The sequence below is a fragment of the uncultured Alistipes sp. genome (assembly GCF_949296715.1).
In the GTDB taxonomy this organism is placed as follows: domain Bacteria; phylum Bacteroidota; class Bacteroidia; order Bacteroidales; family Rikenellaceae; genus Alistipes.
In genome coordinates, this window is record NZ_CASFQD010000056.1 from 1 (window position 1) to 42,992 (window position 42,992).

A 42,992-nucleotide genomic window follows, 5' to 3' on the forward strand; every position below is an offset into this window, starting at 1 on the left:
ACAACATTTTAAGGACTTCGTAAAGTGGTATCTTTTTCTGAATAGCAATGATGGAATTATTATGAAAAACAAATGACCAGAATCATACGATTCTGGTCATTTGTTCTAATATAATACCAACCAATTTTGGCATCATTACCGTAAATGGGATGAACGGCTGCCAGAGGGCGGTCGGCGGAGATGACCGGATGGAGGGCGCATGCGCCCGCGGCAGGAAGCCCGGACCGCGACCGGACGCAACAGAGCGAACGGGGCACAACAGGGCCAACAGAACAGGACACAGTAGAACGCGACGGGACGCAACCGGACATAACGGCACCGGACATGCTGAAAATGCCAAAAAACGCGGCGACGAGGCGGAGGCATTCCGCCGGCGGCATCCTGTCACGGCGGCGGCCTGTCGCGCCGCCGCGCTGCCGGGCACAAAAAAGGCAGGAACCCTTGTGGGTTCCTGCCTTTATTCCGTACCGTTGCACCTACCTCCCGGCGATGCGGCAGTATTTGTCGTAACGGCCGATCACATCCTTCACGTAAGCCAGCGTCTGCTGGCTGCCGGTGAAGCGGCCGCACTTGACGACTTCGTTCTGATAGTACTCGGGCTCCGCCTTCAGCTGAAGGTAACGGGCCACCACCTCCCAGGAGTTCGGGTTCTCGCCATGTAGGCGGGCCAGACGCCGGGCATCGCTCACATGGCCGATGCCGCTGTTGTAGGAGGCAAGGATGATGCTCATCCGATCCGTCTCGGGAGTGCTCTCCGGGAGGCGGAGAATCGACTGAATCTCCGACATCAGCTTGTTCGCAAGCCAGACGTTGGTCTCGGGATCGGCGATCGACTCCATCGGGACGTCGAACTGGCGCGCCACCGAAGGCATGATCTGCATCAGGCCGCGGGCGCCGCTGCGCGAGGTGATGTCGGGCGTGAAGCGCGATTCATGGTAGGCAATGGCGCTCATCAGACGCCAGTCGTGCCCTTCGCGCTCGCTGACGCGGCGAATCAGGTCGTCATAGGCCGAAATGACAGGTGCCTTTGTCGTCTCCGCAGGCACTGCGGCTGTCAGGATTCCGGCGGTCGTGTCCAGCGGCATGTCTTCCGTCTCGGGTGCGCTGAACTTGGCATTGAAGCCGTAAAAAGTGGTTAGTGTTGTTAAGAACGCAAACGTCAATACCGTTTTCTTCAACATAAATGATTGCTTTGCGGGCAGCTTACACCGCGCAGAACAATACGCTAATCATAGAATCCCCATGAGATGCCGAGTTTGAACATGCCCGGATTGAGCGGGTAACCCGCCGCCGAAAAATAGGCTCCGTTGCCGAACAAACCCTTGTTCAGGTGCTGATATTTCACGAATATCCGCATTCTCTTCCACTTTCCCATCACGTAGGCATCGACGTAGGGATAGTTCCCCACTTCGAACTCACGCTGGTTGTAGAACACCGACAGTGCCGGATTGTAACCGGGCGCATAATACATCGTATTGTAACGTCCGTCCAGTCCGATCTGCAGGCGCAGTACGTCGCGCACGACCCAGAACTCGTAATAATACGAAAGGAAGGCGCTCAAAAGCGGAACGGGTACAACTTCCTGATCCGTACTCCACTGCAACAATACCCTGTTGTCCAAATGAAATCCGCCGAAGCGGAAATCCTTGCGGGCATACACACCCGTGAGGCTTACGCTGCCGCTCTTCTGGGCCACGTTGCTGTCCGACGCATAGTAGATCTTGTCGGTCGCGACGCTTTGCCAGGCCCCTGCCTCGAAGGCATAGTCGGGGACGGAAAACTTCACCTCGAAACGGGTTTCAGTCTCCTTGTTCAAAGGAGTGGACCACACATAGTGGTTCGAAAAAAGATTCTCCTGCCAGTAGTTCGGCGAGCGGCGGTCCATCGAGAACCGCCCTTCGAGAATCAGGGGATGTCCGCGGAGAAAGCCCGTCAGCGCCAGGTGGGCGCCGAGCGAGAGGTCTCCGCCTCTGTACCCCGACGGGTAGAACTTCATGTTCGCGTCCCAGTCGACGTACTTCTTTATCTTGCCGTCGACCGATCCGTAGAAGAAGTAACTGGTCTTCCTGACCTTCGTATACTTCCCGGAGAGGAAATCGTCGGGCTTGAACTGCGAGTAGGTATGCAGATCGACGCCGATGCCGCCGTCGATCGTGCCGACCACGCCGTTGCGGTCCCACGGCTGTGCCTGCACGAAGAGCCGGTTCGAGATGCGCCGCTCGTAGATCGAGTCGCGCGTCTGCTCGGGGTTGATGAACCAGTTGGCGTAGTACTCATAGGTCGCCGGCACGAAATTGCCCTCTTCGTCGCGGTGGTCGCGCTCGTCGGTGTACGACGCCCGGATGTCGGAATAGACCTTGCTCCAGGAGCTGTATTCGAACGAGTGACCGATGTAGATTGCCGGAAGGCCCGCCATCGAGAAATCGTAGTCCGTCAGCCGTGCCAGCGGGATGCCGTAGGACTGCGTGATGAAGAAGGCGTTGTTGCGGTAGGTGTTCTGCGCCTGGGCGTCGGCCAGCTTCATCGGCACACCCGACGGCAGGTCGTAGACCGTGTCGGCGATGGCCCATTCGCCCACGACGCCGCCGTTCTCCTGCTGCTCGATGTGGTTGTTGTAGAACCCCGCATGCACCGAATAGCGCTTGCCCGTGTGGCTCACGGCCAGCGAAAGGTTGTGGTTCTTGGTCCGCGACCAGATGTACTGGCCCTTCGTGCCGCGCGACTTGTAGTCGACGTTGAAGCCCGTCGTCGGGGAGACGTTCTGCGCCACCATGATGCCGAAGTTCTCCTCGCGGTAGCGCTTCTGGCCCGACTCGGCGTAGTTCATGCGGATGAGCGGCCGCTTGGTGTTGTAGAACGGCACGTTCTCCATGTCGTAGGTATACGCGTAGTAGGGACTCGCAAACATGAAATCAAAGAACTGCGGCCTCCGAAAGTAGTTCAGCGGCATGGAAGCCTGTCCGAGCGCGCCCTGGGCGATGTCGCCCACATCCTCGCGGTAGAACGGATAGTCGATCCGGTAGTCGGTCAGCATCGTGTCGAGCGTTCCGATCTCCACGCGGTTGTAGTCGCGCCGCACGTGCCACATGAAGTTGTCGAGCGCACGGATCGAATCGCTGAAAAAGTACGATTCGAGCGGCTTGCGGATCTTCCGCTCCTTCTTGGTCGTATCCTGCGGCGTCTGTCCCTCGGCATTCTCCTCTCCGGTCTGCTCGTAGGGGTTGCCGCCGTAAAGGCTCGTCGACTCGCCGCGCTGCTGTGCGCGCATCAGGTCGCTGGCATCGAAGTGCTGCGCACGCAGCGCAGCGGGCAGCGCCAGACAGCACCCGACGAAGAGCGTCAGCAGTATGCGTTTCGACAATCGCGACATGTCAATGGGCGGAAAACCGCGGCAAAGGTAATTAAAATTTTTTAATTATGCAAGTCACCCTTTCCCACAACCCGTTGCGCGGCACATCATGCCCCAGCGGATGGCCGAGATGAGGATGTAGGCGAGGATGATCGCCGGCACGGCGTAGAGGCGCAGGATGGCGATCAGCGCGACGGCCAGCAGCAGGAAGAGGTAGCGCACCTGGTTTCCGCGCCAGCCGAAGCCGCGGAACTTGAGGGCGAACATCCGAACGGGCGACACGAGCAGCCAGGCCATGAGCGGCATGATGCAGATGAGCACGGGACCGCCGAAATCGAATCCCGTGCGGGCGCTGATGAGGCCCAGCGAGGTGAAGAAGAGGGCGTTGGCCGGGGTGGGCAGGCCGCAGAACTCCTCGTGCTGCGTCTCGTCGATGTTGAACTTCGCCAGGCGCAGGGCCGAGAAGGCGGCCAGCAGGAAGCTCGCAAAGGCGTAGACGTACAGCAGCAGGGTCTGCTCTTCGGTGAACGAGCGCGTGGTCATCACGTAGAGCACGGCGGCGGGCACGGCGCCGAACGAGACGACGTCGGCCAGCGAGTCGAGCTGCAGTCCGATCGGGGAGCTCTGCCCGAGCAGGCGCGCGACGAAGCCGTCGAAGAAGTCGAACACGGCAGCCAGCACCACGAACCAGAAGCTCCATTCGAGGTTGCCGTACTTGAGTGCCGAGACCAGAGCGAACGTGCCGCAGAGCAGGTTCGAGAGGGTCAGCATGTTGGGGATGGTGAACAGTCTGATCTTCATCGTCGCGCAAATTTAATTCCGCATCAGGGGGCAAAGTTACTAAAATATTTTTATCTTTGTAGAACGTAACGCTATATTCTAACTCATGGACAGCAACAAATATTGTGTCATCATGGCGGGCGGCATCGGCACGCGCTTCTGGCCCAAGAGCCGGCAGTCGATGCCCAAACAGTTCCTCGACATCCTGGGTACGGGAAAGTCCTTCATCCGCCAGGCCTACGAACGTTTCGCAAGAATCGTCCCGCCGGAGAACTTCCTGGTGGTGACCAACGACCGATACAAGTCGCTCGTGCTGGAGCACATCCCCGAGATCGAGGCGTCGCAGGTGCTCTGCGAGCCCGTGGGGCGCAACACGGCCCCCTGCATCGCCTATGCGGCCTACACGCTCATGAAGCGCGACCCCGAGGCGCAGATGATCGTGACGCCGTCGGACCACCTGATCCTCAACGAGGAGGATTTCCTCGCCATCATCGGCGAGTGCCTCGACTTCGCCGAGCGGCACGACGCCCTGATGACCGTGGGCATCAAGCCCACACGTCCGGAGACGGGATACGGCTACATCCAGGTTTCGGACTCGCAGCCCATCAGCAAGGTCAAGTGCTTCACCGAGAAGCCCGACCTCGAGCTGGCGCAGACCTTCATCCAGTGCGGCGAGTTCTTCTGGAACTCGGGCATCTTCATCTGGAAGGTCCGCAACATCATCGAGGCCTTCGAGAAGTACCTGCCCGAACACCACCAGCTCTTCAGCGGCGTGATGCACGCCGCGGGCACCGACGCCGAGCGCAACATCATCGAGATCGCCTTCTCGGAGTGCCGCGCCATCTCGATCGACTACGGCATCATGGAGAAGGCCGACAACGTCTACGTGCGCTGCGGCGAGTTCGGCTGGAGCGACGTCGGCACGTGGGGCTCGGTCTACCAGCACTCGCGCAAGGACCGCTACGCCAACGCCATTCCCCCGGAGGGGTGCTACCTCTACGATACGCGCTCGTCGATCGTCTCGCTCCCGAAGGGGAAGATCGCCGTCATCAGCGGTCTGAAGGAGTACATCGTCGTCGACACGGACGACGTGCTGCTGATCTGCCCGCGCGCCGAGGAGCAGAACATCAAGAAATTCATCGACGAGGTGAAGTTCCACAACGGAGACAAACACATCTGACATGTCCGATACGCCGAAGGGCCCCGTGGCCTTCCGATACAACGCCGCCGCCTACGACAGCGGCATCATCCGCCGCGAAGAGGGGGTCTGCGACGTCTGCGGCCGGCCGCGCGAATGGTTCTACACGGGAGCGGTCTACTGCGCGGGCCCGGCGCCGCACGTCTGCGCCGAGTGCCTTCACAGCGGCGAGGCGGCCCGCAAGTTCGACGCCACGTTCGTGACGCGCGGGAGCCGGCTGGTCACCGACCCCGCAAAGGCCGACGAACTCTACCACCGCACGCCGGGCTACCCGAGCTGGCAGGGGGACTTCTTCCCCTACTGCTGCGACGACTACTGCACCTTCCTCGGGGACGTGGGCACCGAGGAGCTCGAAGCGATGGGCATCGCCGACACCGTCTTCGCCGACTACGAGGAGCGGGGCGGCAATCCGCACGTGCGGGAGGTGCTCCAGGCCGTGGGCGAAACGGCCGGCTACCTCTTCCGCTGCCTCCACTGCGGGGCCTACCACCTCTACGTCGACCGGGAATAACCACACACCATACCGGGACGCTTCCGACCGCAAAAAGGGAGCGTCCCTTTTTCAACAAGAGGGAGCATCCCTTTTTCAATTTTTGCTGTCATGTCACCACTCTACGAACTGTTCCGGACCTGCGCGTGCGTCTCAACCGACACGCGGCGCATCGTGCCCGGCTCGATCTTCTTCGCGCTGCACGGCGCGACCTTCGACGGCAACCGCTTCGCCGCCGAGGCGCTCGACAAGGGGGCGGCATACGCCGTCGTGGACGACCCCGCGGCCGCCACGGACCCGCGCATGCGCCTCGTGCCCGACACGCTGCGCGCCCTGCAGGAGCTGGCGCGCGAACACCGCCGCGCGCTGGGCATCCCGATCCTCGCCATCACGGGCAGCAACGGCAAGACGACGACCAAGGAGCTCGTGAGCCGCGTGCTGGCCGAACGCTTCACGGTCCACGCCACGCAGGGCAACCTGAACAACCACATCGGCGTGCCGCTGACGCTGCTGGCAATGGATGCCCACACGCAGTTCGGCGTCGTGGAGATGGGGGCGAGCGCCTGCGGCGAGATTGCCCTGCTGGCCTCGATCGCCGAGCCCGACTACGGGCTGCTGACCAACGTCGGGCGCGCCCACCTCGAGGGCTTCGGCGGCCCGGAGGGGGTGCGGCGCGGCAAGGGCGAGCTCTACGACCGGCTCGCCGCAACGGGCGGCTGTGCCTTCGTGCGCAGCGACGACGCCGTGCTGGCGTCGATGGCCGACGAGCGGCCGACACTCCGCACGGTGCGCTACACGGCCGCGCTGGCCGACGGCTACGAACACCACCTTGAGGGTGAGTACAACCGCTTCAACGTCGCCGCGGCCATCGCCGTGGGACGCCACTTCGACATCCCCGACGAGCGCATCCGCCGCGCCATCGCCGGATATGTCCCCGACAACAACCGCTCGCAGCGCATGCAGACCGGCCGCAACACGCTCATCGTCGACTGCTACAACGCCAATCCGTCGAGCATGCACGCCTCGGTGGGCAACTTCCTCGCCGAGCCGCTCCGCGGCCGCCCGCACCGTGTGCTGATTCTGGGCGACATGCTCGAGCTGGGCGTCTGGTCCGGGGAGGAGCACCGGCAGGTCATCCTCCAGGCGGCACAGGACGCCTCGGCAGAGCTGCTGCTCGTGGGCGGCGAGTTCGCCCGCGCCTACGCCTCGCTGCCCGAACCGCGACCGGCCGCACGCCTCTACCCCTCGTGTGCGGAGCTCGCCGAAGCGCTCACCGCCGCACCGCTGCACGACGCGCTGATTCTCGTCAAGGCCTCGCGCGGCATCGGGCTGGAACGTATCGTCGACAAACTCTGAAAAACAACGCATTATGAAACGACTGCTTTACGGACTCTGCACCCTGCTGACGGTGGCGACGATCCTTCGCACCGCCGCACAACCCGCCGAAACACCCCCGACACCCGCACCCGGAAGCGCTGCGGCTGCCGCAACGACCTCGACCACCCCGACTTCTGCCTTCGAGAAGCGTCCCGTCGCACTCGAACGCGACTTCGGCCGTCTCTACGGCACGCTGACGGTGCCCGCCCGCGGGGCGGAGACCGCCGTGCTGCTGATTGCCGGGTCGGGCCCGACGGACCGCGACGGCAACAACCGGCTGGGCATCCGCAGCGACTGCTACCGCCTGCTGGCCGAGGAGCTGACCGCGGCGGGCTACGCCGTGCTGCGCTACGACAAGCGGGCCATCGGCACGAGCGTGCTCGACGACCCGACCCAGCTTCCGGAGCTGACCTTCGACCAATACATCGACGACGCCGCGGCGCTGGCCGACTACCTCGCCGGCGAGGGCTTCCGCCGCGTGGTGCTCGCGGGCCACAGCGAGGGGGCGCTCATCGCGTCGGTCGCCGCACAGCGCTCGCCTGCCGTCGCAGGCATCATCTCGCTCTGCGGCGCCGGCTACCCGATCGACGAGGTGCTCCGCCTGCAGCTGGCCGGGCAGCTCGTTCCGGCGCACATGGAACTCTTCGTCGAGGTTGAGCAGATCATCGCCTCTCTCAAGCGGGGCGAACGGGTCGACATGACCTACCACACGCAGGGACTGCAGGCGCTCTTCAGCCCCGGTGTGCAGCCCTTCATCATCTCGCAGATGCGCTACGACCCGCGGCAGGAGCTGCGCAAGGCGCAGGTTCCGGTGCTGATCGTCGGCGGCGGCAACGACCTGCAGGTTCCTGCGGACAATGCCGAAACGCTCGCCGCGGCACGCCGCGACGCCCGGAAGTGCATCATCCCCGGCATGGCGCACACGCTCAAGGCGTGCGCCGAGACGACCCTCGAAGGGCAGCTCCGCACGGCCTACGGCGACCCGACGCTGCCCCTCGCCCCGGAACTCGTGCCTGCCCTCACGGAATTTCTCGGCGGGCTGTGACAAATCACGGCCCACAGCCACCCGGGCAGCCGCAAATCCCGACGGCCGTGTCCGAGACGCCCGCCGCGCCTCATTCAGAAACACGCTCCGCGCAACAGAAAAGCCCCGTTTTCTCAACCGAAACGGGGCTTTTGCGACGGTTTTACCAAATATTTTGCTATTTTTGCACAAACTATAAAAAATCCTATCCGATCATGACACTCAACGAATACCAGCAGCACGCCCTCGAGACGGCCATCTATCCCGACGACCGCCGCATCATCTACCCCACGCTCGGACTCACGGGCGAAGCGGGCGAAGTGGCCGACAAGGTCAAAAAGGTGATCCGCGACGCCCACGAGGAGTTCACGCCCGAGCGGCGGCTGGAGATCGTCAAGGAGATCGGCGACGTGCTGTGGTACTGCGCCACGCTCTCGCGCGACCTGGGCTACGAACTCGAAGAGGTAGCGCAGATGAACGTCGACAAGCTTCGCTCGCGCATGCAGCGCCACCTGATCTCGGGCGACGGCGACAACCGCTGACGCCGCCGGAAGAGAGAGGGGGGGGGCATTGACCCGCCGCCGGACCGCCGCCCGGCACCGGACGTTTCCCGTGAAAAGGAGAGCCGCCGAAGCCCGAAGACCCGGAGCCGGATGCCGTCCGCGGCCGGAGCCGGAACAGCAAGACCCGGGGCCGGAACAGCAAGGCCCGGGGCCGGAACAGCGGAAAGGCCGGGACCGGGAAACCGGGAATCGGACAGGTCCGGAACTCCGGAACACCCGATCCGCGGAGCGCCCGGAACTTCCGAGCCCCCGGAAATCCGGAAAACACGGAGTTCCGCCCCGATCCGGGCAATGCGCCCCGACAAAAAGAACCACCAGAATCAGAAAAAAACCTGAAAATCCAGACAACAGACATGGAACCCGAAAAAATCCAGACATCGCTGCCCGAAAACGCCTACCGCGAGCTCAAGCCGGGCGAAACCTACACCCCGCTGATGCCCGCCTCGGCGACGCCCCGCGAGGTAACGCCCTACTCGGTCACGATGGGCGTCGTGATGGCCATCATCTTCTCGGCCGCGGCCGCCTTCCTCGGCCTGAAGGTCGGACAGGTCTTCGAGGCCGCCATTCCCATTGCCATCATCGCCGTAGGCATGGGCAACGTCCTGGGCAAGAAGAACATGCTCGGACAGAACGTCATCATCCAGTCGATCGGCGCCTCGTCGGGCGTAATCGTCGCAGGTGCGATCTTCACCCTCCCGGCACTCTACATCCTGGGGCTCGACGCCGCCTTCTGGCAGGTCTTCCTCTCGTCGCTCTTCGGCGGCCTGCTGGGCATCGTCCTGCTCATCCCCTTCCGCAAGTACTTCGTCAAGGAGATGCACGGCAAGTACCCCTTCCCCGAGGCCACCGCGACGACCGAAGTGCTCGTCTCCGGCGAGAAGGGCGGCAACCAGGCCAAGCTGCTCGCCGTGGCGGGTCTCGTGGGCGGTCTCTACGACTTCGTGGTCGGCACGTTCGGCCTCTGGACCGAGGGCATCTCAACGCGCATCTGCGCCTGGGGACAGGTGGCGGCCGACAAGTTCAAGGTGGTCTTCGGGCTCAACACCTCGGCCGCCGTGCTCGGCCTGGGATACATCATCGGACTCAAGTACGCCATGATTATCACCGCAGGCTCGTGCCTCGTGTGGTTCGTCATCGTGCCGGTGGTCGGCTCGCTGGCCCAGGCGCTCGACCCCGCGGCGCTGGCTTCGCTGCTGGGCGTCACCAACAAGGAGCTGCTGGCCGACCCCTCGGCGCTGCTCACGGCCGAGAACCTCTACGCCTTCATCGGCAAGCCGATCGGCATCGGCGGCATCGCCATGGCCGGCATCATCGGCATCGTCCGCCAGTCGAAGATCATCCGCCAGGCCGTCGGGCTCGCCGTCTCGGAGTTCGGCAGCGGCAAGGGCGCCGCAGCCGCCACGGAGCGCACGCAGCGCGACCTGACGATGAAGCGCATCCTGACGATTCTCATCTCGACGCTCGTCTGCGTCTTCGTCTTCTTCCACTTCGGGCTGCTCGACGGCTGGGTACAGTCCGTCACGGCGCTGCTCATCGTCTTCGTCATCGCCTTCCTCTTCACGACGGTGGCCGCCAACGCCATCGCCATCGTCGGCACGAACCCCGTTTCGGGTATGACGCTCATGACGCTCATCCTCTCGTCGCTCGTGCTCGTCTCGGTAGGGTTGAGCGGCACGACGGGCATGACCGCCGCACTCATCATCGGCGGCGTGGTCTGCACGGCCCTCTCGATGGCCGGCGGCTTCATCACCGACCTGAAGATCGGCTACTGGCTCGGCACGACGCCCCGCAAGCAGGAGATATGGAAGTTCCTCGGCACGTTCGTCTCCGCGGCCACGGTTGCCGGCGTGATGATCATCCTCAACAAGACCTTCGGATTCACCGGCGAAGGGGCGCTCGTGGCCCCGCAGGCCAATGCCATGGCGGCCGTCATCCAGCCGCTGATGACCGGAGGCCAGACCCCGTGGATGCTCTACTTCTGCGGCGCGGCCCTCGCGCTGGTGCTCACGGCCATCGGTGTCCCGGCCCTCGCCTTCGCGCTGGGCATGTTCATCCCCATGGAGCTCAACGCCCCGCTGGTCGTCGGCGGTCTGGTCGCCTGGTTCGTCTCGAACCGCTCGAAGGATGCCGCCCTGAACAAGGCCCGCTTCGACCGCGGCACGCTCATCGCCTCGGGCTTCATCGCCGGCGGTGCGCTGATGGGCGTGGTAAGTGCCCTGCTGAAGTTCGCCGAGGTAGACTGGTACCTCTCCGACTGGGCTGCATCGAACGCCGCCGAGTGGGTGGGTCTTGCAATGTACGTGGCGATCATCTGCTACTTCACCTGGCACACGCTGCGCGCGAAAAAGGAGGAGTAACGATACCCGCAGACGAAAATATGCGCTGAAAATGCGTTAACGGCACACAGGATTTGTCAAGAACACCGTTTCTGTCGTAGACGCGCATCGAAACAGACAATACGGAACCGGCCCGCCGCACGGCAGGCCCTCCCCTCGGGAGGGGTTTGGGGCGGGGGTCGGATTTGCGGAGACGCGGCACGCCGTGAAAACGGCGGCCGGACATGTACAGACAATGAAAATTCAATAAAACAACAAGGATATGGACCTGAAAGAGAGATTTCTGAAATACGTCTCCTACGACACGCAGTCGTCGGAGGAGAGCATGACCTTCCCCTCGACCGAGAAGCAGAAGGTGCTGCTCGAGGCCCTGCGCGACGAAATGCAGACGCTGGGCATGACCGAGGTGACGATGGACCGCTACGGCTACGTCATGGGCACGGTGCCCGCCTCGAAGGGGTATGAGAACGCCCCGGTCATCGGCTTCATCGCCCACGTCGACACGTCGCCCGACATGAGCGGCAAGGATGTCAAGCCCCGCATCGTCGACGAATACGACGGCGGCGACCTGGTGCTCAACGGCCACCTGACGATGCGCGTCGAGGAGTTCCCCGAGCTGGCCTTCTTCAAGGGCCACACGCTCATCCACACCGACGGCACGACGCTGCTCGGCGCCGACGACAAGGCCGGCGTGGCCGAGATCATGACCGCCGCGGAGTACCTGATGGCCCATCCCGAGGTCAAGCACGGCAAGATACGCATCGGCTTCACGCCCGACGAGGAGGTGGGGCGCGGCGTGGACTTCTTCGACGTCAAGGCCTTCGGCGCCGACTTCGCCTACACGGTGGACGGCGGCATGGAGGGAGAGCTCGAATACGAGAACTTCAACGCCGCAAGCGCCAAGATCGAGATTCAGGGCCGCAACGTCCACCCGGGCTATGCCAAGAACAAGATGATCAACGCGCTGGACGTGGCGTGCGAGCTGCAGTCGCTGCTGCCCGCGGCCGAGCGTCCGCAGTACACCGAGGGCTACGAGGGCTTCTACCACTGCGTCGGGCTGAACGGCACGGTCGAGAAGGCCTCGATAAGCTACATCATCCGCGACCACGACAGCGACCGCTTCGAGCAGCGCAAGGTCTTCATGTGGGCCGTCGTCGACCTGCTCAAGAAGAAGTACGGCGACAGCGTGCTGACGCTCACGCTCAAGGACCAGTACTTCAACATGCGCAAGATGGTCGAGCCGCACCCGCAGGTGATCGACAAGGCCCTCCGGGCGATGGAGCAGGCCGGCGTGAAGCCCCTCGTAAGGCCGATCCGCGGCGGTACGGACGGCGCGCGCCTCTCGTTCATGGGGCTGCCCTGCCCGAACCTCTTTACCGGCGGCATGAACTTCCACGGCAAGTTCGAGTACTGCTCGCTCACGACCATGCGCAAGGCCCAGCAGGTGATCCTGAACCTCGCGCAGCTCTGGGCCGAGTAGACCGGACACAACCCATGCGGCGGACGGCGGCGCACAGCCTCCGCCGCCGCTTCCACAAGCAACATACGACATGGACAACTACGGATTTCTGAAAGTGGCGGCCGCGGTGCCGCGCGTGAAGGTCGGCGATTGCACCTGGAACGCCTCGCGCCTGGCGGCGCTGGCTGACGAGGCGGCGCAACGCGGCGTGGAGATCGTCGTCTTCCCCGAACTCGCCCTGACGGGCTACACGTGCGGCGATCTGCTGCAGCACGGCTCGCTGCTCGACGCCGCGGACGAAGCCTTCAAGGAGCTGGTACGCACGACACGCAAACTGCCCCTGACGCTCATCGCCGGCATCCCCCTGCGCCACGGCTCGACGCTCTACAACTGTGCCGCGGTCTTCACGCAGGGCCGCGTGCTGGGCGTCGTACCCAAGAGCTACATCCCCGACTACTCGGAGTTCTACGAGAACCGCTGGTTCGCCTCGGGCGCCGGCATCTCCGGCGAGCAGATCGCCGTGGCCGGGCAGCAGGCCGACTTCGGCGCCGACCTCACGTTCGAGGTCAACGGCACGGAGTTCGGCGTGGAGCTCTGCGAGGACCTCTGGACGGCCATACCGCCCTCGTCGCAGCTGGCGCTCAACGGCGCGAAGGTGATCTTCAACCTCTCGGCCTCGCCCGAGGCCGTGGGCAAGCACGCCTACCTGCGGCAGCTCGTGGCCCAGCAGTCGGCCCGCACCATCGCGGGCTACGTCTACTGCTCGGCGGGCTTCGGCGAATCCTCGACCGACCTGGTCTTCGCCGGAAACGGCCTCATCGCCGAGAACGGCCGCATCCTGCGCGAGATGCCGCGCTTCCAGCTCGACGAGCAGCTGCTCGTCGCCGACCTCGACATCGAACGCCTCGACCACGAACGCCGCCGCAACACCTCGTTCCGCATGAACGCCGGGGCGACGGAGAACACGGTCATCGAGATGGAGATACCCGAAGGGCTGCGGGCCGCGGCGCTCGACCGCGACATCGACCCCATGCCGTTTGTCCCGCAGGACGAGCAGCACCGCAGCGAACGGTGCGAGGAGATCTTCCAGATTCAGTCGCACGGCCTCGCGCGGCGGCTCGAACACACGGGGTGCAAATGCGCCGTCGTGGGCATCTCGGGCGGGCTGGACTCGACGCTGGCGCTGCTCGTGACGGCCCGCACGTTCGACAAGCTGGGGCTCGACCGCGCGGGGATTCTCGGCATCACGATGCCGGGCTTCGGCACGACGGACCGCACCTACCGCAATGCGCTGGAGCTGATGCGCGGGCTGGGCGTCACGGTGCGCGAGATACCGATCCGCGACGCCTGCATGCAGCACTTCCGCGACATCGGGCTCGACCCCGAGGACCGCTCGGCAGCCTACGAGAACAGCCAGGCGCGCGAGCGCACGCAGATACTCATGGACGTGGCCAACATGGAGGGCGGGCTGGTCATCGGCACGGGCGACCTCTCGGAGCTGGCGCTGGGATGGGCGACCTACAACGGCGACCAGATGTCGATGTACGGCGTCAACGCCTCGATTCCCAAGACGCTGGTGCGCCACCTCGTCCGGTGGGCCGCCGACACCGAGCGCGACGCCTCGACGCGCGCCACGCTGCTCGACATCATCGACACGCCGGTGAGCCCCGAGCTGCTGCCCGCCGACCCGCAGGGGCACATCGCACAGAAGACCGAGGACCTGGTCGGGCCCTACGAGCTGCACGACTTCTTCCTCTACAACCTCGTCCGCGCGGGATACGGGCCCGCCAAGACGCTCTTCCTGGCCGAGCAGGCCTTCCGCGGCAGCTACGACCGGGCGACGATCCTCAAATGGTTACGCACCTTCGTGCGCCGCTTCTTCACCCAGCAGTTCAAGCGTTCGGCCATGCCCGACGGCCCGAAGGTCGGTACGCTGACCCTCTCGCCGCGCGGCGACTGGCGCATGCCTTCGGATGCCTCGGCCGCGGCGTGGATGCGCGAAATAGAAACACTTTGACAGCCTTGAACATGAAACGGATTCTCATACTTGTCGCCCTGCTCGCGCTCGCCATTCCGGGCGCGCAGGCGCAGAACTGGCTCGACGCCCTGAAAAAGAGCGCCACGACGGCCGCCGACAAGGCCACGGGCGGCAAACTGACCGAAATGGCCCTCTACGGCACGTGGACCTATGCCCGGCCGAGCGTGAAGTTCGAGGGCGAGGGGCTCTCGGCCAACTTCAGCGGTTCGATTGTCGAGACGCTGATCGTCGACCAGCTGGCGAAAATCTACGCCAAGGGCGGTCTGGAGGCGGGCAAGGGGACGCTCACCTTCACCAAAAAGGACAACGCGGTCACCGCCGCGTTCGGTACCCACAAGATCGAGGGCAGCTATGTGTTTGACGCCGAGAGCCACGACATCACCTTCAGCCTGGCGGACGGCAAAATATCGTTGAGCGCGGTCCCGAGCCGCGCCTACCTGAACGGCAGCGAGCTGACGATCGTCTTCCCCGTCAAACGGCTTATGGAGATCATCCAGCAGCTGGGCGACAAGATCGAAAGCAGCAACCTCGAAACCCTGTCGGCCGCCGCCTCGCTCCTGTCGCAGTACGACAACGCCTACGTCGGCTTCGCCTTCTCGAAATAGCACGGCGGCAAAGCCCCCGGCACGAAATTTTTTTCGACTTTTTTTCAATGACGGATTCCACGCGGATCCGTCATTTTTCGTTACGAACTGGCAACCCGCCGTCCGGCAGGCCGTCCGAATCGTAAGCAAAGGCGGCGGAATCGGATAATAAGATATTTTACGAAATTATTAAAGGATTTGCAAAACAGCGGAACATGTCTTAAATTTGGATTCGCAAGCCTAACAATCCCTAAAAAATACGCGTTATGAACGAACAGGCCCGTCAGTATGTCGAAGAGTTCATGAGCCGGCTCATCGCCCGCAATCCGGGTGAACCGGAGTTCCACCAGGCCGTCCGCGAGGTGGCCGAATCGCTGGCCCCGCACATCGTCGCCAGTCCCGTCCTGCTGAAGATGAAGATTCTGGAGCGCATCGCCGAACCCGAGCGCATCGTCATCTTCCGTGTGCCGTGGCTCAACGACAGGGGCGAAATCGAAATCAACCGCGGCTACCGCGTCCAGATGAACAGCGCCATCGGCCCCTACAAGGGCGGCATCCGCTTCCACCCCTCGGTGAACCTCTCGATCCTGAAGTTCCTCGCCTTCGAGCAGACCTTCAAGAACAGCCTCACGACCCTGCCCATGGGCGGTGCGAAGGGCGGCTCGGACTTCGACCCCAAGGGCAAGTCGGACAACGAGGTGATGAAGTTCTGCCAGTCGTTCATGACCGAGCTCCAGCGCCACATCGGGCAGGACACGGACGTCCCGGCCGGCGACATCGGCGTCGGCGGACGCGAAATCGGCTTCCTCTTCGGGCAGTACAAGCGGCTACGCGACGAATTCTCCGGCACGCTCACCGGCAAGGGCCGCGACTGGGGCGGCAGCCCGCTGCGCCCCGAAGCCACGGGATACGGCACCTGCTACTTCGCCGAGGAGATGCTCGCAACGCGCGGCGAGAGCCTGCGCGGCAAGAGGGTCTGCATCTCCGGCTCGGGCAACGTCGCCCAGTATGCCTGCCAGAAGGCCTCGCAGCTCGGAGCCCGCGTGGTGACGCTCTCCGACTCGTCGGGCTTCATCCACGACCCCGAGGGGATCGACGCCGCGAAACTCGACTACGTCATGGAGCTCAAGAACATCTACCGCGGCCGCATCCGCGAATATGCCGACCGCTACCCGTCGGCGACCTACCACCCCGGGCAGCGCCCGTGGGGCATCGCATGCGACGTCGCCATGCCGTGCGCCACGCAGAACGAGCTGAACGGCGACGAGGCGCAGACGCTCGTCGACAACGGCTGCCGCTGCGTGGTCGAGGGGGCCAACATGCCCTCTACGCCCGAGGCGATCCGCATCTTCCAGCAGCACCGCCTGCTCTACGCCCCGGGCAAGGCGGCCAACGCCGGCGGCGTGGCCACCTCGGGGCTCGAAATGACCCAAAACTCCATGCGCCTGACGTGGACGCCCGAGGAGGTCGACGAACGCCTGCACGCCATCATGCGCAACATCCACGAGGTGTGCGTGCGCTACGGCACACAGGAGGACGGCTACGTCAACTACGTCGCGGGGGCCAACATCGGCGGCTTCATGAAGGTGGCCAACGCCATGCTGGCACAGGGCTGCGTATAGCCGCCCGCCCGACGGACACCGGCTTCCGCCGAAACGGACAAAGGCCTCCGCCGCAGCGGAGGCCTTTGCCATAATAATACGGAGAGGAGCTCTCCGCGCGGAGGCCCGGGATCAGAGGAACAGCACCGCCAGCACGGTGACGACGAAGCCGCCGCAGAAGCCCGCAAGGACCTGCGCGGCGTTGTGGCAGCCGAGGTAGAGGCGCGCCGAAGCCAGGGCGCCCGCAAGCAGGATCGCCACCATGAGCGGGATCATCATGTTGCCCACGCCCAGGATGTTCATCACCACGAGCAGCGCCACGACGGCCCCCATGCCCGTCAGGTGGAGGCTGATCTTCCAGTAGCCCGACACGACGAGGCACATCACCTCGCAGCAGGCCGCCGCGAGCATGAACTTGCGCAGGAAGGCGGCCGAGGGGATCCGGGCGATCGTGATGGCGCAGAGCACATAGCAGATCGCCCCGATGAGCAGCGGCAGCAGCCGCTCGCGCCGTTCGTCGACCCGGTAGCTCGAGATGCGGCCCAGCGAGCGCAGCACGCCGAGCGACAGCGCCGGGATGACGATCGCATAGAGGACGACCACCCAGAGCAGATAGCACTTCACCCCGGTCGAATAGTGTGCGAAGACGGTCAGCGTCAGCAGCACGACGATCATGTAGAGCGGCAGGACGAAGGGGTGCAGCACCCACGAGAGTCCGTGGGCCAGTTTCTTCTTGTAGTTGTTCATCGTCAGATTTGCTTGCGCAGGCGCGCCACGGGGATGCCGAGCATCTCGCGGTACTTGGCCACCGTGCGCCGCGCGATGCGGTATCCCTTGGCATTGAGGATGTCCATGAGCGTCTCGTCGGTCAGCGGATGGCGCTTGTCCTCCTCGTCGATGCACTCCTGCAGAATGTGCTTGATCTCATAGCTCGACACCTCTTCGCCCGACTCGGTCTGCATGGCCTCCGAGAAGAGCGACTTGAGCAGGATGATGCCGAACTGCGTCTGCACGTACTTGCTGTTCACGACGCGCGAGATGGTCGAGACGTCGAGCCCCGTGCGGTCGGCGATGTCCTTGAGGATCATTGGGCGCAGCTTCGAGCGGTCGCCGTCCTTGAAATACTCCTGCTGGTAGTCGAGAATCGTCTGCATCGTGCGCATGAGCGTGTCGTGGCGCTGCTTGATGGCCGAGATGAACCACTTGGCCGAGTCGATCTTGCTCTTGACGAACTGCACGGCGTCGCGGTCCTTCTCGCGCACCTTGCCGTCGGGGCCGACCATGTCGCGGATCATCTCCACGTAGCGGCGGTTGATCCGCACCTCGGGGACGTTGTAGGAGTTGAGCGAGAGCTGGAAATGGCCGTCCTGGTAGTCGAGGATGAAGTCCGGGATGATGTAGGGCGTCGTATCGGTGCCCCCCTCGGCATAGAGGTTCCCGGGCTTGGGCGACAGGTGCCTAATCTCGGCGATCGCCTCGCGGAACTCCTCCTCGGAGACCTGCAGCCGCGCGATGAGCTTCTCGTAGTGTTTCTTGACGAACTCGTCGAAATAGGAGGTCAGAATCCGGCGGGCCAGGCGCCGTGCCGGCGTGTCGGACGGCAGCTGATCCATCTGCAGGAGCAGGCACTCCTGCAGGTTGCGCGCCCCGACGCCCGCGGGCTCCAGCTCGTGGATCACGCCCAGCACCCGTTCGAGCTCCGCGGCCGTGGTTTCGATGCCGACCGTAAAGGCGATGTCGTCGGCCACCGACTCCAGGTCGCGCCGCAGGTAGCCGTCCTCGTCGAGGCTGCCGACCAGGTAGACGGCCAGCCGCTGCTCGCGCTCGGGAAGGTTGCGGTAGCCCAGCTGCTCGATGAGGTACTCCTGCAGCGAGCGTCCCTCGGTGAGGTAGACCGGGCGCTGCTTGTCGTCCTTCGAGTAGTTGTTGATCCGGCTCTTGTACGAGGGGGTCTCATCCTCGCGCAGGTACTCGTCGACGGAGATCTCCTGGGGCTGCTGCTCCTCGTCCTCCGTCCTGCGCTCCTCCTCTTCCAGCACGATGTTGTTCTCGATCTCCTGTTTGATGCGCTGTTCGAGCTGCACGGTGGGCAGCTCGAGCAGCTTGATCATCTGAATCTGCTGCGGAGAGAGCTTCTGTTGCAGCGAAAGTACCTGTTTCTGATTGATTGCCATAAAGCGGGGTCCAAATTAAGAATTGCAGCATTCCAATTTGGTCTCTTCATCGATTCGGGTTCGGGGGGGGGTACACGGCTAAAAATCGGCGTGCAGGGGCGTGCGCGGGAAGGGCTGCACGTCGCGGATGTTCATCAGTCCGGTCACGAACATCAGCAGGCGGTCGAAGCCCAGGCCGAAGCCCGAGTGGGGAGCCGATCCCCAGCGGCGCGTGTCGAGGTACCACCAGATATCCTTCTCGTTCATGCCCAGCTCCTTGACGCGGGCCGAGAGCTTGCCGTAGTCGGCCTCGCGCTCCGAGCCGCCGATGATCTCGCCGATCTTCGGGAAGAGGACATCCATCGCGCGCACGGTCTTGCCGTCGTCGTTCTGCTTCATGTAGAAGGCCTTGATCTGCTTGGGGTAGTTGATCAGGATCACCGGACGCTTGAAGTGCTCCTCGACCAGGTAGCGCTCGTGCTCCGACTGCAGGTCGCAGCCCCAGTCGCACGGGAACTCGAACTTGCGGCCCGAAGCCTTCAGAATCTCGATGCCCTCGGTGTATTCCAGCCGCTTGAAGTCGTGATCCACGACAAAGCGCAGGCGGTCGAGCAGCTCCTTGTCCCACATCTTGTTCAGGAACTCGAGGTCCTCCATGCAGTTGTCCAGCGCATACTGGATCAGGTACTTGAGGAACGCCTCGGCCAGCTCCATGTTGTCCTCCAGGTCGTAGAAGGCGGCCTCGGGCTCGATCATCCAGAACTCCGAGGCGTGGCGCGGCGTATTGGAGTTCTCGGCGCGGAACGTGGGGCCGAACGTGTAGATGCGGCCCAGCGACAGGGCGCCCAGCTCGCCTTCGAGCTGGCCCGAGACGGTCAGGTTGCACGACTTGCCGAAGAAGTCCTGCGTGTAGTCGACCCGGCCATCCTCCGTGCGGGGCAGGTTGTTCAGATCGAGCGTCGTCACCTGGAACATGGCGCCGGCACCCTCGCAGTCCGACGCGGTGATGATCGGCGTATGGAAGTAGTAGAAGCCATTCTTGTGGAAGAACTCGTGGATGGCCCACGCCATGGCGTGGCGGATGCGGTAGACCGCGCCGAACGTATTGGTGCGGGGACGCAGGTAGGCGATCTCACGCAGGAACTCGAGCGAATGGCCCTTCTTCTGCAGGGGGTAGGTATCGGGATCGGCCGTGCCGTAGATCTCGATGCGCTCGGCCTGCACCTCGACGCCCTGCCCCGCCCCGGGCGAAGCCACGAGCCGTCCGTCGACACGGATGCAGGCGCCCGTCGTAACGGGCTTGAGCTGCTCCTCGGCGATCTTCGACAGGTCCACGACCACCTGGATGTTGCCCACGCACGACCCGTCGTTCAGGGCGATGAAGGCCACGTTCTTGTTGCCGCGCTTCGTGCGCACCCAACCTTTGACGACAATGTCGGTGTCGACGGCACCCGACTTCAGAATCTCAGCAATTCTCGGCGTTTTCATGTATGATCGATTTTGTATTTGTTGCACATGCAAGGTTTTCCGAATTGACAAAGTTAGCTATTATTTGCGATTTGGCAAAAAAAAAGTACCTTTGTCCGATCCCAAACGAATGCACGCAATGAAACGAACGATATTGCTCCTTGCGGCACTCCTTGCGGCGGCGGGCGCCGCAGCCCAGGAGGCCGGCCGCATCTTCCGCACCGAGGCCGTACCCTACGACCTGCGCCGGGACGCCGAGCGGGGCGACCGCGCGAAATCGGGCCACACGATCGACTTCCGCCCCGGGATGGTCTCCGCCTCGGACCGCTCGTTCGTCGTCGGGCAGCGCGTTGACATCCCCTATGTCTGGACCGACGGGGTCGTCGGCCTGCACCTCGAGAATGTCCGCTCGGCCTACACGCTGCGGGTCAACGACTGCGAGGTGGCGCGCGTCGAGGACCCCTCGACCCCGGCGGAGTTCGACCTCACGGAGAGCATCCGGCAGGGGACGAACGACATCCGGCTGGAGCTGCGCGACAGCGGCGCCGAACGCATCAACACCGCGCCGACGACGCGCGAGGCCTTCTCCGGGAGCTACCTCTATTACCAGAACAAACGCTCGATCCGCGACTTCGAGATCGCGCTGGTCGCCGACACGGCCGGGCGCCGCTTCGGCATGCTCGACCTGAAGATCATCGCCCGAAACGCGTTCAACTACGACGAGAGCGTGACGGTCGGGTTCGACATCTACTCGCCGCAGGGCAAGCTGCTCGAATTCAACATGAAGGAGGTGACGATCCCGGGCCGCTCGACCGACACGGTACGTTTCAGCCCCTACATCTACGGCACCTACGACAACGTCTGGTCGGCCGACCGCCGCAACCCGCCCCTCTACCGCGTGATGCTCTTCACGCGGCGTGACGGCGCCTACAAGGAGTACATGCCCCTGCGCATCGGCTTCGGCCGCGCCGAGCTCGTCGACGGCCGCCTCATGCGGCTGGGCCGCGAGCTGCAACTCTCAACGGCCCCGTGCAACGCCGCGGCCGATCGCGCGACGACGCGCCGCGAGCTGCTGGCGCTCAAGGTGGCCGGGAAAAACACCGTCTGCCCCGACTGTCCGCAGCCGGCCTGGTTCTACGAGCTCTGCGACGAGGTGGGGCTCTACGTCATCGACCGGGCCAACATCAACGCCCCGGACGGGCGCACGAACCGCGCCGTGGGCGGCACCCCCTCGAACGACCCGGCGCTGGCCGACGAGTACCTCGAGCGCGTCAAGGCGATGTACTACCGCTCGCGCAACTTCACCTGCGTCGTTGCCTATGCCCTGGGCGGCCCCTCGGGCAACGGCTACAACATGTACAAGGCCTACGAGTGGCTGAAATCCGTCGAACACGACCGGCCGGTGATCTACGAGGATGCCGACGGCGAGTGGAACTCGGACCTTTGACGAAGGTGAAAGGTGAAAAGTAAAAAGTAAAAGAAGTAACAAGCGGGAGGCCGCGGGGCGGCAAAAGAGCGCAACCGACATGACCATCGAACTGATCCTCATCGGCAAGACCGACTCGAAGGAGATCGCGTCGCTCATGGAGCTCTACGTGCGGCGGGTGAACCACTACTGCCGCTTCGCCGTCACGACGCTGCCCGACGTGCGCAACACGCGCAGTCTGACCGAGCGGCAGCAGCGCACGGCCGAGGGCGAGGCGATCCTGCGCCAGCTGCGCGACGGCGATTACGTCGTGCTGCTCGACGAGCGGGGCGAGGAGATGCGCTCCGTGGAGTTCGCGGCATGGCTCCAGAAACGCCTCAACAGCGGGCTCCGGCGCCTCGTGCTCATCATCGGCGGCCCCTACGGCTTCTCGGAGGAGGTCTACGGCAGGGCCGACGGCCGGCTGTCGCTCTCGCGCATGACCTTCTCGCACCAGATCATCCGGGCGATCTTCGCCGAGCAGATCTACCGCGCCTTCACCATCCTCCACAACGAACCCTACCACCACGAATGACCATGCCGCAGCGTCCCGCCATTGCCGTCCTCACGCCCAACATCCTGACGGGTCTCGGGTTGAAGGCCATTCTGGAGAAGGTCATCCCGATGGCCGACGTCGAGCTCTACGCCGACTTCGACTCCTTCGCCGAGGCCGGGCCGGAGCGCTTCTACCACTACTTCGTCGCCGCGGAGCTCTGCCCGGCGCATGCGGCGTTTTTCCGTGCGCAGCGCCACAAGGCCATCCTGCTGACCAACGGCGAACCCGGCCCCGCGCTGGAGGGGATGCACGCTATCGACGTCCGCACGAGCGAGGAGCGCCTCGTGCACGACCTGCTGCGCATGCACCACGGCGCCCATCCGCACGACCACGGTCCCCTGCCCGAGGCACCCGCCGCTCCGGCCCGGACGGCTGCCGCGCCCCTGACCGACCGCGAGACGGAGGTGCTCACGCTGCTGGCCCGCGGTCTGATCAACAAGCAGATCGCCGAGGAGCTCCACATCGGCCTCACGACGGTCATCACACACCGCCGCAACATCATGGAGAAACTCCGCGTGCGCTCGCTCGCCGAGCTGATCCTCCGCGCCGTGGCCGCCGGATACGTCGACGCCGGACGCCTCTGACCCCGCCGCTCGCCCCGCCGCTCTCCTCATAAATAAGGATTGCACGATCCGAAATAAATCCGTTACTTTGCACCCGGAACCAACGTCCCGATCCGTGTCGTACAAACTGCTGCTCATACCGCTCCTGCTGCTGCCCCTCACGCTCCCTGCGGCGCCCGGGTCACGCGGTGCGGCACATACGGGCGACGCCGGCCGCACGGAGACGGCAGCCGCCGCCACGACCTCGGGCATCGACGCCGCGGAGGCGGCCGACACGGTGATCGTGGTCGACAACGTGCAGGTGACGGCCATCAAGCAGGGGCTCGTGCTGCGTTCCGAACCCGTCGCGGCAACCATCGTCGGGAGCCGCGCCATCGAGCGGCAGCACGTCGACGCCCTGAAGAATCTCTCGCAATACGTCCCGAACTTCCACGCCCCGGACTACGGGTCACGCATGACCTCCTCGATCTACGTGCGCGGACTGGGCGCCCGCATCGACCAGCCCGTCGTGGGGCTCAACATCGACAACGTCCCGGTCCTGAACAAAAACAACTTCGACACGGAGATCGCCGACGCCGAGCGCATCGAGGTGCTGCGGGGCCCGCAGTCGACACTCTACGGCCGCAACACGATGGGCGGCGTGGTGAACATCTACACTCGCTCGCCGCTCACCTACGAGGGGGTGCGGCTGCTGACCGAATACGGCAGCGGCGGGACGTGGCGCCTGCGCGCCTCCTCCTACTGCCGGCTGACACCCGACCTGGGGATGTCCGTGACGGGCTACTACACCCGCACGGGCGGCTTCTTCGAGAACCTCGCGACGGGCGAGCCGTGCGACTGGGAGCGCATGGGCGGCGGCCGCTGGAAGGTGCAGTGGCGTAACGGCCGCGGCCTGCGCATCGACAACACGCTCTCCTTCTCGGTGCTCGAGCAGGGGGGATACCCCTATGCCTATGCGGGTGAGGAGCTTGTCGACGACGCCGGGCAGACGATCATCCGCCCGGGCGAAATCCGCTACAACGACCCCTCGGCCTACCGCCGCACGAGCCTCAGCAACGGACTCACCGTGCGTTACGACGCCGCACGTTACAGCGTCGCGTCGATCACCAGCTACCAGTACTCCGACGACTGCATGGACCTCGACCAGGACTTCCTGCCCCTGTCGTACTTCACGCTGCAGCAGGCGCTGCGCGAACACAGCGTGACCGAGGACCTGGTCTTCCGCTCGCGCGACGGCGGACGCTACGGCTGGCTCGCCGGGCTCTTCGCCTTCTACCGCCACGGCCACATGGAGGCTCCGGTGCACTTCAAGCGCACGGGCATCGAGCGGCTCATCCTCGACAACGCCAACGAGCATCTCGGCCCGATCTGGAACGAGCACTACGACAGCGACATGCAGGAGCTGCCGCTGCTCTCCGACTTCCGCAATCCGGTCGTGGGCGGAGCGCTCTACCACGAATCGACGCTCCGGCTGGGGCGCTGGCGCCTGGCTGCCGGCGTGCGTGTCGACGTCGAACACACGGCGCTGCGCTACCGCTCGCAGGCCGAGATGGACTACACGATCTACCGCGAGGGGGCCGAGCCGCAGCCGGCCACCGTCTCGATCGACGAGCGCAACCGCATCGCGCACACCTATTGGGAGGTGCTGCCGAAGCTCTCGGCGACCTACGCCTTCGACGAGGTGCGCAACCTCTACCTCTCGGTGGCCAAGGGCTACAAGGCCGGCGGCTTCAACACGCAGATCTTCTCCGACATCCTGAGCGAGAAGCTCAAGTGGCAGATGGCCGGCTCGCGCTACGACGAGCCCGACCTGATGTCCTACCGCCCCGAGCAGAGCTGGAACCTCGAGCTGGGCGGCCACTTCTCCTGCCTGGAGGGGGTCGTGCGGGGCGACTTCGCGCTCTTCTGCATCTTCGTGCGCAACCAGCAGCTCACGGTCTTCCCCGAGGGGCAGTCCACGGGGCGCATGATGACCAACGCCGGGCGCACGCGCTCGCTGGGCGGCGAGCTGTCGTTGCAGCTCTCGCCGTGGCGCACGCTCGATCTCAACCTCGCCTGCGGCTACACCGACGCCAGCTTCGTGCGCTACGACGACGGACAGCAGGACTATGCCGGGCGGCGCACCCCCTACGCCCCGCAGCACACCTTCGCGGCGCAGGCCGCCTGGACCATCCCGACGGGCGTGGCGTGGCTGGGCGACGTGGTCCTGCAGGGCGGCGTCAACGGCACGGGGCGCATCTACTGGAACGAGGAGAACAGCCGCACGGAGGCCCCCTACGCGCTGCTCGAAGCCTCCGTGCGCCTCGAACACCGCCGCTGGGCGCTCGACCTCTGGGGCCGCAACCTCGCCGACACGCGCTACGACCTCTTCTACTTCAAGTCCATGGGCAACGAGTTCGTGCAACGGGGACGTCCCCGCACCTTCGGAATAACCTTATCCATTCATATCGACTGACATGCTGAAAAAACTCTTTCTCTTCGCACTGGCGGCCTGCACCCTTGCGGCCTGCAACAAGGACGAGGGCACGGGCCTGCCCTACGACTACGTCTACCTCAAGGAGAACACAAACATCAGCGAGGGCCATCTTCAGGGCCGCAACATGCACTTCTACGGCACCTCGACGGTAACCGACGCCGCAGGCGGGGTCTTCACCTACCGCAAGGCGCACTTCGAGCTGGCGGGGCTCGACGACTTCCATCTCTACATGCACAAGACGCGCTTCGCCGCGGATATGCCGGGCGTCGAGATGCGCATTCCCGACGTACCGTACACACCGACCGGCGACAAGTCGCTGACGTTCAGCCTCGATGAGGTCATCCCCGAGGCCGAGCGGCCCAATGCCGTGGGCGGCGGTGCCACCTACGTGCCCGTCGAGCAGTACGTCATCACGCAGCTCGCAGGGTCGATCGACAACACCCTCTGCCGCGTGGAATTTACCTGCGCCGGGGTCTATCATGTCGTTTTCGAGGGCAATCTGATCGGAGAAAAGTAAATTTTTTCCTACCTTTACACGGTCGAAAAAAACGTTCATGACCATGAAACCCGAATACAAACCCTTTGTCGATGACCTGATCGAACTCTGCATCAGGGAGGACATCGGCGACGGCGACCACACGTCGCTTTCGTGCATCCCGGCCGACGAACACGGCCGCATGCGCCTGCTCTGCAAGCAGGAGGGCGTGATTGCCGGCATCGAGATTGCGCAGATTGTCCTGCAGCGTCTCGACCCCGAAATGCGTTTCGAGCAGATTCTCCACGACGGCGACCGCGTCAAGCCGGGCGACGTCGCCTTCTACGTCTCGGGACGCCTGCGCTCGCTGCTGCAGGCCGAGCGCATCCTGCTCAACATCATGCAGCGCATGAGCGGCGTGGCGACGCAGACGGCCGTCTACGTCAAGCGCCTCGAAGGGCTCCACACCCGCGTGCTCGACACGCGCAAGACCACGCCCGGCATGCGCGTGCTGGACAAGATGGCCGTGAAGATCGGCGGCGGCGAGAACCACCGCATGGGTCTCTTCGACATGATCCTGCTGAAGGACAACCACATCGACTTCGCAGGCGGCATCGAGAAGGCCATCCGCCGCGTGCGCGCCTACCTGGCCGAGCGCGGCAAGCAGCTGCCCATCGAGTGCGAGGTCCGCTCGCTGGAGGACATCGACAAGGTCTTCGCCGCAGGCGGCGTCGACCGCATCATGTTCGACAACTTCACGCCCGAGATGACGCGCCGCGCCGTCGAGAAGGTCGCCGGACGCTGCGAAACCGAGTCGAGCGGCGGCATCACCCTCGAGACGATCCGCGAGTACGCCGAGTGCGGCGTCGACTTCATCTCGGTGGGGGCGCTGACGCACCAGATCCGCTCGCTCGACATGTCGCTCAAGGCCTGCGAATAAGACCCGGAGACCCCGACCGACGGGGTGCAAAGTGCACGAAGGCTCCATGAGACGGTTTCTGCATACCCCGCTTGCCCTGCTGCTGCGGCGCATCGCACTGCTCTACGTGGTGCTGATGCTCTGCCGCGCGGCTTTTTATGCGGTCAACGCCCCGCTCGTCGGGCCCCTCACGTGGGCCGAGGCGGGGCAGCTGCTCGCCGGGGCCCTGCGCTTCGACACGGCATCAGTCGTCTATGCCGACGGGCTCTTCATCCTGCTCTCGCTGCTGCCGCTGCACGTGCGCGAACGGCGCTGGTACCGCAACCTGCTTTTCGGGTACTACGTCGTCGTGAACACGCTGCTCGTCGTCGCCACGAACCTTGCCGACGCCGTCTACTTCCGCTACACGCAGAAGCGCTTTACGGCCGAAGAGGTCTTCTTCGCCGGGAACGACAACTCGCTGCAGCTCGTCTGGAAGTTCATGGGCGAGAACTGGCCCCTGCTGCTCGTCGCGGCGGCGCTCGTCGCGCTGCTCGTCTTCGGATACGGACGCCGCGTCCGCGAGGAGAGCATGCTGCGAAGCGGCGCGGCCTATTACGTCGGCAGCACGCTGATCCTCGCCCTCGCCGCCGGGTTGAGCGTCGCGGGCATGCGCGGCGGCATGACCCGCGCCACGCGCCCGATCACCCTCTCCGACGCCATGCTCTACACGTCGCAGAGCAGCAAGGCCAACCTGCTGTTGAGCAACCCCTTCTGCATCCTGCGGACCGTCGGAAGCGCCGGCAAGGTCTCCTACCGGAAATATTTTCCCGCAGAGGAGCTCGACGCACACTTCACCCCCGTGCACGCCCCGGCCGACTCTACGGCCGTGCGCCTCGCGGGCCGCAACGTCATGATCTTCATCATGGAGAGCATGTCCGCCGAGCACTCGGCGCACCTGCGCCCGGACCTCTACGCCGACCTGCCCGAAAAGGGCTTCACCCCCTTCCTCGACTCGCTCATGCGCCACGGGCTCTGCTTCCGGCAGATGTACGCCAACGGCACGCGCTCGATCCAGGCCATGCCCTCCGTGCTGGGGAGCATCCCCTCGTTCCGCACGCCCTTCGTGCTGATGCCGCAGTCGCTGGGCCGCAGCCGCCAGCTGCCCGCCATCCTCGCCGACCGGGGCTACGAGACGCTCTTCTTCTGCGGCTCGGAGCACGGTTCGATGGGCTTCGGGGCCTACGCCCGCTCGGCGGGCATCGAGCGGCTCGTAAGCCGCGAGGACTACGAGGCGGCGCACGGCACCGGCGATTTCGACGGCTACTGGGGCATCTGGGACGAACCTTTCCTGCAATACGCGGGCGAGGTGCTGGGCTCCGTGCCCGAACCCTTCTTCGCGACGCTCTTCACCCTCTCGTCGCACCACCCCTTCGTCGTGCCCGACGCGTATGCGGCAACGCTGCCCGCCGGCTACACGAAGATCCACCGCGGCGTGGCCTACGACGACGAGGCCTTCCGCCGCTTCTTCGAACGCTACGGCGGCGAAGCGTGGTTCCGCCGCACGATCTTCGTCTTCGTCGCCGACCACGTCTCCTCCGAGAAGTTCGCCCCCGAGACGCGCACTTACCCGGGGAACATGCACATCCTCGGCTTCCTCTACACGCCCGACGGCGCCCTGCAGGGCGAAATCAACGAAATCACGCAGCAGCTGGACATCATGCCCACGCTGCTGGGGCTGCTGGGCTGCGACGAGGCCTACTTCGCCTTCGGGCGCGACGTGCTGAACGAACCGGAGCGCCCGCGCTGGTCGGTCTCCTACGACGGCGGATTCCGCGCCCTGACGGGCGATGCCATCCTGACCTTCGACGACAACGGGTCGCAGGTCACGACCCGCACCGACCGGGCAGCAACGCCATCGGCCGCCCCGGCAGCGATGCCGGCCGCAGAGGCCCCCTCCGACGGCACGATGGTTGCACCGGAGCAGGCCGGAGAGGCTTCCGCCGCACCGGCAGTCGAAGGAAAGCCGTCGGCTCCGGAAGCGAACCCCGCCGCCCATTCCGCCGAAGAGTTGCTGGACGACTTCCGGGCCCTCGTGCAGCAATACTACATGCACATCGAAAAAAAGAACTATACGACACACGATGATTGAGTTCAAACCCGTGCGTCTCGAAGACCGCGCGGCCATCGAGCGTTACACCATGCGGTCGGGAATCTGCAACTGCGACCTCGCCTTCGCCAACATGTACTGCTGGCAGCAGGTCTATCACAGCGCCTGGGCCGAGATCGACGGATTCCTGGTGATCCGCTTCCGGATCGACGGCGGCGAGAAGATCGGCTACATGCAGCCCGTCGGCGAAGGGGACTTCGCCCCGATCATCCCGACACTCCGCGAAGACGCCCACGCCCACGGACAGCGGCTGCGCATCATCGGCCTGACGGACGAGGGGCGCGAGATGATCCGCCGCATGCACATCGGGCTCTTCGCCTTCGAGTCGGACCGTGCGCTCGAGGACTACGTCTACAACGCCGACGACCTGCGCAACCTCGCCGGACGGCGCTACCAGCCCAAGCGCAACCATATCAACCGCTTTCTGGCCGAATACCCCGACTACCGCTACGAGGAGCTGACGCGCGACCGCTTCGACGAGTGCATGGCGCTCGAACGCGAGTGGCGCCGGGCGCACGAGGGCCACACCTCGGAGCTGTGCGCCGAGCAGCGGGCCATGCAGCGCGGCTTCGAGCACTTCGAGGAGCTGGGCATGCAGGGCGGCTGCATCTACGTCGGTGACCGGCTTGTCGCCTTCACCTACGGCTCGGCGGTCAACGACCACACCTTCGACACGCACGTCGAGAAGGCCGACACGGAGTACGACGGGGCCTTCACGATCATCAACAAGCTCTTCGCCCAACACCTCGACCCACGCTTCACGCTCATCAACCGCGAGGAGGACCTCGGCATCGAGGGGCTGCGGCAGGCGAAACTGTCGTACCACCCCGCCTTCCTGCAGCACAAGTTCACGGCGATCCACCTCCATCCCGACGAGATCGCCTGCAAGGAGCTGTGGCAGGCGGCCTTCGGCGACGACGAGCAGTTCGTCGACTCGTTCCTCATGCGCTACTACAGCCGCCACCGCATGCTCACGGCCGAGTGCGACGGGCGCACGGCGGCGATGCTCCACCTGCTCCCCTTCGAGACGCCGCTCGGGCGCACGACCTACATCTACGGCGTGGCGACCGACCCCGCGTGCCGCCACCGCGGGCTGGCCTCGCAGCTCATGCAGGAGGCGATGCGGCGCATTGCGGAGCAGGGCGACGACGCGGCCTTCCTCATCCCGACCCCCGGCGAGGCGTGGCTGCGCGACTTCTACGGCCGCTTCGGCTTCGCGGGCGACATCTCCGCGACGTTCCGTTCGGAGGACGGCTTCGACTTCGGCACGGGCGATGCGGCAACCGACCGCGCGATGGTCTGGCGGCGCAACACCTCCGCCCCGCTGCCCGACGGGCTCACGGCCGTCTACCGCAGCTGACCGCGCGGACGACAAGATGACAAAGCGCCCGGAGCATCAGCTCCGGGCGCTTCTCTATTCCACTACCCCGCTGTCAGGCGGGCTCGTTTATCATTCATGCCGGTCCGCAAAAGCGGCCAAAGACCGTCCGGGGAGGGGTCTCGGCCCCTGCTATAAAAGCATGGCCGGCTCGACGACGGTTCGGCCCGCCGCTTCGATCCCCCGGGGCAACACCCGTTCGGCACCTTCGCTTCAGTTCCCGGGTCGGCACCCGTTCGGCACCTTCTCCGTTCGGCCCGCCGCTTCGGCTGCCCTACCGGCTGCGGAGGAAGCACTCGATCGTGTTCTCCATCAGGCAGCAGATCGTCATGGGGCCGACACCGCCCGGTACGGGCGTGATGACCGACGCCTTGGGCTCGACGGCCGCGAAGTCCACATCGCCGCACAGCTTGCCCGTCTCGGGATCGCGGTTCACACCCACGTCGATGACGACCGTCCCCTCGGAGACCATATCCGCCGTGACAAACTTCGGGCGGCCGATGGCCACGACCAGAATCTCCGCCCCGCGCGTCACCTCCCCGAGGTTGCGCGTGCGGCTGTGGGTCATCGTCACCGTGGCGTTCTCGTCGAGCAGCAGTTTCGACACGGGCAGCCCCACAATGTTGCTGCGGCCGATCACCACGGCGCGCTTGCCCGCGATCTCCACGCCCGCGGCCTTCAGCATCTTGATGATGCCCTTCGGCGTGCAGGGCAGCGTACAGGGCTGTTTCTGCCACAGGGCCGCCACGTTGAGCGGGTGGAAGCCGTCCACGTCCTTCGCCTTGTCGATCGCGGCGATCACCTTGTCCTCGTCGATGTGTTTGGGCAGGGGAAGCTGCACGAGGATGCCGTCCACCTCCGGATCGGCATTCAGCCCGGCGATGATGCCCAGCAGCTCCTCCTCGGAGATCGACTCGGGCTTGCGGATCGTCGTGTTGCGGATGCCCACCTCGGCCGAGGCCTTCGCCTTGCCCGTCACGTAGCTCACGCTGCCGGGGTCCTCGCCCACGAGGATCACGACCAGATGGGGCACGCGCCCGTATTTCGCGGGGAAGGTCCGCACCTGCTCCGCCATTTCGGCCTTCAATCGGGCCGAGAGTTCCTTACCACTGATAATCATACTTTTTCGGTGTTATTGTTTGTCCAGTGCCCAATGTCCGATGTCGCTGCGGTGGAAAAGGTTGTCGCACCCGATGCGGGCGACGTTCTCCAGCGCCACACGCCGTGCCTCGGCAAGTGTCGCGCCCCGTCCCACGACGAAGAGCACACGGCCGCCGGCCGTCACGATACGGTCGCCGTCGGCCTTCGTCCCCATGTGGTAGACCGGGCAGCCGACCGTGTCCAGCCCCCGGATTTCGAAGCCCTTTTCGTAGCTGCCGGGGTAGCCTTTCGATGCCAGCACGATGCCCAGCGTCGCGAAGTCGTGCCAGGACAGCTCGGCATCGCGGCCCTCGGCCACGGCGCAGAAGATGTCGGCGATGTCGCTGCCGAGGCGCGGCAGCACCACCTCTGTCTCGGGATCGCCGAAGCGGGCGTTGAACTCGATGACCTGGATGCCGTGCGGAGTCTTCATCAGCCCGCCGTAGAGCACCCCCTCGAAGGGGCATCCCTCGGCAACCATCGCATCGGCCACAGGCTGCATGATCCGCTCCAGCGCGAAGCGCTCGTCCTCGGCCGTGATGAACGGCAGGGGTGAATAGGCCCCCATGCCGCCCGTGTTGGGTCCCTCGTCGCCGTCGTAGGCCCGCTTGTGGTCCTGCGCAAGGACCATGGGCCAGACACGGTGTCCCGACACGAAGCACATGAACGAGAACTCGGGCCCCTCGAGGAAATCCTCGACGACGACCTTGCCCTCGCCGAACTTGTCGTCGAGCAGCATGTCGCGCAGCGCCGCATCGGCCTCCTCCATCGTCCGGGCGATGACCACCCCCTTGCCGGCAGCCAGTCCGTCGTACTTCAGCACCGCGGGGAAGGGGCGCCCGGCCACGTAGTCGCGGGCTTCGGTATAATCCGAGAAGGCCCGGAACCCGGCCGTCGGGATATTGTACTTCGCCATCAGGCGCTTGGCAAACTCCTTCGAGGATTCGATGCGCGCCGCCGCCCGCGTGGGGCCGAAGATGCGCAGCCCCGCCGCCTTGAAGCAGTCGACGACACCCGCCGCCAATGCCGCTTCGGGCCCGACGACCGTCAGTCCAATGCGGTGTTCGAGCGCGAAGTCGCGCAGCCGCTCGACCTCCGTATCGCGGATCGCCACGCACTCGGCCTGCCGGGCAATGCCCGCATTGCCGGGGGCGCACCATATTTTTTCGACCTGCGGAGAGCGCGACAGCGCATCGACGATGGCATGCTCGCGACCTCCCGAACCGATAACAAGAACGTCCATATAAGGTGAAAGGTGAAAGGTGAAAGGTGAAAAGTAAAAGGTAAAAAGTAAAATGTGAAATGCGGACAGTCTGACCTGCAGAGCGGGATACCGGGAAGCGACATCAACCGATGTCACCCGGCATACCGTCCTCCGGCCGGCTGTCAATGCTTGAAGTGGCGCTCGCCCGTGAACAGCATCGCGATGCCCTTCTCGTTGGCCTTGCGGATCGAATCCTCGTCACGGATCGAGCCGCCCGGCTGCACGATGGCCGTCACGCCGTACTCGGCGGCCAGCGCCACGCAGTCGTCGAAGGGGAAGAAGCCGTCCGACGCCAGCACCAGCTCCTCCGTAAAGCCCGCGGCACGCGCCTGCTTCAGGGCGATCTCGGCCGAGCCGATGCGGTTCATCTGTCCGGCGCCGACACCCAGCGTCCGGCCATCCTTCACCACGACGATGGCGTTCGACTTCACGTGCTTGACGATGTGCCAGCCGAACTCCAGATCGGCCAGCTGCCCGGCGGGCTGCCGCTCGGTCACGCACATCGACGCCTCGACGTGCTTGGTCGTCAGGTCGAGGTCCTGCACCAGCAGGCCACCGTTGACGCTCACGTACTGCCGGCGGTCACTCTCGCCCGGCGTCATGTCGACCTCCAGCAGGCGCAGGTTCTTCTTCGTGCGGAGCACCTCGAGCGCCCCCTGCTCGAACTTCGGGGCCATGATGATCTCCAGGAAGATCGGCTTCATCAGCTCGGCCGCCTCGCGCGTCACGGGGCGGTTCGTCGCCACAATGCCGCCGAAGATCGAGACCTTGTCGGCCTCGTAGGCCTTCGTCCACGCCTCGACGACGTCGCGGCCCACGGCCGCACCGCAGGGGTTCATGTGCTTCAGTCCGACGCAGAACGGCTCGTCGAACTCGCGCACGATGCACAGCGCGGCATTGGCGTCCTGGATGTTGTTGTACGAGAGCTCCTTGCCGTTGAGCTGGCGGGCAAAGGCCAGCGAATAGGGCACGGCATGCCCCTCGCGGTAGAACTTCGCGCTCTGGTGCGGGTTCTCGCCGTAGCGCAGCGTCTGCACGAGGTCGTACTCGAGGAAGAGCTTTTCATTGAGGCCCGCCTGCGTGCGCATCCAGCCCGCGATCATCATGTCGTACTCGGCCGTGTGCGTGTAGGCCTTGGCCGAGAGCTTCAACCGCGTGGCGCGCTCCGTATTGCCGCCCGCACGAATCTCGGCGAGCACCTGCGCATAGTCCGCCGGATCGCACACCACCGTCACGTCGGCCCAGTTCTTCGCCGCCGAACGCAGCATCGACGGACCGCCGATGTCGATGTTTTCGATGGCGTCGGCCATCTCCACACCGGGCTTCGCGATGGTCTCGCGGAACGGATAGAGGTTCACGCACACCAGGTCGATGAACTCGATGCCGTTCTCGCGCAGCGCCCGCAGGTGCTCGGGATCGTCGCGCCGGGCCAGCAGGCCCCCGTGCACCTTCGGGTGCAGGGTCTTGACGCGGCCATCGCAGATTTCGGGGAATCCCGTCACGTCGCTGATGTTCAACACCTCCACGCCGCTCTCGCGCAGCAGCTTCATCGTGCCGCCCGTGGCGATCACCTCCCAGCCCGCCTCGCGCAGGCCCTTTGCAAAGTCAACGACACCCGTTTTGTCGCTGACGCTTATCAATGCTCGCATGTATCTGAATTTTTGTCGTTCGTTTTCCCGTTTTCGGAGCCGCCGTCCGCCAGCAGGCGGCCGATCGTCTCCACATAGAGCGGATGCTCGATCGCGTGCACCCGCCGTTCCAGCTCCGCAAGGTCCCCGTCCTCGTAGGCGAAGGCCCGCTGTGCGATGATGCGCCCGCCGTCGAGCGTCGCATCGACATAGTGGATCGTCACGCCGTAGACCTTGACGCCGTAGTCAAAGGCCTGCTCGATGGCATGCGCCCCGCGGAAGGCCGGCAGCAGCGAGGGGTGGATGTTGATGATCCGCCCGCCGTAGGCGCCGAGCAGCCCGTCGCCCAGGATGCGCATGTAGCCCGCCAGGCAGACCAGCTCGACCCCCGCGGCATCGAGCCGCCGGACGATCTCCCGCTCGTAGTCCGCCTTCGAGGCGTACTCCTTCGCCGCGAAGACGAAGCTCTCGACGCCGTGCGCCGCAGCCCGCTCCACGACCCGGGCCCCGGGCCGGTCGCAGACCATCAGCACCACGCGCGCCGGCAGCTCGCCCCGCTCGCAGGCCGCAACAATGGCCTCGAAATTCGTCCCGTTGCCGCTGGCAAAGACCGCAAGACGCCGCATCGCTACCGGATTACGACACCCTCGGTGTCGGTGACACGTCCGATGACGCTTGCGCGCTCGCCCTGCTCCCGAAGAATCTCAATGGCGCGGTCGGCCTCCGAAGCGTCGAGGGCGATGACCATGCCGATGCCCATGTTGAAGATGTTGAACATCTCGCGGTGGGGCACCTTGCCGTACTTCTCCAGGAAGCGGAAGACGGGAAGAATCTCCCACGTCCCCTCCTCGATCTCCAGTCCCTGCCCGTCGTGCAGGATGCGCGGGATGTTCTCGTCGAAGCCGCCGCCCGTGATGTGGCTGATGCCGTGGACGTCGCACTGCCGGATCACTTCGAGCACCTGCTTCACGTAGATCTTCGTCGGCGTGAGCAGCACCTCGCCCAGCAGTTTGTTCGACAGCTCGGGATAGCTGCGGTGCAGGTCGAAACAGTTGTCGGCGACGATCTTGCGCACGAGGCTGAAACCGTTGGAGTGGACGCCGCTCGAGGCGATGCCGACCAGCACGTCGCCCGCCTTGACCTTCGAGCCGTCGATGAGCTTCGACTTCTCGACCACGCCGACCGTGAAGCCCGCGATGTCGTACTCGCCCGCGGCATACATGCCCGGCATCTCGGCCGTCTCGCCGCCCACAAGCGCGCAGCCCGCCTGGCGGCACCCTTCGGCGACGCCCGCGACGATGGCCTCGATTTTCTGGGGTTCGTTGTGGCCCACAGCCACGTAGTCGAGGAACTCCAGCGGCTCGGCGCCCTGCGCCAGCACGTCGTTGACGCACATGGCCACGGCGTCGATGCCGATCGTGTCGTGCTTGTCCATCTCGAACGCCAGCTTGAGCTTCGTGCCCACGCCGTCCGTGCCGCTCACGAGCACCGGCTCCTTCACGCCGAGCGACGCAAGGTCGAACATGCCGCCGAAGGCGCCGATGTTGCCCATCACGCCCGGCCGTGCGGTCGAAGCCACATGCTTCTTGATGCGCCGCACCACTTCGTATCCGGCTTCGAGGTTCACGCCGGCCTTTTCATAAGATTGTGCCATGAGGTATTCTTTTAGTCTGTTGGTTCGTAATCATTTTTGCTGCTTGTTGGCCGTCTCCTTGGCCGAGTAGAGGTCCGTGGGATAGTGCCCCGTGAAGCAGGCCATGCAGAGCTCGCAGCGGCCGCCCGCCTGGAGCAGCGCCTCGGGGGCGAGGAACTCCAGCGAATCGGCGCCGATCTCCTCGCGCACCCCCTCGCGGTCCTTGCGGGCCGAGATGAGCTCCTCGTAGGTCGAGGTGTCGACGCCGTAGAAGCAGGGGTTGGTCATCGGGGGGCTGGCGATGCGCACGTGCACCTCAGTGGCTCCCGCCTCCTTGAGCATCGTGACGATGCGCCGCGAGGTCGTGCCCCGCACGATCGAGTCGTCGACCAGCACCACGCGCTTGCCCCGCACGATGGTCCGCACGGCCGAGAGCTTCATCCTCACGCCCTTCTCGCGCAGCTCCTGCGACGGCTGGATGAAGGTGCGGCCGATGTACTTGTTCTTGATCAGACCCATCTCGTAGGGCAGGCCGCTCGCCTCGGCATAGCCCATCGCGGCGCTCAAGCTCGAGTCGGGCACGCCGACGACGATGTCCGCCTCGGCCGGGGCCTGCCGGTAGAGCAGCCGGCCCGACTCCTTGCGGTAGGCGTGGACGTTGCACCCCTCGATGTCGCTGTCGGGACGGGCGAAATAGATGTACTCCATGGCGCACATCTCGTGGCGCTTGTACATCGAGTAGTCGCGGCTGCGGATGCCCTGGTGGTCGATCGTGACGATCTCGCCCGGCTCGACGTCGCGCACGAACTCGGCACCCAGCACGTCGAAGGCGCAGGTCTCGCTCGAGACGACCCAGCCGTCGCCCAGCCGCCCGATCGACAGCGGGCGCAGCCCGTACTTGTCGCGGCAGGCGTAGATGCGGTTGGCCGTCATGATGAGGAACGCAAAGGCGCCCTCGAGCATGTTCAGCGCATCGATGATCGAGAAGATGCGCGGCCGGTCGTGGCAGCGCGTCTCCTTCTTGATCAGGTGGGCCAGGATCTCGCTGTCGGAGGTCGACTGGAAGAGGCTGCCCCGGTTTTCGAGGTATTCGCGCAACAGCGCCGAGTTGACGATGTTGCCGTTGTGGGCCAGGGCGAAGTCGCCCGTGTTGTGGCGGAAAAGGAACGGCTGCACGTTCTCGATGCCGCCGCCTCCGGCCGTCGTGTAGCGCACGTGGCCGATGGCCATGCGGCCGCGGAGCGTCGCAAGCTTCGACTCGTCGAAGACCTCGGTCACCAGCCCGCTGCCCTTGATGCGGCGCAGCGTGCCGTCGTCGTCCACGGCCACGATACCGGCCCCCTCCTGTCCGCGGTGCTGCAGCGCGTGCAGTCCGTAGTAGGTCAGCGAGGCGGCATCCGGCACTCCGTAGATACCGAACACGCCGCACTCCTCATGCAGTTCCCTGTCGTTGATCATCTCCATCATCTTATCCGACTACTTTTTTCAAACGGGCCAGAATCTCCTCGTAAGCCTCGCGCACGCGGCCCAGATCGCGGCGGAACCGGTCCTTGTCCAGTCTTTCGTTCGTTGTCATGTCCCACAGGCGGCATGTGTCGGGCGACACCTCGTCGGCGAGGATGATCTCGCCTTCCGGCGTGCGGCCGAACTCGATCTTGAAATCCACGAGCTTGATGTTCATCTTCGCGAAGAGCGCCTTGAGCACCTCGTTGATGCGCGACGTCATGGCGTAGATCAGTTCCAGCTCGTCGTAGGTCACGAGCCCCAGCGCCACGGCGTGGTGGTCGTTGATGAGCGGATCGCCCAGTTCGTCGCGCTTGTAGCAGATGTCGTAGATCGTGTTCGCGGGCTGCGTCCCCTCCTCGATGCCGAGGCGCTGCGCCATCGACCCGGCGATGACGTTGCGCACGATCACCTCGAGCGGGATGATCGTCACGCGGCGGCACAGCAGGTCGCGGTCGTTGAGCGTCTCAAGGTAATGGGTCCTGATGCCTGCCTTGTGCAGCTCGCCGAAGACAAGCGTCGAGATGGCGTTGTTCAGCACGCCCTTGTTCTCGATCGTGGCTTTCTTGATGTTGTTGAACGCCGTCGCCGCATCCGTATAGCGGATGATGATCTTCCCGGGATCGTCCGTCGCAAACACCTGCTTTGCCTTGCCCTCGTAGAGCATTTCAAGCTGTTCCATGTCCTTTGCGTATGTTGTTTTTCCGTTGTTTCGTTACTTCTTTCTGAAATAGGCCACCGCATTCTCGAAGAGCGGCTGGCGCTTCTCGCCGGCGATGTTCCTGAAGAGGTTTTCCTCGTAACGCTCCGTATGGCCCATCTTGCCGAGGATGCGGCCGTCGGGCGAGATGATGCCCTCGATGGCGTAGGAGGACCCGTTGGGGTTGCACGGCGCCTCGGCCGTGGGTTCGCCGTCCGGACCCGCGTACTGGAAGGCCACCTGCCCGTTCTCGAACAACTTGCGGGCCAACTCCTCGCTCACGACGAACTTGCCCTCGCCGTGGCTCACGGCGATCGAGTGGATGTCGCCCACGTGGAATCCGGCGAGCCACGGCGAAGCCGTCGTCGCCACGCGCGTCGAGACGATCTGCGAGATGTGGCGGTTGATGTCGTTGCGGAAGAGCGTCGGCGACTCCTTCGTGACCATGCCCAGCCGTCCGTAGGGCAGCAGACCCGACTTGACCAGCGCCTGGAAGCCGTTGCAGATGCCCAGAATCAGGCCGCCGCGGTCCAGCAATGCGTGGATTTCATCGCGGATATCCTTGTTGTTCAATACATTGACAATGAATTTGGCACTGCCGTCGGGTTCGTCGCCCGCCGAGAAGCCGCCGCTCAACACGAAGATGTGGGCCTGGCGTATCTGCTCCTTCATCCCGGCGATCGAACGCAGGATGTCGTCGCCCGCAAGGTTGCAGAGCACGCCCATGCGCACCTCGGCACCGGCGCGGCGGAAGGCCTTGGCCGTGTCGTAGTCGCAGTTCGTACCGGGGAAGACCGGCAGGAAGACCACCGGATGCTCGACCGCCTCGCCCGGGTAGACGATCCGTTTCGGCGCGGGGTTCGAGGTCATGACCGTGGCGTCGTTGCGCCCCTTGTCGGGATAGACCGTCGCGAAGCGCTCCGTATTGGCGCGGTAGAGTTCCCCGAGCGGCATGCGCTCGCCGCGGACCGTGAGGGCCTCGTCCGCCACGGTGAAGCCGACGAGCTCGGCGCGCGGGAACTCGAGCGTCCCCTCGCACTCGACCAGAATCGAGCCGTAGGCATATTCGTAGAGCCGCGCCTCCTCGATCCCGGTCTCCACGCCGATGCCGTTGCCGAAGGCCATCTTCGCCAGACCCTCGGCCACGCCGCCGAAGCCGACGGACCACGCCGCGAGCACCTTGCCCGAGGCGATGGCGTCGCTCACGAAGGCGAAATTCTCCTTCAGCTGCGCCGTGTCGGGCATGTAGTTCTCCAGCGGCGTATGGCGCACGAGGTAGATGCGGTGCCCGGCCCCCTTCAGGTCGGTCGAGATCACCCGGCGGGCGTCGACCGTCGTGATGCCGAAGGCCATCAGCATGGGCGGAACGTTGATGTGCTGGAAGGTGCCCGACATCGAGTCCTTGCCGCCGATCGACGGCAGGCCCAGTTCGACCTGCATCTTCAGCGCCCCGAGCAGCGCGCTCAAGGGCTTGCCCCACGACTCCGCGTTGCGGGTCATGCGCTCGAAATACTCCTGGTAGGAGTAGCGCATGCGCTCGTAGCGGCCGCCCGCCGCGACGACCTTCGCCGCAGCCTCCACGACGGCATAGGCCGCGCCGTGGTAGGGGCTCCACTTCGCCAGGAAGGGGTTGTAGCCGAAGGCCATGATGCTGGCCGTGTCGGTATATCCGTCGACGGGGAGCTTCTGCACCGAGACCTGCGTCTCGCTGCGCTGCGTGCGCCCGCCGAAGGGCATGAGGACCGTCGAACGGCCGATCGTGGAGTCGAACATCTCGATCAGCCCCCGCTGCGAGAGGACATTGTTGTCACGCAGGTTGGCCTCGAAACGCTCGCGCAGCGTCGCGCCCGGCAGCTCCCGCACGAAGGGATTGCGCTCGGCGACGGCGGCGACACGCGCCTCGGCGTAGTGCTTCGCCCCGGCGCTGTCGATGAACGTGCGGCGCAGGTCGACGACCTTGCGCTCGCCGTTGAACATCCGCATGCGGCCCGTGTCGGTCACGTCGGCCACCTCGACCGCCTCGATGTTCTCCTCGCGGCAGTAGCGCATGAACTCGTCGACATCGCGCGCCTCGACCACCACGGCCATGCGCTCCTGCGACTCGCTGATGGCCAGCTCCGTGGAGTTCAGGCCGCTGTATTTCGTCTTCACGCGGTCGAGGTAGATGTCCAGCGAATCGGCCAGCTCGCCGATGGCCACGCTGACGCCTCCCGCGCCAAAGTCGTTCGATTTCTTGATCAGGCGCGTCACCTCCGGACGGCGGAACAGCCGCTCGAGCTTGCGCTCCTCGGGGGCGTTGCCCTTCTGCACCTCGCTGCCGCACGTCTCGAGCGAGCGGGCGTCGTGCTCCTTCGACGAGCCCGTGGCGCCGCCGATGCCGTCGCGGCCCGTGCGGCCGCCCAGCATGATGATCCGGTCGCCCGGCACGGGACGCTCGCGCCGCACGTTCGAGGCCTTCACGGCCCCGACCACGGCGCCGACCTCCAACCGCTTGGCCACATAGTCGTCGTGATAGATCTCGCGCACGTGCGTCGTGGCCAGACCGATCTGGTTGCCGTAGCTCGAGTAGCCCGCCGCGGCCTTCTTCGAGATGACGCTCTGCGGCAGCTTGCCCGGGAGCGTGTCGCTCACCTTCTGGTAGATGTTGCCCGCACCCGTCACGCGCATCGCCTGGTAGACGTAGCTGCGGCCCGACAGCGGGTCGCGGATCGCACCGCCCAGGCAGGTCGAGGCGCCGCCGAAGGGTTCGATCTCCGTCGGGTGGTTGTGCGTCTCGTTCTTGAACTGCAGGAGCCACCGCTCCGTCCGGCCGTCGACATCCACGTCGACATAGACCGAGCAGGCGTTGTTCTCGTCCGAGACCTCCAGGTCGTCGAGCAGCCCCTGCCGGCGCAGGTAGCGCGCGCCGATCGTCGCCATGTCCATCAGGCAGATGCTCTTGTGCTCGCGCCCCAGCTCGCGCCGCATGCGCAGGTAGAGGGCCAGCGAACCCTCGATCTCCTCCTTGAGGAAGGACTCCTCGACGGTGATGCCCTCGAGTTCGGTCGTGAAGGTCGTATGGCGGCAGTGGTCGCTCCAGTAGGTATCCAGAATCCGCAGCTCCGTCTCGACGGGGTCGCGCCCCTCCTCGCGGAAATAACGCACCACCTCGCGCAGGTCGTCGGCATTCATCGCCAGCCCGTACTGCTTGCAGAAGGGCTCCAGCGCCGCGTCGTCCATCTCACGGAACCCGTCGAGCACCTGCACGCGCTTCACCTCGGCCTGCTCCATGTCGGAGAGCACCGAAAGGTCCTTCTCGCGCGACTCGACGGCGTTGATGTAGTAGTGGCGGATGCGGTCCAGCTCCTCGTCGGTCACCGAGCCGTCGAAGACGAGCAGGCGCGACGAGCGGATGCGCACGTCGGCCGCGGGGTCGATCAGCCGCACGCAGTCGACGGCCGAGGCGGCCCGCTGGTCGAACTGGCCCGGGAGGAACTCCACGGCCAGGTGGCGGCAGCCCGCAAGGTCGCACGTGTCGCTCACCGTGTCGGTCACCACCTCGCCGAAGACGGCATAGCGGCTCTTCTCGAGCAGTTCGGGCGTGAAGCCGAACAGGTCGTAGACGCAGAGCAGCCGCAGGCTCCCGAGGTGCAGGTTCAGGTTGGCGTTCAACTCGCGGCGCAGGCTCTCGGCCTCGACGCGGAAACGGGGTTGTTTTTCAACGAAAATACGGTAGTTCATATACGGTGTTTACGCTTATTTGACAAATCGCGACGCCCACGCCGCCTCGTACTCCGGGGCGGTCATGCCGACAAAGGTGATGTGTCCCATCTTGCGCTTGGGACGGCTCTCGCTCTTGCCGTAGAGGTGGACGTATACGTGCGGCGGACAGGCGGCGGCAACGCGCTGCGCCGCCTCGAGGTCCTGCCCGAGGATGTTTTTCATGACGGTCGGCGCCACCAGCTGCGGCTCCTGCAGCGGCTCGCCCAGCAGGTAGCGCGCCAGTTCGCGGAACTGGTTGGTCGTGGCCCCCTCGATCGTGTAGTGGCCCGAGTTGTGGGGGCGCGGCGCCATCTCGTTGAAGTAGATCTCGCCGCCGCGGACGAAATACTCGATGGCCAGGATGCCGCGGTAGCCGCACGAGCGCATGAACCGCTCGCTCTCGCGCCGCATGCGCGCCAGCACCCCGCCGTCGACCTCCGCCGGGACGAAGCACAGGTCGAGAATGCCGTCGCGGTGGACGTTGCGGCCGATCGGGAAGCTCACGATGCGTTCGTCGTCGGCCACCATCACGATGCTGGCCTCGAAGTCGAAGGGCACGAACTCCTCGAGGATGCACGGCACGGCGAGCAGCGGCAGCGCCCGCGCAAGGTCCTCCTCCGTGCGCAGCACGGCCTGCCCGTGGCCGTCGTAGCCGAGCGTGCGGGTCTTCAGCACGGCCGGAAGGCCAATCTCCGCCACGGCGGCGCGCAGCGACGCCTCGTCGTCCACGGCCGCGAAGCGCGGCGTGCGCAGCCCGTGTTCACGGGCGTTGGTCTTCTCGCGCAGGCGGTCCTGCGAGTCGTAGAGCGGGCGGTAGCCCTGCGGGATGTTGTATTTGCCGCACAGCGGGATGAGGATGTCGCCCGGCACGTTCTCGAATTCGTAGGTCACCACGTCGCTGCGGCGGCACAGCTCCTCGACGGCCGCGGGGTCGTCGAAGCGGCCCACGATGTGGTCGTCGCACACGGCCGCGGCGGGTGCGT

33 protein-coding genes are annotated in these 42,992 nt (G+C 64.9%); 18 read left to right on the forward strand and 15 right to left on the reverse strand.

Going from position 1 to position 42,992, the window contains the following annotated elements; translation table 11 throughout:
* Positions 1-476: 476 nt before the first annotated feature.
* The 3 genes from Q1Y33_RS08470 to pssA are packed head-to-tail and all read right to left on the reverse strand — an operon-like array spanning position 477 to position 4,150.
* Positions 477-1,181: a transglycosylase SLT domain-containing protein gene (locus Q1Y33_RS08470; RefSeq protein WP_300799302.1), complete on the reverse strand. Its 705-nt coding sequence runs from the start codon at positions 1,179-1,181 to the stop codon at positions 477-479.
* Positions 1,182-1,225: 44 nt separating this feature from the next.
* Positions 1,226-3,370: a putative porin gene (locus Q1Y33_RS08475; protein ID WP_300799303.1), complete on the reverse strand. Its 2,145-nt coding sequence runs from the start codon at positions 3,368-3,370 to the stop codon at positions 1,226-1,228.
* A gap of 54 nt (positions 3,371-3,424) precedes the next feature.
* On the reverse strand, positions 3,425-4,150 hold the full coding sequence (gene pssA / locus Q1Y33_RS08480; protein ID WP_300799304.1) for a CDP-diacylglycerol--serine O-phosphatidyltransferase: 726 nt from the start codon (positions 4,148-4,150) through the stop codon (positions 3,425-3,427).
* Between the two features lie 85 nt (positions 4,151-4,235).
* Here pssA and Q1Y33_RS08485 point away from each other — a divergent pair, with 85 nt between their 5' ends.
* The 10 genes from Q1Y33_RS08485 (at position 4,236) to gdhA (ending at position 16,820) form a co-directional block, all read left to right on the forward strand.
* Positions 4,236-5,309, forward strand: coding sequence for a mannose-1-phosphate guanylyltransferase (locus tag Q1Y33_RS08485; protein WP_300799305.1), 1,074 nt, complete (start codon positions 4,236-4,238; stop codon positions 5,307-5,309).
* A 1-nt stretch (position 5,310) separates the two neighbouring features.
* Positions 5,311-5,838: a CbrC family protein gene (locus Q1Y33_RS08490; protein ID WP_300799306.1), complete on the forward strand. Its 528-nt coding sequence runs from the start codon at positions 5,311-5,313 to the stop codon at positions 5,836-5,838.
* Between the two features lie 90 nt (positions 5,839-5,928).
* A complete protein-coding gene (gene murF, locus Q1Y33_RS08495) occupies positions 5,929-7,173 on the forward strand; it encodes a UDP-N-acetylmuramoyl-tripeptide--D-alanyl-D-alanine ligase (protein ID WP_300799307.1) in 1,245 nt (414 codons plus the stop codon).
* 13 nt (positions 7,174-7,186) lie between these two features.
* Positions 7,187-8,239 carry an alpha/beta fold hydrolase gene (locus Q1Y33_RS08500; protein ID WP_300799308.1) on the forward strand — a complete coding sequence of 351 codons (1,053 nt, stop codon included), beginning with the start codon at positions 7,187-7,189 and terminating at the stop codon, positions 8,237-8,239.
* Between the two features lie 194 nt (positions 8,240-8,433).
* Positions 8,434-8,760 carry a nucleoside triphosphate pyrophosphohydrolase family protein gene (locus Q1Y33_RS08505; protein WP_300799309.1) on the forward strand — a complete coding sequence of 109 codons (327 nt, stop codon included), beginning with the start codon at positions 8,434-8,436 and terminating at the stop codon, positions 8,758-8,760.
* Between the two features lie 374 nt (positions 8,761-9,134).
* Positions 9,135-11,138 (forward strand): oligopeptide transporter, OPT family, encoded by a 2,004-nt coding sequence (locus tag Q1Y33_RS08510; RefSeq protein ID WP_300799310.1) that lies wholly within the window; start codon positions 9,135-9,137, stop codon positions 11,136-11,138.
* A 241-nt stretch (positions 11,139-11,379) separates the two neighbouring features.
* A complete protein-coding gene (pepT, locus tag Q1Y33_RS08515; RefSeq protein ID WP_300799311.1) occupies positions 11,380-12,597 on the forward strand; it encodes a peptidase T in 1,218 nt (405 codons plus the stop codon).
* Positions 12,598-12,667: 70 nt separating this feature from the next.
* Entirely contained in the window at positions 12,668-14,593 is a 1,926-nt protein-coding gene (locus Q1Y33_RS08520) for an NAD(+) synthase (RefSeq protein ID WP_300799312.1), read from the forward strand.
* An 11-nt stretch (positions 14,594-14,604) separates the two neighbouring features.
* Complete coding sequence (locus Q1Y33_RS08525) at positions 14,605-15,219, forward strand: DUF4923 family protein (RefSeq protein WP_300799313.1); 615 nt, start codon at positions 14,605-14,607, stop codon at positions 15,217-15,219.
* Positions 15,220-15,464: 245 nt separating this feature from the next.
* Positions 15,465-16,820 carry an NADP-specific glutamate dehydrogenase gene (gene gdhA, locus Q1Y33_RS08530; RefSeq protein WP_300799314.1) on the forward strand — a complete coding sequence of 452 codons (1,356 nt, stop codon included), beginning with the start codon at positions 15,465-15,467 and terminating at the stop codon, positions 16,818-16,820.
* Between the two features lie 111 nt (positions 16,821-16,931).
* Here the strand turns inward: gdhA and Q1Y33_RS08535 are convergent, their stop codons facing one another.
* The 3 genes from Q1Y33_RS08535 to asnS all read right to left on the reverse strand — a co-directional run bounded on the left by Q1Y33_RS08535 (position 16,932) and on the right by asnS (position 20,440).
* Positions 16,932-17,546, reverse strand: coding sequence for a hypothetical protein (locus Q1Y33_RS08535; protein ID WP_300799315.1), 615 nt, complete (start codon positions 17,544-17,546; stop codon positions 16,932-16,934).
* A 2-nt stretch (positions 17,547-17,548) separates the two neighbouring features.
* On the reverse strand, positions 17,549-18,973 hold the full coding sequence (gene rpoN, locus Q1Y33_RS08540; RefSeq protein WP_295907633.1) for an RNA polymerase factor sigma-54: 1,425 nt from the start codon (positions 18,971-18,973) through the stop codon (positions 17,549-17,551).
* 78 nt (positions 18,974-19,051) lie between these two features.
* The gene (gene asnS, locus Q1Y33_RS08545) at positions 19,052-20,440 is read right to left on the reverse strand and encodes an asparagine--tRNA ligase (protein WP_300799316.1); all 1,389 of its coding nucleotides are present in this window, start codon (positions 20,438-20,440) and stop codon (positions 19,052-19,054) included.
* Between the two features lie 118 nt (positions 20,441-20,558).
* Here asnS and Q1Y33_RS08550 point away from each other — a divergent pair, with 118 nt between their 5' ends.
* From Q1Y33_RS08550 to Q1Y33_RS08585, 8 genes are all read left to right on the forward strand, one after another.
* On the forward strand, positions 20,559-21,866 hold the full coding sequence (locus Q1Y33_RS08550; RefSeq protein WP_300799317.1) for a glycoside hydrolase family 2 TIM barrel-domain containing protein: 1,308 nt from the start codon (positions 20,559-20,561) through the stop codon (positions 21,864-21,866).
* A 79-nt stretch (positions 21,867-21,945) separates the two neighbouring features.
* Positions 21,946-22,419 (forward strand): 23S rRNA (pseudouridine(1915)-N(3))-methyltransferase RlmH, encoded by a 474-nt coding sequence (gene rlmH, locus Q1Y33_RS08555; RefSeq protein WP_300799318.1) that lies wholly within the window; start codon positions 21,946-21,948, stop codon positions 22,417-22,419.
* Positions 22,416-23,024: a helix-turn-helix transcriptional regulator gene (locus Q1Y33_RS08560; RefSeq protein ID WP_363322808.1), complete on the forward strand. Its 609-nt coding sequence runs from the start codon at positions 22,416-22,418 to the stop codon at positions 23,022-23,024. Before rlmH ends, Q1Y33_RS08560 begins: the two co-directional genes overlap by 4 nt.
* A gap of 94 nt (positions 23,025-23,118) precedes the next feature.
* Positions 23,119-25,458: a TonB-dependent receptor gene (locus Q1Y33_RS08565; protein WP_300799319.1), complete on the forward strand. Its 2,340-nt coding sequence runs from the start codon at positions 23,119-23,121 to the stop codon at positions 25,456-25,458.
* 1 nt (position 25,459) lies between these two features.
* Positions 25,460-25,996, forward strand: a complete 537-nt coding sequence (locus tag Q1Y33_RS08570) for a hypothetical protein (RefSeq protein WP_300799320.1) — start codon at positions 25,460-25,462, stop codon at positions 25,994-25,996.
* Between the two features lie 43 nt (positions 25,997-26,039).
* Positions 26,040-26,894, forward strand: a complete 855-nt coding sequence (nadC, locus tag Q1Y33_RS08575) for a carboxylating nicotinate-nucleotide diphosphorylase (RefSeq protein WP_300799321.1) — start codon at positions 26,040-26,042, stop codon at positions 26,892-26,894.
* A gap of 46 nt (positions 26,895-26,940) precedes the next feature.
* Positions 26,941-29,004 (forward strand): LTA synthase family protein, encoded by a 2,064-nt coding sequence (locus tag Q1Y33_RS08580; RefSeq protein ID WP_300799322.1) that lies wholly within the window; start codon positions 26,941-26,943, stop codon positions 29,002-29,004.
* Positions 28,997-30,382, forward strand: a complete 1,386-nt coding sequence (locus tag Q1Y33_RS08585) for a GNAT family N-acetyltransferase (RefSeq protein ID WP_300799323.1) — start codon at positions 28,997-28,999, stop codon at positions 30,380-30,382. The genes Q1Y33_RS08580 and Q1Y33_RS08585 overlap by 8 nt, the downstream gene beginning before the upstream one ends.
* Before the next feature lie 292 nt (positions 30,383-30,674).
* Here the strand turns inward: Q1Y33_RS08585 and folD are convergent, their stop codons facing one another.
* The 9 genes from folD to Q1Y33_RS08630 all read right to left on the reverse strand — a co-directional run.
* Positions 30,675-31,520 (reverse strand): bifunctional methylenetetrahydrofolate dehydrogenase/methenyltetrahydrofolate cyclohydrolase FolD, encoded by an 846-nt coding sequence (gene folD / locus Q1Y33_RS08590; protein ID WP_300799324.1) that lies wholly within the window; start codon positions 31,518-31,520, stop codon positions 30,675-30,677.
* Positions 31,521-31,532: 12 nt separating this feature from the next.
* Positions 31,533-32,783, reverse strand: coding sequence for a phosphoribosylamine--glycine ligase (gene purD / locus Q1Y33_RS08595; RefSeq protein ID WP_300799325.1), 1,251 nt, complete (start codon positions 32,781-32,783; stop codon positions 31,533-31,535).
* Between the two features lie 143 nt (positions 32,784-32,926).
* Positions 32,927-34,453: a bifunctional phosphoribosylaminoimidazolecarboxamide formyltransferase/IMP cyclohydrolase gene (purH, locus tag Q1Y33_RS08600; RefSeq protein WP_300799326.1), complete on the reverse strand. Its 1,527-nt coding sequence runs from the start codon at positions 34,451-34,453 to the stop codon at positions 32,927-32,929.
* Positions 34,441-35,058, reverse strand: coding sequence for a phosphoribosylglycinamide formyltransferase (purN, locus tag Q1Y33_RS08605; RefSeq protein ID WP_300799327.1), 618 nt, complete (start codon positions 35,056-35,058; stop codon positions 34,441-34,443). Before purN ends, purH begins: the two co-directional genes overlap by 13 nt.
* Positions 35,059-35,060: 2 nt before the next feature.
* A complete protein-coding gene (purM, locus tag Q1Y33_RS08610) occupies positions 35,061-36,086 on the reverse strand; it encodes a phosphoribosylformylglycinamidine cyclo-ligase (RefSeq protein WP_300799328.1) in 1,026 nt (341 codons plus the stop codon).
* Positions 36,087-36,116: 30 nt separating this feature from the next.
* Positions 36,117-37,532 carry an amidophosphoribosyltransferase gene (gene purF, locus Q1Y33_RS08615; RefSeq protein ID WP_300799329.1) on the reverse strand — a complete coding sequence of 472 codons (1,416 nt, stop codon included), beginning with the start codon at positions 37,530-37,532 and terminating at the stop codon, positions 36,117-36,119.
* A gap of 1 nt (position 37,533) precedes the next feature.
* Entirely contained in the window at positions 37,534-38,250 is a 717-nt protein-coding gene (gene purC, locus Q1Y33_RS08620; RefSeq protein WP_300799330.1) for a phosphoribosylaminoimidazolesuccinocarboxamide synthase, read from the reverse strand.
* A 33-nt stretch (positions 38,251-38,283) separates the two neighbouring features.
* Positions 38,284-41,988, reverse strand: a complete 3,705-nt coding sequence (locus tag Q1Y33_RS08625) for a phosphoribosylformylglycinamidine synthase (protein WP_300799331.1) — start codon at positions 41,986-41,988, stop codon at positions 38,284-38,286.
* Between the two features lie 15 nt (positions 41,989-42,003).
* The coding region (locus Q1Y33_RS08630; protein WP_300799332.1) for a 5-(carboxyamino)imidazole ribonucleotide synthase at positions 42,004-42,992 on the reverse strand (989 nt) is incomplete at its 5' end.

What these genes read in the sequence shown, in the direction of transcription:
- Q1Y33_RS08490 (WP_300799306.1), top strand. Translation starts at nt 5,311, where the DNA reads ATGTCCGATACGCCGAAGGGCCCCGTGGCCTTCCGATACAACGCCGCC.
- rpoN (WP_295907633.1), bottom strand. Translation starts at nt 18,973, where the DNA reads ATGGCAATCAATCAGAAACAGGTACTTTCGCTGCAACAGAAGCTCTCT.
- Q1Y33_RS08625 (WP_300799331.1), bottom strand. Translation starts at nt 41,988, where the DNA reads ATGAACTACCGTATTTTCGTTGAAAAACAACCCCGTTTCCGCGTCGAG.
- purF (WP_300799329.1), bottom strand. Translation starts at nt 37,532, where the DNA reads ATGATGGAGATGATCAACGACAGGGAACTGCATGAGGAGTGCGGCGTG.
- purC (WP_300799330.1), bottom strand. Translation starts at nt 38,250, where the DNA reads ATGGAACAGCTTGAAATGCTCTACGAGGGCAAGGCAAAGCAGGTGTTT.
- purD (WP_300799325.1), bottom strand. Translation starts at nt 32,783, where the DNA reads ATGGACGTTCTTGTTATCGGTTCGGGAGGTCGCGAGCATGCCATCGTC.
- murF (WP_300799307.1), top strand. Translation starts at nt 5,929, where the DNA reads ATGTCACCACTCTACGAACTGTTCCGGACCTGCGCGTGCGTCTCAACC.
- pssA (WP_300799304.1), bottom strand. Translation starts at nt 4,150, where the DNA reads ATGAAGATCAGACTGTTCACCATCCCCAACATGCTGACCCTCTCGAAC.
- Q1Y33_RS08510 (WP_300799310.1), top strand. Translation starts at nt 9,135, where the DNA reads ATGGAACCCGAAAAAATCCAGACATCGCTGCCCGAAAACGCCTACCGC.
- gdhA (WP_300799314.1), top strand. Translation starts at nt 15,465, where the DNA reads ATGAACGAACAGGCCCGTCAGTATGTCGAAGAGTTCATGAGCCGGCTC.
- Q1Y33_RS08585 (WP_300799323.1), top strand. Translation starts at nt 28,997, where the DNA reads ATGATTGAGTTCAAACCCGTGCGTCTCGAAGACCGCGCGGCCATCGAG.
- purH (WP_300799326.1), bottom strand. Translation starts at nt 34,453, where the DNA reads ATGCGAGCATTGATAAGCGTCAGCGACAAAACGGGTGTCGTTGACTTT.
- Q1Y33_RS08560 (WP_363322808.1), top strand. Translation starts at nt 22,416, where the DNA reads ATGACCATGCCGCAGCGTCCCGCCATTGCCGTCCTCACGCCCAACATC.
- pepT (WP_300799311.1), top strand. Translation starts at nt 11,380, where the DNA reads ATGGACCTGAAAGAGAGATTTCTGAAATACGTCTCCTACGACACGCAG.
- Q1Y33_RS08535 (WP_300799315.1), bottom strand. Translation starts at nt 17,546, where the DNA reads ATGAACAACTACAAGAAGAAACTGGCCCACGGACTCTCGTGGGTGCTG.
- rlmH (WP_300799318.1), top strand. Translation starts at nt 21,946, where the DNA reads ATGACCATCGAACTGATCCTCATCGGCAAGACCGACTCGAAGGAGATC.
- purM (WP_300799328.1), bottom strand. Translation starts at nt 36,086, where the DNA reads ATGGCACAATCTTATGAAAAGGCCGGCGTGAACCTCGAAGCCGGATAC.
- Q1Y33_RS08570 (WP_300799320.1), top strand. Translation starts at nt 25,460, where the DNA reads ATGCTGAAAAAACTCTTTCTCTTCGCACTGGCGGCCTGCACCCTTGCG.
- folD (WP_300799324.1), bottom strand. Translation starts at nt 31,520, where the DNA reads ATGATTATCAGTGGTAAGGAACTCTCGGCCCGATTGAAGGCCGAAATG.
- asnS (WP_300799316.1), bottom strand. Translation starts at nt 20,440, where the DNA reads ATGAAAACGCCGAGAATTGCTGAGATTCTGAAGTCGGGTGCCGTCGAC.
- Q1Y33_RS08550 (WP_300799317.1), top strand. Translation starts at nt 20,559, where the DNA reads ATGAAACGAACGATATTGCTCCTTGCGGCACTCCTTGCGGCGGCGGGC.
- Q1Y33_RS08525 (WP_300799313.1), top strand. Translation starts at nt 14,605, where the DNA reads ATGAAACGGATTCTCATACTTGTCGCCCTGCTCGCGCTCGCCATTCCG.
- purN (WP_300799327.1), bottom strand. Translation starts at nt 35,058, where the DNA reads ATGCGGCGTCTTGCGGTCTTTGCCAGCGGCAACGGGACGAATTTCGAG.
- nadC (WP_300799321.1), top strand. Translation starts at nt 26,040, where the DNA reads ATGAAACCCGAATACAAACCCTTTGTCGATGACCTGATCGAACTCTGC.
- Q1Y33_RS08475 (WP_300799303.1), bottom strand. Translation starts at nt 3,370, where the DNA reads ATGTCGCGATTGTCGAAACGCATACTGCTGACGCTCTTCGTCGGGTGC.
- Q1Y33_RS08470 (WP_300799302.1), bottom strand. Translation starts at nt 1,181, where the DNA reads ATGTTGAAGAAAACGGTATTGACGTTTGCGTTCTTAACAACACTAACC.
- Q1Y33_RS08505 (WP_300799309.1), top strand. Translation starts at nt 8,434, where the DNA reads ATGACACTCAACGAATACCAGCAGCACGCCCTCGAGACGGCCATCTAT.
- Q1Y33_RS08520 (WP_300799312.1), top strand. Translation starts at nt 12,668, where the DNA reads ATGGACAACTACGGATTTCTGAAAGTGGCGGCCGCGGTGCCGCGCGTG.
- Q1Y33_RS08485 (WP_300799305.1), top strand. Translation starts at nt 4,236, where the DNA reads ATGGACAGCAACAAATATTGTGTCATCATGGCGGGCGGCATCGGCACG.
- Q1Y33_RS08580 (WP_300799322.1), top strand. Translation starts at nt 26,941, where the DNA reads ATGAGACGGTTTCTGCATACCCCGCTTGCCCTGCTGCTGCGGCGCATC.
- Q1Y33_RS08500 (WP_300799308.1), top strand. Translation starts at nt 7,187, where the DNA reads ATGAAACGACTGCTTTACGGACTCTGCACCCTGCTGACGGTGGCGACG.